At 36.8% G+C, this 57,671-nt stretch carries 49 protein-coding genes (1 of these 49 running past the window's edge); 45 read left to right on the top strand and 4 right to left on the bottom strand.

All coding sequences use genetic code 11. The features are described 5' to 3' along the window. From M0R21_07995 to M0R21_08125, 27 genes are all read left to right on the top strand, one after another. Positions 1 to 931 (top strand): UvrB/UvrC motif-containing protein (locus M0R21_07995; GenBank protein ID MCK9617764.1); only part of this gene is annotated, 931 nt, incomplete at its 5' end. Between the two features lie 81 nt (positions 932 to 1,012). Then, on the top strand, positions 1,013 to 1,384 hold the full coding sequence (locus tag M0R21_08000; GenBank protein MCK9617765.1) for a response regulator transcription factor: 372 nt from the start codon (positions 1,013 to 1,015) through the stop codon (positions 1,382 to 1,384). A 21-nt stretch (positions 1,385 to 1,405) separates the two neighbouring features. Next, positions 1,406 to 2,587 carry a sugar transferase gene (locus M0R21_08005; GenBank protein ID MCK9617766.1) on the top strand — a complete coding sequence of 394 codons (1,182 nt, stop codon included), beginning with the start codon at positions 1,406 to 1,408 and terminating at the stop codon, positions 2,585 to 2,587. Between the two features lie 205 nt (positions 2,588 to 2,792). Beyond that, complete coding sequence (locus M0R21_08010) at positions 2,793 to 3,557, top strand: TolC family protein (GenBank protein MCK9617767.1); 765 nt, start codon at positions 2,793 to 2,795, stop codon at positions 3,555 to 3,557. Beyond that, entirely contained in the window at positions 3,558 to 6,536 is a 2,979-nt protein-coding gene (locus M0R21_08015) for a LysM peptidoglycan-binding domain-containing protein (protein MCK9617768.1), read from the top strand. A gap of 12 nt (positions 6,537 to 6,548) precedes the next feature. Next, positions 6,549 to 7,916 (top strand): hypothetical protein, encoded by a 1,368-nt coding sequence (locus M0R21_08020; protein ID MCK9617769.1) that lies wholly within the window; start codon positions 6,549 to 6,551, stop codon positions 7,914 to 7,916. A 31-nt stretch (positions 7,917 to 7,947) separates the two neighbouring features. Further along, positions 7,948 to 9,432: an O-antigen ligase family protein gene (locus M0R21_08025; GenBank protein MCK9617770.1), complete on the top strand. Its 1,485-nt coding sequence runs from the start codon at positions 7,948 to 7,950 to the stop codon at positions 9,430 to 9,432. A gap of 10 nt (positions 9,433 to 9,442) precedes the next feature. Further along, positions 9,443 to 11,305: a carbamoyltransferase gene (locus M0R21_08030; GenBank protein ID MCK9617771.1), complete on the top strand. Its 1,863-nt coding sequence runs from the start codon at positions 9,443 to 9,445 to the stop codon at positions 11,303 to 11,305. A 4-nt stretch (positions 11,306 to 11,309) separates the two neighbouring features. Next, positions 11,310 to 11,462, top strand: a complete 153-nt coding sequence (locus tag M0R21_08035) for a DUF5989 family protein (GenBank protein MCK9617772.1) — start codon at positions 11,310 to 11,312, stop codon at positions 11,460 to 11,462. Between the two features lie 11 nt (positions 11,463 to 11,473). Continuing rightward, positions 11,474 to 11,842 (top strand): SxtJ family membrane protein, encoded by a 369-nt coding sequence (locus tag M0R21_08040; protein MCK9617773.1) that lies wholly within the window; start codon positions 11,474 to 11,476, stop codon positions 11,840 to 11,842. A gap of 1 nt (position 11,843) precedes the next feature. Continuing rightward, positions 11,844 to 12,881, top strand: a complete 1,038-nt coding sequence (locus M0R21_08045; protein MCK9617774.1) for an SGNH/GDSL hydrolase family protein — start codon at positions 11,844 to 11,846, stop codon at positions 12,879 to 12,881. Positions 12,882 to 12,988: 107 nt separating this feature from the next. Continuing rightward, positions 12,989 to 13,813 (top strand): 3'(2'),5'-bisphosphate nucleotidase CysQ, encoded by an 825-nt coding sequence (locus M0R21_08050; protein MCK9617775.1) that lies wholly within the window; start codon positions 12,989 to 12,991, stop codon positions 13,811 to 13,813. A 6-nt stretch (positions 13,814 to 13,819) separates the two neighbouring features. After that, on the top strand, positions 13,820 to 14,752 hold the full coding sequence (locus M0R21_08055; GenBank protein ID MCK9617776.1) for a glycosyltransferase family 2 protein: 933 nt from the start codon (positions 13,820 to 13,822) through the stop codon (positions 14,750 to 14,752). Between the two features lie 24 nt (positions 14,753 to 14,776). Continuing rightward, positions 14,777 to 15,724, top strand: coding sequence for a glycosyltransferase family 2 protein (locus M0R21_08060; GenBank protein MCK9617777.1), 948 nt, complete (start codon positions 14,777 to 14,779; stop codon positions 15,722 to 15,724). A gap of 158 nt (positions 15,725 to 15,882) precedes the next feature. Continuing rightward, a complete protein-coding gene (locus M0R21_08065) occupies positions 15,883 to 16,920 on the top strand; it encodes a glycosyltransferase family 2 protein (protein ID MCK9617778.1) in 1,038 nt (345 codons plus the stop codon). A 123-nt stretch (positions 16,921 to 17,043) separates the two neighbouring features. Next, the gene (locus tag M0R21_08070; protein MCK9617779.1) at positions 17,044 to 18,570 is read left to right on the top strand and encodes a hypothetical protein; all 1,527 of its coding nucleotides are present in this window, start codon (positions 17,044 to 17,046) and stop codon (positions 18,568 to 18,570) included. Between the two features lie 12 nt (positions 18,571 to 18,582). Continuing rightward, the gene (locus tag M0R21_08075; protein ID MCK9617780.1) at positions 18,583 to 19,728 is read left to right on the top strand and encodes a glycosyltransferase family 4 protein; all 1,146 of its coding nucleotides are present in this window, start codon (positions 18,583 to 18,585) and stop codon (positions 19,726 to 19,728) included. 11 nt (positions 19,729 to 19,739) lie between these two features. Then, the gene (locus M0R21_08080) at positions 19,740 to 20,954 is read left to right on the top strand and encodes a glycosyltransferase (protein MCK9617781.1); all 1,215 of its coding nucleotides are present in this window, start codon (positions 19,740 to 19,742) and stop codon (positions 20,952 to 20,954) included. 13 nt (positions 20,955 to 20,967) lie between these two features. After that, positions 20,968 to 22,155, top strand: a complete 1,188-nt coding sequence (locus M0R21_08085; protein MCK9617782.1) for a glycosyltransferase — start codon at positions 20,968 to 20,970, stop codon at positions 22,153 to 22,155. An 8-nt stretch (positions 22,156 to 22,163) separates the two neighbouring features. Continuing rightward, a complete protein-coding gene (locus tag M0R21_08090) occupies positions 22,164 to 22,784 on the top strand; it encodes an acyltransferase (protein ID MCK9617783.1) in 621 nt (206 codons plus the stop codon). Between the two features lie 122 nt (positions 22,785 to 22,906). Further along, entirely contained in the window at positions 22,907 to 23,677 is a 771-nt protein-coding gene (locus M0R21_08095; protein ID MCK9617784.1) for an FkbM family methyltransferase, read from the top strand. 11 nt (positions 23,678 to 23,688) lie between these two features. Then, a complete protein-coding gene (locus M0R21_08100) occupies positions 23,689 to 24,879 on the top strand; it encodes a glycosyltransferase family 2 protein (GenBank protein ID MCK9617785.1) in 1,191 nt (396 codons plus the stop codon). A gap of 11 nt (positions 24,880 to 24,890) precedes the next feature. Next, positions 24,891 to 26,561 carry a right-handed parallel beta-helix repeat-containing protein gene (locus M0R21_08105; protein MCK9617786.1) on the top strand — a complete coding sequence of 557 codons (1,671 nt, stop codon included), beginning with the start codon at positions 24,891 to 24,893 and terminating at the stop codon, positions 26,559 to 26,561. Between the two features lie 12 nt (positions 26,562 to 26,573). Beyond that, positions 26,574 to 27,386 (top strand): methyltransferase domain-containing protein, encoded by an 813-nt coding sequence (locus M0R21_08110; protein ID MCK9617787.1) that lies wholly within the window; start codon positions 26,574 to 26,576, stop codon positions 27,384 to 27,386. Between the two features lie 13 nt (positions 27,387 to 27,399). Beyond that, positions 27,400 to 28,620, top strand: a complete 1,221-nt coding sequence (locus tag M0R21_08115; GenBank protein ID MCK9617788.1) for an ATP-binding protein — start codon at positions 27,400 to 27,402, stop codon at positions 28,618 to 28,620. Continuing rightward, entirely contained in the window at positions 28,506 to 28,826 is a 321-nt protein-coding gene (locus M0R21_08120; GenBank protein MCK9617789.1) for a response regulator, read from the top strand. The genes M0R21_08115 and M0R21_08120 overlap by 115 nt, the downstream gene beginning before the upstream one ends. 10 nt (positions 28,827 to 28,836) lie before the next feature. Then, a complete protein-coding gene (locus M0R21_08125) occupies positions 28,837 to 30,114 on the top strand; it encodes a response regulator (GenBank protein ID MCK9617790.1) in 1,278 nt (425 codons plus the stop codon). Positions 30,115 to 30,184: 70 nt separating this feature from the next. Here M0R21_08125 and M0R21_08130 read toward each other — a convergent pair whose 3' ends face one another. Next, positions 30,185 to 31,597 (bottom strand): DUF5723 family protein, encoded by a 1,413-nt coding sequence (locus tag M0R21_08130; GenBank protein ID MCK9617791.1) that lies wholly within the window; start codon positions 31,595 to 31,597, stop codon positions 30,185 to 30,187. Between the two features lie 311 nt (positions 31,598 to 31,908). Between M0R21_08130 and M0R21_08135 the strand changes: the two genes are divergently transcribed. The 3 genes from M0R21_08135 to hydE all read left to right on the top strand — a co-directional run bounded on the left by M0R21_08135 (position 31,909) and on the right by hydE (position 34,547). Further along, positions 31,909 to 32,730, top strand: a complete 822-nt coding sequence (locus tag M0R21_08135) for a hypothetical protein (GenBank protein MCK9617792.1) — start codon at positions 31,909 to 31,911, stop codon at positions 32,728 to 32,730. A gap of 57 nt (positions 32,731 to 32,787) precedes the next feature. Further along, positions 32,788 to 33,318: a hypothetical protein gene (locus M0R21_08140; GenBank protein ID MCK9617793.1), complete on the top strand. Its 531-nt coding sequence runs from the start codon at positions 32,788 to 32,790 to the stop codon at positions 33,316 to 33,318. Positions 33,319 to 33,461: 143 nt separating this feature from the next. Continuing rightward, positions 33,462 to 34,547, top strand: coding sequence for a [FeFe] hydrogenase H-cluster radical SAM maturase HydE (gene hydE / locus M0R21_08145; GenBank protein MCK9617794.1), 1,086 nt, complete (start codon positions 33,462 to 33,464; stop codon positions 34,545 to 34,547). Positions 34,548 to 35,037: 490 nt separating this feature from the next. Here hydE and M0R21_08150 read toward each other — a convergent pair whose 3' ends face one another. After that, a complete protein-coding gene (locus tag M0R21_08150; GenBank protein ID MCK9617795.1) occupies positions 35,038 to 35,601 on the bottom strand; it encodes a hypothetical protein in 564 nt (187 codons plus the stop codon). A gap of 189 nt (positions 35,602 to 35,790) precedes the next feature. On the opposite strand from M0R21_08150, the gene M0R21_08155 reads away from it, so the two are divergent. Continuing rightward, positions 35,791 to 36,825 (top strand): 3-hydroxyacyl-CoA dehydrogenase family protein, encoded by a 1,035-nt coding sequence (locus M0R21_08155; protein MCK9617796.1) that lies wholly within the window; start codon positions 35,791 to 35,793, stop codon positions 36,823 to 36,825. A 72-nt stretch (positions 36,826 to 36,897) separates the two neighbouring features. After that, positions 36,898 to 37,977, top strand: a complete 1,080-nt coding sequence (aroC, locus tag M0R21_08160) for a chorismate synthase (protein ID MCK9617797.1) — start codon at positions 36,898 to 36,900, stop codon at positions 37,975 to 37,977. A 102-nt stretch (positions 37,978 to 38,079) separates the two neighbouring features. Here aroC and M0R21_08165 read toward each other — a convergent pair whose 3' ends face one another. Beyond that, positions 38,080 to 38,460, bottom strand: a complete 381-nt coding sequence (locus tag M0R21_08165; protein ID MCK9617798.1) for a toll/interleukin-1 receptor domain-containing protein — start codon at positions 38,458 to 38,460, stop codon at positions 38,080 to 38,082. Between the two features lie 150 nt (positions 38,461 to 38,610). Here M0R21_08165 and M0R21_08170 point away from each other — a divergent pair, with 150 nt between their 5' ends. From M0R21_08170 to M0R21_08230, 13 genes are all read left to right on the top strand, one after another. Beyond that, on the top strand, positions 38,611 to 39,387 hold the full coding sequence (locus M0R21_08170) for a LuxR C-terminal-related transcriptional regulator (GenBank protein MCK9617799.1): 777 nt from the start codon (positions 38,611 to 38,613) through the stop codon (positions 39,385 to 39,387). A 341-nt stretch (positions 39,388 to 39,728) separates the two neighbouring features. Further along, positions 39,729 to 40,553, top strand: coding sequence for a thermonuclease family protein (locus M0R21_08175; protein MCK9617800.1), 825 nt, complete (start codon positions 39,729 to 39,731; stop codon positions 40,551 to 40,553). Between the two features lie 297 nt (positions 40,554 to 40,850). Further along, positions 40,851 to 42,968: a YCF48-related protein gene (locus M0R21_08180; GenBank protein MCK9617801.1), complete on the top strand. Its 2,118-nt coding sequence runs from the start codon at positions 40,851 to 40,853 to the stop codon at positions 42,966 to 42,968. A 135-nt stretch (positions 42,969 to 43,103) separates the two neighbouring features. Next, positions 43,104 to 43,805, top strand: a complete 702-nt coding sequence (locus M0R21_08185) for a methyltransferase domain-containing protein (GenBank protein MCK9617802.1) — start codon at positions 43,104 to 43,106, stop codon at positions 43,803 to 43,805. Between the two features lie 606 nt (positions 43,806 to 44,411). After that, on the top strand, positions 44,412 to 45,035 hold the full coding sequence (locus M0R21_08190; GenBank protein MCK9617803.1) for a TetR/AcrR family transcriptional regulator: 624 nt from the start codon (positions 44,412 to 44,414) through the stop codon (positions 45,033 to 45,035). A 133-nt stretch (positions 45,036 to 45,168) separates the two neighbouring features. Beyond that, positions 45,169 to 46,527 (top strand): TolC family protein, encoded by a 1,359-nt coding sequence (locus M0R21_08195; GenBank protein MCK9617804.1) that lies wholly within the window; start codon positions 45,169 to 45,171, stop codon positions 46,525 to 46,527. Positions 46,528 to 46,546: 19 nt separating this feature from the next. After that, positions 46,547 to 47,623, top strand: coding sequence for an efflux RND transporter periplasmic adaptor subunit (locus M0R21_08200; protein ID MCK9617805.1), 1,077 nt, complete (start codon positions 46,547 to 46,549; stop codon positions 47,621 to 47,623). Positions 47,624 to 47,634: 11 nt separating this feature from the next. Next, the gene (locus M0R21_08205; GenBank protein MCK9617806.1) at positions 47,635 to 50,742 is read left to right on the top strand and encodes an efflux RND transporter permease subunit; all 3,108 of its coding nucleotides are present in this window, start codon (positions 47,635 to 47,637) and stop codon (positions 50,740 to 50,742) included. A gap of 133 nt (positions 50,743 to 50,875) precedes the next feature. After that, entirely contained in the window at positions 50,876 to 51,040 is a 165-nt protein-coding gene (locus tag M0R21_08210; protein ID MCK9617807.1) for a hypothetical protein, read from the top strand. 986 nt (positions 51,041 to 52,026) lie between these two features. Further along, complete coding sequence (locus M0R21_08215; protein ID MCK9617808.1) at positions 52,027 to 52,293, top strand: TfoX/Sxy family protein; 267 nt, start codon at positions 52,027 to 52,029, stop codon at positions 52,291 to 52,293. Continuing rightward, positions 52,290 to 52,787 (top strand): HXXEE domain-containing protein, encoded by a 498-nt coding sequence (locus M0R21_08220; GenBank protein MCK9617809.1) that lies wholly within the window; start codon positions 52,290 to 52,292, stop codon positions 52,785 to 52,787. The genes M0R21_08215 and M0R21_08220 overlap by 4 nt, the downstream gene beginning before the upstream one ends. 231 nt (positions 52,788 to 53,018) lie before the next feature. Then, positions 53,019 to 55,634, top strand: a complete 2,616-nt coding sequence (locus M0R21_08225) for a transglutaminase domain-containing protein (GenBank protein ID MCK9617810.1) — start codon at positions 53,019 to 53,021, stop codon at positions 55,632 to 55,634. A 57-nt stretch (positions 55,635 to 55,691) separates the two neighbouring features. Then, the gene (locus tag M0R21_08230; GenBank protein MCK9617811.1) at positions 55,692 to 56,339 is read left to right on the top strand and encodes a CatB-related O-acetyltransferase; all 648 of its coding nucleotides are present in this window, start codon (positions 55,692 to 55,694) and stop codon (positions 56,337 to 56,339) included. Between the two features lie 53 nt (positions 56,340 to 56,392). On the opposite strand, the gene nifJ is transcribed toward M0R21_08230, so the two are convergent. Further along, positions 56,393 to 57,671, bottom strand: partial view of a pyruvate:ferredoxin (flavodoxin) oxidoreductase gene (nifJ, locus tag M0R21_08235; GenBank protein ID MCK9617812.1) — the 3' end only. Its footprint extends 2,258 nt past the window's final position; 1,279 of the gene's 3,537 nt are visible here — the last part of the coding sequence; its start codon lies off the right edge, out of view — the gene reads right to left on this strand; it ends in the stop codon at positions 56,393 to 56,395.

Genomic DNA, 57,671 nt, shown 5'->3' on the forward strand with positions numbered 1-57,671 from the left:
CCTTCCTTCCGCTCTCGACAATCGTCCTTTAAAATTCGATGAATTCTGGAATCAAATCAATCAAACCATATTCGTAAGCGCTACACCTGCCGATTATGAGCTTCAGCAAAGCGAAGGTGTTATAGTTGAACAACTAATACGTCCTACCGGGCTGCCCGATCCGCAGATTGAAGTAAAATCCAGTATAAACCAAATTGATGACCTCCTTTATGAAATAGAAAAAGTTATCAGCCGAAACGAACGCATTTTGGTAACGACCTTAACAAAACGGATGGCAGAAGAACTTACGAAATATTTATCGGGGCTTAATATCCGTTGCCGGTACATACATTCCGATGTTGAAACACTCGAAAGGGTAGAAATTATCCACAACCTCCGGCTCGGTATTTTCGATGTACTTGTAGGCGTTAACCTTCTCCGCGAAGGACTTGACTTGCCCGAAGTTTCGCTGGTTGCTATTTTAGATGCGGATAAAGAAGGCTTCCTCAGGTCAGAAAGGTCGCTAACCCAAACTGCTGGTCGTGCAGCACGTAACATTAACAGTAAAGTAATCATGTATGCAAATACTATCACCAATTCCATGCAACGTACAATTGATGAAACACGCAGAAGAAGAGAAAAACAACTACAGTTTAATGCGGAAAATAATATTACCCCTACGCAAATTGTCAAATCCACACAATCTGTGCTGGCTCAAACCAACGAAATGGCAAAAACAAAAATTCCAAAAGCCTATGTGGAAAATGAAAATCTTAGTGTTGCTGCCGATCCCGTAATACACTACTTATCAACAGACCAATTAAAAAAAGCCATAATAAAATCCCGGATACAAATGGAAAAAGCAGTAAAAGATCTAGACTTTATTGAAGCCGCCCACTACAGGGATGAAATGTTCGAGTTGCAAAAAATGCTGGAAAGTAAAAAATTTTGAATTAGTAATGTATTATTATACATTTGCAAACATTAAGACTGATATTGTGTGTCTTTATAGCTAATCATTAAGCATGGAAAAATGAAAAAGAAAATTTTAGTAATTGACGACGAAAAGAGCATCCGTTTGTTGTTAGAAAATTTTTTGAATAAGGATTATGAAGTAATTAGTAAATCAGACGGTTTAGAAGCCCTAAGTTGGATGCAGGAAGGAAACCTTCCCGATTTAATTGTTGCCGATATCCAGATGCCAAACCTTGATGGATATGAATTCATAGAAAATGTGAGATCAAGTGGATATTTTAAGAATATACCCCTCATTATGCTTTCGGGTATCGAAAGCAGTGTGGAAAAAGTAAAATGCTTGAAATTAGGTGCTAACGATTATATGATAAAGCCTTTCAACCCGGAAGAACTTGCTATTCGCATTGAATTATTGCTATCACGCAAATAAATTATTATTTAACCATTCTTTATGGAACAGCCACTAAAAGAAGAACTTAAAATATTATATATTGGAGGTGATGTAAGTATAATCAATCAATTTGAAAATACAACAGAGGTAAAATTGTTTAATCGTGAAAATAGTTTATCCGCTTTGCGCTGGCTCGACGAAAACAAAGTTCTGGATGCAATACTCTGCGATATGTACATCCCCGGTATGAGTGGCATTGACATCTTTAAATTCCTTAAATCTAAAAATATTCATACTAAAACCCCTTTTATATTAATTTCTCACACATACGACCCCAAAATTCAGGATGAAGCATATTCGCTCCACATTGATGATTGTTATTTCACCCCACTCAACGAAAAAGATATTCTGTCCAGAATAAAATTTCTTAAAAAATACATTTCCATCCGTGCGACCCTACAACATACACCAACTACTTCCCATGAATACAGAATTCCCTTTTTAAAAAGGAGTTTCGATATTTTTATTGCCGGCACAGCCCTTTTGATACTTTCCCCCATATTGTTAATCATAGCCCTCGCCATAAGGATAGAATCAAAAGGCAGAGTGTATTATATTTCGAAAAGAGTAGGTACCGGATATAAAGTCTTCGATTTTTATAAATTTCGTTCGATGTATGTAGGTGCCGATTCCCGTTTAAGCGAACTTAAACATTTAAACCAATACGAAGCAGAAATTGAAGAAAAAAACAATGCGATTGATGAGCTTTGTCCTGAATGTGAACGACTGGGGCATTATTGTTCCCCCACTCTTTTCATTGAAGGAAAAGAAATCTGCGAAAACTATTATTTGAAAATTAAAAAAGAAAAATCAAAATCTGCTTTCATTAAAATAAAAGACGACCCCCGTATTACTAAAATCGGGAAATTTATCAGGAACTCCAGTATTGATGAACTCCCTCAATTAATCAATGTGTTAAAAGGAGACATGTCAATAGTAGGGAACCGCCCTCTTCCTTTGTACGAAGCAGAATTACTTACATCCGACCAGTGGGGCGAACGTTTCCTGGGGCCTGCCGGGATTACAGGACTTTGGCAAGTGAATAAAAGAGGTAAAGGTACCATGTTAGAAGAAGAAAGAAAACAGCTTGATAATCAATATGCAAGTAATAACTCTTTTTGGGGCGACTTGAAAATCATTTTAATGACTATACCGGCACTTTTTCAAAAAGAAAATGTGTGATTGTACACTTTTAAAGATATTAAATTATAAAATATTGAAATTCTGAATTTAAGATAATCTTGTTAAAAAAAAGTTAATAATTTTAGTAAAATGCTAACCCTCACAAATATAATGCTAAGTAAATTTAGTGTTAATTTTAAAATAGTTTTGGAAACTAAAAATGCAGGAAATTTAAAATAAATAATGTATTTTCAAATCACTTTGTATGGTGAATATTAGGCTTTTATATATATATTTTCTGTTGGGTTGGTGTTGTCTTTCCGTTTCGGCACAAGAACAAAAAATTGATAGTACGCAAATTTTTAATCCCCTAACAGACGATATTACCGAAAAGCTCCCTCCTCTGGAAGCTCTTATTGATTCTGCAATTAAACATTCTCCTAAAATTCAAAATGAAGAATTTAACATTGCTTATCGCCAAAGTGAAGTTACTACTGCAAAACGGGATTGGACCCACTATATTAATCTAGGGTTAGATGTAAATAACGGAACATGGTGGTTCGACGACAAAGATGAACTTACACGACTTAACAGGTATTACCTTACAACCTCCAACCGTGCGCAATACGAAGTGGCAGTGTCCATGCGCTTACCCATTTTCTATATTATCGACCGACGCAATGAAATTAACAAACGAAAATCTCAGGTTGAACAAGCAGTTAGTTCAAGAAACGAACAGGAAAGGTCAATACGAACTATAGTAATTGAACATTACATGAATATGGTAGGGCAACAAAACGCTCTTCGTGTAAGCAACGATTACCAACAATATACGGCGTTACAAATGAAAATGGCTGAAAATGAATTTCTTAATGGCGAAATTGCAATTGTGGAATTATCTCGTCAAAAAGAAATTCAAACGCGAGGCGCTTTAGAATATGAACAAATTAAAGCACAATTTAAAAAATCTTATCTTTTGCTTCAAGAAACTGTGGGTATCGAATTTAATTTAATTTTTAATTTGAAGTAAATGGACATTCTACAATTTTTACGATTGTTTAAACGACACTTGCCTTTGCTAATAATAATCCCTATCTTATTAGCTGTTGTAGTATTTTATTTTACTCGTAACCAAGCAAAAGCATATCAATCTGAAACTGTGGTTTATACAGGTATAGGATCAGGCTACTCTATTGAAACAACTGCCCGTACCAATCTTGACTATTTCGCCACCAATATGCAATTCGACAATCTTATTAATCTTATTTATTCACGCCAAACTATAGAACAGACTTCACTCCGATTGCTTGCCCAACACCTTTTACTTGAAAAACCCGATGCCCGATATATTTCCCAAGACCATTTTAAAGAGTTACAACGTATTGTTCCCAAAAATGTAAAAAATTTAGTAGTTAAATTTGATAAAACTGGGGCAGAACGAGAAAAAATTCAACAAATTAAAGAACTTGAGAAGCAACTGAATGATCTTCAGGGGCAAATACAATCCCGGCAACAGAATTTAAACAATATGCAGGGAAATGCTACTGCTACCACTCCAACAACATCACCCTTACAATCCCATTCTACTACTTCTCAAAATATCAATTTATCTACCCAAACTACCACCACCCCTGACCCCAATGAATACCACGTAGTGGAACCCGGCGAATCTTTGCAATCAATTGCCAGCAGATACAATATCTCCATAGGGGAACTCCGCGATATTAACAACCTTACCTCTGCTAATGTCAAAACCGGACAAACCCTTATTATAAAGAAAAAATCACCTAACAGATTTATTTACCATGTTGTACAACCTGGTGAGAATTTACTTACCATTGCTCAAAAATACGACATTACCGTTTCGGAACTTACAAGTTTTAACAACTTGCAAAATAGTTCAGTTGTAGTAGGGCAAACCCTTGTAATCAATAGACCTAACAATAAGGACACACAAAATAATTTAGTGTCCAACGATACATCCAATTTTTATCAAGCGAATAATTCGCTTATGGATACAACACAACTCAATTCATGGGAATCCGCTGATTTGGCAGAAGAAACTCCTTCTTCCACCACTACTTACAAATTGTATGTTTCGGAATATTCGCCATATGTAACAGGAAAAGACCCGATTATCCCTCCAGGAATCAGTCTTTCTGACTACGAAAAAACTGTAAACAATCTCACTGCTTATTATGCAAGCAGTGACTCCAATTTTGTTTACGAATTACTTAACTATACACATCAGCATTACAGCATAAAAGCAATAACTTCGCGCATCCAAGTACAGCGAATTCAAAACAGTGACCTTGTAAAAGTGATTTACATTACCGATGATCCTGGAATTTGTCAGCAAACGCTACGTATTCTTTCTGAAGTATTTATGAAAAACTACCGTTTGCTGAAAGCAAAACAAACCGATGCTGTAGTTAATTACTTCGAAGAACAGGTTCGAATGGCAAATCAACGCTTAAAAAATGCTGAAGACCGCTTGCTGAAATTCAACCAAACCAACAATATCATAAACTATTACGAGCAATCAAAATACATAGCCGTTCAAAAAGAAGATCTTGATAAATATTACCAGGATGAACAAATCAGATTGTCGGGAGCTTCGGCAGCATTAAAAGAAATTGAAGCAAAACTCACCAATAAAGACAGTATTTATCTCAAAAGCAGCCAGATTTCAAAAAAACGGGATCAACTATCAGAAATAATGGAAAAAATTGCCATCAATAAAATTTCCGATGATTATGATCCGTCAGTAAACGCCCGCCTGAAGAGCCTGAACGACCAGTCGAAAAAATTAAAAGATGACTTGAAATTTTATGTAGATCAACTGTATCTGTATAGCCGGTCCACACAGGGAATTCCTTTGAAAGATTTGCTTACCGAGTGGCTAAAAAATGCCATTACTTTTGAAGAAGCCAAAGCAAGTTTAAAAGTACTCAATAATCGTAAAATGGATTTTATGCGTACTTATCAAATTTTTGCGCCCTTGGGAGCTATGCTTAAGCGCATTGAACGCGAGATTAGTGTTGCTGAACAATCTTATCTTGAATTGCTCCGTAGCCTTAACCTTGCAAAAATGAACCAGCAAAACCTTGAAATGTCAACCAATATCAAGGTAGTTGACCCACCCTATTTCCCCATTTCCGCAAATCCGTCAAAATCAAAATATTTAGTTTTACTTGCTGCCATAACTGGGTTCATAACAATTGCATTTATCATAATAATACTCGAATATCTCGATTCGTCAATAAAAACACCAGAAAGAGCCGAAAAGCTCACGGGGTTGAAACTTGCAGGAGTATATCCTAAAATCCTTTCCAATAAATTAGGGCAGGTTGACTACACACTATTAGCTAACAGATTGACAGAATTTATGATTCAAAACCTCAAATTCAAACTCCATCATAATTCTGTAACAGTTCCAAGAAAGCCCTATTTAATTTTGTTTTTTAGTACCAAATCAGAGACAGGGAAAACGCTTATAGCCTCACAAATCATTGACAAACTCAGAGTAAATGGCGAAAATGTTTTATACTTAAACTATACTTTTGATAATACCCTTAAGCCTGCAGAAGATTATAATGTGAATTATACATATTTAGTTGACAATAAATTTGCAGACATTAATAGCATTGGCGATTTGTTCGATTCCAAAATGTTGCGGGAAGAAAACTATGATTACGACTATATTTTTCTTGAAATACCGCCCATAGTATTGCATTCATTTCCCTTAGAACTCATGAATTCAGTAGATGCATCCTTTTTATTAGTAAAGGCAATTCATCACTGGCGCAAAGCAGACATCAATGCACTACGTACATTCAGAGATGTATCAAGGGAAATCCCGATGGTAATCCTTAATTATACCGAATTGTATGCACTTGAAGATATTATTAATATTAACGCAAGCGAAGAAAAAGTAAATACAGTTAAAAAAATTCTTAAAACATTAATCCTGCCTTTCAGAATTCGCTTCAGGCTAAGAGAAGTATAATTAATTAACACCGTGCTGGGTAAAATTAAGTTGCTGCTGAAAAATGACAACATTCTATCTCTTTTAGGAAATGTTGTTGTAGCAGTTTTCGGACTGCTCAGTTTCTTTGTCCTTGCAAGGATACTACCTATCAAAGATTTGGGTGAATGGGTACTATTCATCACTGCGGGCAATTTCATTGAAATGATGCGATTTGGAATCACCCGAACTGCAATAATTCGTTTTCTTTCCGGTTCTAAAGAGGAAGAAAGGCAAAAATTTATCGGATCTAACTGGGTAATCAGCATAAAGTCCACCCTAATTATTATAGGTATTTTATGGTTAACGCTAATTTTATTGAAAAGTCGTATTGAATTCTCAGGATATTATCTATTTTTTATGTGGTATCCTGTACTTTCCATAATTAATCTTCCTTTTAATAATGCAATCTCAATATTAAGTGCCGACTTGAAATTCAGAGAAATTCTCTTCCTTCGTTTATTTAATAATGCAACTTTTGTTGGTTTTTTAGCCTTCTATTATTTTTATCAGACGGCTGATATCAACATTATATTATATGCATATCTGATAATAAATGTTGCTACGTCAGCAATTAGTATGTATTATAAATGGGATGGGTGGAATTATATTAAAAAAGCAACAAAAAACACAAATAAAATAATTCTGAATTTTGGGAAATACACTACAGGAACTTTAATTGGCAGTAACCTGTTAAAAAGTGCAGACATTTTCATCATCGGATTAAGTCCATTCCTAAAAGCCGAAGGCGTTGCCTTGTTCAGCATCCCCATTAAACTTACTGAAATTCTTGAAATCCCTGTAAGAAGTTTCCTATCCACAGTTTTTCCCCATATGTCTAAAGCCAGTATTGAAAATAACCTTGAAGAAGTTAAACGATTATTTTATTCCTATGCGGGGGCACTCAGCTTTATTTTTCTGCCTGTAATAGCATTGTGTTTTATTTTTGCAGAAGAACTATGTATTATATTGGGTGGTAGAGAATATGTCAGCGCTGCTAATATTTTCCGGGTTTTTTGTATTTATGGAATGTTAATACCTATTGATCGGCTCACAGGTGTTGCCCTGGACAGTATCAATAAACCCCGGCAGAATTTTTTTAAAGTCATTTATATGGTAATTGCTAATGTTATAGGAGACATAATTGCCGTTTTTGTAATTACAGCAATCTTTCCTTCTGTCCCTGTAACAGAAGTACTTATGATGGTAGCAATGGCAACAATTATTATGACAATCATAGGCGTAATTGTTGGTTTTCATTTTCTTAATAAAGAAATTAGCATACAATTTGATAAAATATTTATTATCGGTTGGAAATTTTTCAAACAGAATATTCGTAAATTTAGCTTTTTAAAAATTTGACTATTTTTATATTAGTTTTTGAAAGAATAAAATGAATAAGATTTTTGAAGAAAAAACAGGGGCAGAATGGCTTGCCAATGGAGTAGTAATCGTCTTAATATTACTATTTACTGTTGGTTTGGGCTATATTATTGCTATTGGAGGTTTAAAATCTGCTTTGGCATTACTGGTATTACCCCCAATTCTTTTTTTCTTAAACAGATTTTTCATTTTTCCACTAATAGGTTTATTTACTGCACTTTTTTTTGCATTTATTGCAATCGGCGTAACCCGATATATTCCGGGAATTCCTTTGGGTTTATCAGTAGATGGGTTTTTGGTAATGAGCTATATTGCATTATTTTTTAAAAATTTTTATACCGGGGTTGATTGGAAACCTGCAAAAAATGATTTATCACTTTTGTCGCTTATTTGGTTTTTGTACGCCGTATTTGAATTTTTTAACCCGGAAGCACTTAGCCGTACTGCATGGTTTTATGCTATGCGTGGTATGAACTTGTATATGTTGCTGACTATACCTCTCGCTTTTCTATTGCTCAACAAGATGAAATTTGTTTGGTTTTTTTTATATGTATGGGGGGTATTTTCTATTTTAGGCACATTAAAAGGAATTCAGCAATTGTATATTGGCCCAGATTATGCCGAACAACGTTGGCTTGATACTACTGGAGGAATAACACACATTATTTTTGGTGAGTTACGCGTTTTCTCTTTTTTTAGTGATGCAGGGCAGTTTGGTGCAGCCCAAGGTCATGCCGGTATAGTAGGAATGATTTTATTTTTCATTGTAAAAGGTTGGAAGAAAAAGGTATTTTTCCTTATGATGGGTTTAGGTGGACTATATGGGATGATGATTTCCGGTACACGTGGTGCTATATCAGTTCCCATGGCAGGAATGCTTTTGTATCTTATTCACAGAAAAAATTTTAGAGCATTATTAGTTGGCTCGCTCATCATTATCGGGGTTTACTCCTTTTTTCGCTATACATATATTGGACAGAGCAATGCACAAATCAGGCGTATGCGAACTGCTTTTACACCCACAGATGACGCTTCATACCTTGTGAGAATGCAAAACAGGGCGATCCTTAAAACGTATCTGGCATCACGTCCGTTTGGTGGAGGTATAGGAAGTGCAGGTGACTGGGGAAAACGATTTTCGCCGCAGGGATTCCTTGCTAATGTGGCAACCGATAGCTGGTATGTTCAAATATGGGCAGAACAGGGTATTGTGGGTTTAATCCTGCACCTGTTAATTTTAGGATACATTATAATTAAGTCGTCCTATTATATAATGTTTACGATTAAAGACACTGAACTAAAACTCATTTTAAGTGCCCTTGCCTCGGGCATAGTAGGCATGATGGCAGCCAGTTATGGCAATGGAGTTTTTGGTCAAATGCCATCGGGTATTATTATTTATATTTGTATGGCAATATTGTTTATGGCACCTCAGTTCGACAATAAATTAGTAAGTTCAACACAAACAGATTTGATGAAGATGGAAAAAACATAAATTGTACCCTATGCTAGTCCTAGGAATTTCAGCATTTTATCACGATTCAGCAGCATGTATAGTTCACGACGGTGAAATCATTGCTGCAGCCCAGGAAGAACGGTTTACAAGAATCAAACATGATGAATCTTTTCCTGTTAATGCTGTTAAATTTTGCCTGGATTTTGCAGATATATCCCCTGGCGAACTTGATTACGTCGTTTTTTATGAAAAACCATTTCTAAAATTCGAAAGATTACTTGAAACGTATTACGCATTTGCCCCCAAAGGGTTTCGTTCTTTTGCTATTTCTATACCTATCTGGATAAAAAACAAGCTTCTTATTAAAAAAATTATCAAGGATGAATTAAATAAAATAAGCCAATTCGATTCCAAAAAAACACCCGTCCTTTTTTCTGAACATCATCTTTCGCATGCAGCAAGTGCTTTTTATCCATCTCCTTATGAAGAAGCCGCAATAATTACCATTGACGGAGTAGGTGAATGGGCAACAGCATCTATCGGATATGGACAACAGAATACAATAAAAATCTTTAAAGAATTACATTTTCCCCATTCAGTAGGATTGCTTTATTCCGCATTTACCCTTTTTACAGGCTTTAGGGTAAATTCCGGTGAATATAAATTAATGGGATTAGCCCCATACGGAAATCCGGTTTCCCCCAATGTAAAAAGGTTTATTTCTCTAATTAAAGAGCAGTTCGTTGATATTAAACCTGATGGCTCCATAAAACTCAACATGGACTATTTTGCATTTGCTACCGGGCTAAAAATGCTTCACCAAAAAAAATGGGAAAAACTTTTGGGGATACCTTTAAGGCAACCGGAATCTCCTATAAACCAAGAACATTGTGATCTTGCTTTTGCTATTCAACAAATTACCGAAGAAATAGTATTTAATATGGCAGCAGAAGCAAAAAGATTAACCGGCTCCGCCAATTTGTGCCTATCAGGAGGAGTAGCACTTAATTGTGTTGCCAATGGTAAACTTTTAAGTTCCGGAATATTTCAAAATATTTTCATACAACCTGCCGCCGGAGATGCAGGCGGTTCGCTGGGTGCCGCATTAGCTGTATATCATTTGTTTGCGCAAAAAGAACGTAAATCAGATAACAAACAGGATGGTATGAAAGGAGCATTATTAGGTCCAGATTACACAGATAAAGAAATAGAAATCATTTCAAAAAAGCTCAAAGCCAGATACACTTTTTATCAATCAGAAGACGAATTGCTTAACACTACTGCAACATTGATTAGCAATGGAGCAGTAGTAGGGTGGTTTCAGGGTAGAATGGAATTTGGTCCCAGAGCCTTGGGCAACAGAAGTATTCTTGCAGATGCACGAAATGTAGAAATGCAAAAAAAACTAAATTTAAAAATAAAATATAGAGAAAGTTTTCGCCCTTTTGCTCCTTCGGTTCTTATTGAACATAGCAAAGAATACTTCGAATCCGGGTTTGCATCACCCTATATGTTACTTATTGACTATATAAACCAAAATCATAGAAACCATCTTCCCGATAATTATAACGACCTTTTTTTGAATGAAAAGTTGTATTTTGTAAAATCTGATATTTCGGCAATAACACATCTTGATTTTTCTGCAAGAGTGCAAACCGTTCACCAGGAAATAAATCCTAAATATTGGAAACTTATCCAGTCGTTTCGAAAGATTACCGGTTATGGAATTATTGTTAACACCAGTTTCAATGTCCGTGGAGAACCCATAGTATGTTCTCCTTTAGATGCATACCGATGTTTTATGCACACTGAAATGGATTACCTTGTACTGAACAATTTTATTTTTGATAAAAACGATCAACCTGAATTTAAAGACGACTGCTATTATAAAGAAAAAATAAAACCAGATTAATTATATGTTTGATATATTTAAGGAATTATTATTTTTTATAAAACAAAGAAAGAAATGGTGGCTTGCCCCCATAATATTTATATTATTATTACTTGCATTATTGCTTTTTATAAGCACAAGTTCTGTATTAGGTCCATTTATATATACATTGTTTTAAAACGCAGTAATATGAAAGAAAAACGAATTAAGTCTCTTGAATTTATTTTATTAATTACTGCAATATTAGTAATTATATTTTTTATTTTCAGATATATTCTTTTTTTATATATTGCTATTACTATTGCCGCTATTGGTTTATTTTTTCCACAAATAACCCTACATTTGTACAAGGGTTGGGACTGGATAGGACAAGGTATAAGATATTGTGTAACTCATTTAATTCTTTTTATTATTTTTTATTTTATTCTATTTCCTATTTCTATATTATATAAGCTCAAAAATAAAGATCCCCTGAAGTTAACTAATAAAAATTTATTTTCTTACTACGATCTTCGTGATAAAAACTTTTCAGATAATGATTTTGAAAAAATGTGGTAAAATGAAATCTAATATATATAAAAAAATAATATTTTATATTATTCTTATAGCACTTTTTAGCGTCATTTTATTTATTATTGGCGAATTTGGTCTCAGACTATTAGGGTTTACGCCAGATAATCCCGACCGTAAAGACTTGATTAAAGTTACACCCGGAGGTAAATATTTCATGGCTGACGATTATCTTGGTTATACCCATATCGCAGGGAAATTCCGGATATTTCTGCCCCATAACTACTCTTTTATCACCACACACGATTCTGCAACTTTGCGAATTACGCATCCGGAAGAAATGAACAATTCGTATGCAAGCAAAGAAAAAATTTGGATTTTTGGATGTTCCTGTACACATGGCTGGTCAATAAATGACTGGGAAACATATCCCTGGCGTTTACAAGAAAAATGCCGTGAATATGAGATAATAAACTATGGCGTAAGCGGGTATGGAACAATACATTCCTTGCTACTTTTACAGCGCGACCTCAAGAAAAAAATCAAACCCAGGATCGTTATATTAGCTTACGCCTCCATGCACGATGCCCGCAATACACTTTCTGCAAGCCGAAGAAAAGCAGCAACAGCATATAACTTTCTCGGTACCATAGTACAACCTTATGCTGAGCTCACTAAAAATGCCAGGCTTATCATTCATAAACCTTGTAATGTTACTTACCATAGACCTCCTTTTAATACAAAATCTGCACTAATCCATTTTATTGAAAGAGCATTTAATGCATTGCAAGCCCGTTTTTCCGATAGCCATACAGTTACTAAGGCAATTATCGAAGAAATGAACAGGCTTTGTATACAAAATCATATCACCTTTATTGTAGCTGGAATAAATAATGATAAAAGAACAACGGAAATGCTGAGCTATTGTAACAACATGAAAATATTAACCGTTGATATTTCGATAGATAATAAAAGTGGCAAATATACTAACGAACCCTACGATCCCCATCCCAATGCCCTTGCCAACCACATTTATGCTGATAAAATCTTTAAGTTTCTAACAACACATCGCCTCTTATTTCAATAATTTTCGGTATTTTACGGAAAAATCGCAAACACTTTCTGTTAACTTGCATTATTAGGAATAAAATCCTATTTTTGATTAAAAAATGAACTTAACAAATCTTCATCAGGATGCAAGTACCTATCGATATTAATTCCTTTCTGATTCAAGCAATTCAGGCTGCTTTTTATGCCGGTCAGAAAGTTCTTAATATATATAATAGTAAACATATCCCCTTTCAATTAAAACAGGATTTAAGCCCTTTAACATTTGCTGATATTGCTTCCAATCAAATCATCATAGAATATTTAGAACCGCTTGGACTACCTTTTATCAGTGAAGAAAGTGAAAAAACTTCCTACTATTTACGCAAAGAATGGTCATATTTTTGGTTAATTGACCCATTAGACGGCACTAAGGAATTTTTACATCATAATGGAGAATTTACAATTAATATAGCATTAATCCATAAAAATAAAGCAATAATTGGTGTTATATTTATTCCCGTATATAATGAATTGTATTTTGCTTCTTCCCTTTTGGGATCATATAAGGCGAGTAACATAACCCGATTTTCACAAATAGAGAGTTTGCCTACCGTGCTTGCCAATTCTATAAAATTACCAATTTACACAATCAGCGACAGATATATTATTGTTTTGAGTCGCTCACATTCTGATAAAAAAACTGATTTATATATTCAATCATTTCCTTTTTCCGGACTTAGTATTGAAAAATTATACAAAGGGAGTTCTTTAAAATTTTGCATGGTTGCTGAAGGAAGTGCCCATTTATACCCCCGTATCGGAAAAACAATGGAATGGGATACAGCTGCCGGTACTGCCATTGCTGAATTTGCGAATGCTTCAACATATCAGCTTAATACTAAAAATCCATTATTATATAACAAAAAAAAATTTGAGAACCCTAATTTTGTTACCAAAAGAAATAATTAATAAATAATGGCAAATAACAATAAAGAATTTCCACTTGTTTCAATTATAACTGTTAATTTTGATCATTCAGATGTTACATGCGAAATGCTTGATTCTCTTACAAGAATCAGTTATCCCCATATCGAAGTTATTGTTATTGATAATGCTTCTCTTAACGATGATCCCACGATGATTACCCAGAAGCATCCCTGGGTGCGGCTTATTGTAAACAAAAAAAATCTAGGTTTTGCCGGAGCAAATAATATAGGAATTAAAGAAGCTCAAGGCAAATATATTTTATTATTAAATAACGATACAATTGTAGATACACATTTTCTAGAACCCCTGGTTGCCTGCATGGAGTCCGATGCTATGATTGGAGCTGTAAGCCCTAAAATCCGTTTTTTTTATCAACCTGAAATTATTCAATATGCTGGTCTTACCCCTATCAATAATTATACAGTAAGAAGTAAAGGCATAGGTTTCAGAGAAATAGATATGGGACAATACGATAAAAACCGTCTTACGGCATATGCCCACGGAGCTGCTATGATGGTTAGAGTAGATACTATTAAAAAAATCGGTTTGATGTCGAATGCATTTTTCCTTTATTATGAAGAACTCGACTGGAGTTTCCGTATCCGACAGGCTGGCTATAAAATATTTTACGTATTCAATTCCCTTATACTGCACAAAGAGTCAATTACTACCGGAAAAATGAGCCCATTAAAAACTTACTACCTGAACAGAAGTCGTTTATTGTATATGCGCCGCAATATTCGAGGTTTAAGTCTGGTTATCTGTGTCTTATTTCAAATATTTTTTTCTATCCCCAAAAACGCGCTTGTATATATTTTTACTGGTAAGTTTAGTCTGTTGAAAGCATATCTTAAGGCATTAGGTTGGCATTTGAAAAACCTGTTTTTTCACAAAGAAATACATAGCCATCCCTCATATTAATTATTGCACGTAAAAAAATCTAATATGGAACAGGTAACATTCCAGGTGAAACCACGAAAATTTCTTCCCTTAGTTTCTATCATAATTGTTAACTACAATCATTCGGATGTTACCTGCGAACTTATTGAATCACTAAATAAAATAACCTATCCCAATTTCGAAATTATTGTTGTTGACAATCAATCGCCCGATGATGAGCCCATAATTATCAAGCGGACGTACCCTGGAGTACGGCTTGTGAAAAGTCCCATCAACTACGGGTTTGCAGCAGGAAATAATTTTGGTATGATGACCGCACAAGGAAAATATATCCTACTATTAAATTTTGATACTATAGTTACAAAAGATTTTCTCGAACCCTTGGTCAATATTATGGAAGCCCACTCTGAAATTGGTGCGGTTAGTCCCAAAATCCGATATTTTCACACACCCGATACCATTCAATATGCAGGCTATACAACAATGAATACCTTGACCTTACGAAATTTTGCCATCGGTTCCCACCAAATTGACCGGGGGCAATTCAACCAAAGTGGCGAAACTGCCTATGCCCATGGTGCAGCCATGTTGGTTTCAATGGAAGTAATTAAAAAAGTGGGTATGATGTCGTACGCTTTTTTCTTATATTATGAAGAAGCTGACTGGTGCGAACGAATTAAAAGAAATGGATATAAAATTTATTATGTACACGAATCCTTGGTATATCATAAAGAATCAATTGCAACCGGCAAAATGAGTTTTGATAAAATATATTACCTCACTCGCAATCGTTTAATTTTCATGCGAAGAAATATTTTGGGATTTAAATTTTTTATTGCCGTACTATACCAAATTTTTATTGCAATTCCCCGTAACTCGTTACGATGGCTGATTAAAGGCAAATTTGATTTATTCTTTGCTTATTATAAGGCTATTGGATGGAATATTACCCATTTGTTTGACAAAGAAATATTTGAAAACCCCATGTTATAATTGTTATGGAAACCCTGATATTTTTCCTAAATTTAATGCAATGGATTCTTTTTGTTATTCTTACATTTTCCACCTTGTATTTATTGTACTTTTCAATTGCAGGAATTTTTAGTTATCACCCCCGTCAAAGGTTTGATGAAAACTTTCGAAAAATTGCCGTGTTAATACCTGGATATAAAGAAGATATGGTAGTTGTTGAGTCGGCTTCCGATGCTTTACAACAAAATTATCCAAAGGATATGTTTGACGTTGTGGTTATTGCCGATAGTTTGCAACCTAACACCCTAAAAGCACTTAATAATTTGCCCATCAAACTTATAGAAGTAAGTTTTGAAAAAAGCACCAAATCAAAAGCCCTTAATAAAGCAATGGAACAATTACCCGAAGATTATGCTATAGCAATAATTCTTGATGCTGATAATCTGATGGAAAGAGATTTCCTAAAAAAAATAAATATGTCGTTCGCAGCAGGCTATTTGGCAGTACAGGGACACAGAGTGGCAAAAAACATGAATACCCCTTTTGCAATTCTTGATGCTATCAGCGAAGAAATTAATAATCATATTTTCAGAAAAGGGCATAGGGTTTCTGGATTATCCTCAGCAATTATAGGTTCCGGAATGGCTTTTGAATATTCTTATTTTAAAAACTTAATGAACGGAATAAAGGCGGTAGGAGGTTTCGATAAAGAAATTGAACTAAAAATGCTTAAAGAAGGAAAAACTATTGAATATCTTCCTGATGCTTATGTTTATGATGAAAAAGTACAGAAATCTGAAGTATTTTCCAACCAGCGACGCAGGTGGCTTTCTGCACAGGTACATTATTTCAGAATTTATATACTTGATGCAATAAAAGAAGTATTTGTACATAGAAATATTGATTATTTTGATAAAGCATTTCAATTTATTCAGCCACCAAGAATTTTGTTATTAGGCATAATAACTATTATTTTTATATTTTCTCTAATTTTTAATCCATTGTATATAATGTTATTCTGGTTATATTTATTCGGAATTTGCGTTTTTACTTTTTTACTTTCAATACCTATAAAATTTTATAATATCCAAACATTAAAAGCTATAGTGTATTTACCTAAAGGGTTTTTTCTTATGCTTATATCATTGTTAAAAATCAAAGGAGCTAATCAACGTTTTATTCATACACAGCATACAAGTATAAAAAACAATAAATAATGCAACCAAAATAATATCAACATGTTAAATATTTTTAAATTTCAAATATTAAAATAAAAATTGTTATCTAAAGAAAAAAATTATATCTTTATAAACTATTTTCTCTAATTAAATTAATCTAAAATGGCAAATTCTTACAATGCTGAAAAATTGTTATTTAGAAGACAATTTATACTTGGACCCCGTTTTATTGAAAAATTTCCAACATGGAATAAATTTAATTTAAATAAAACGCTTTTTGTTACCCTGCATCCAGATTTGCCCTATAAACAAGTAAGCAAAAATGGATTTACCCTCACACTTTTGGGTTACATCATTAATTCTGAACAAATTTCATCTTCCGATGAAGATATTTTATACGATATCCTCAGCAAAATTCAGAAAATTGATGACATTTTTGAGAACCTTACCGATGACTTAGGTGGCAGATGGATTTTGATTATTGACGATGGCAATGAGTGTAAGCTATTTCACGATGCCGCCGGTCTTCGCCAGGTTTGCTATACAAATGAAATGAATGGGGAAATCTGGTGCGCTTCCACTCCAGGTATTATAGCAGAAGAATTGGGCTTTACAATTGGCAGCGACGCGCTGGAATTTATTAACTCTCCACAATGGAAAAATGCCCACGAATATTGGTGGCCCGGTATGACCACCCCATTCAGGGAAATCTCTCAATTACTGCCTAACTTCTACCTCGATCTGAAACATTGTACATATCACAGATATTGGCCTAATAAATATTATCCTTATCCTGCCCCTTACAAGGAAGGTATTAAAAAAAGTGCCGAATTGCTAAAAAAACTCTGCAATGCTGCATTCCAACGTTTCCCGGTAGAAGGCACCATTTCTGCAGGTTACGACACCCGTACCATTTTAGCTGCCAGTAAAGATTTTGCCAAAGAAATAGAATATTTAACCCTTATTTATTGGTCGTATACGCAGGAAAGTACCGATTCGCAAATTTCTACAAGTCTTCTAAAAGATTTAAATCTAAAACACAAACTCGTACAGTGCAGAAAGGAATGCAGCCCCGAATTCTGGGAAATTTATAAAAGAAACGTTACGACTGCTCATCTTGCTTATGCAAGTATTAATGAAACCCTTATGGAATATTTTCCCCAGGAAAAAGTAGCCATTAAAGGTACGGTAAGCAGTGAAATTATAAGGGAACAATATATTGATAAAACACGGAAAAAAGATGGCAAAAACTTTGCTCAAATTTCTGGTTTTAATGGAAATAAGTTTATGGAAAAACACTTGCAAATCTGGCTCGACGAAGCTTTACCGTATGCAAAAAAATTCAACGTCAATATTAACGAATTGTATGGTTGGGAACAACAAACCGGTAGATGGCAGGCAATGACCCAGGCTGAGGGAGACATTGCGCAGGAAGTATTTGTACCTTTTAACTGCAGAAATCTTATAATGTATATGTTGCAAGTACACGACAAATACCGTCGTCCGTTTTATTATAAATTATATGAAGAAATGGTAAAATATAACTGGCTTGAATGTAATGCCTATCCGATGAATCCCCACAAACGCGGCTGGAAACCCCAGTTAAAAAATATTTTACGCCAATCCGGATTTTATCCTTTTTTCATTACTTTATTTTATAAATTTCACAAACAAAAAAGCCACATTTAAGTATCTGTAATTATGATAATTGGTATAGAAGGACAACGACTCTTCCGGAAAAAGAAACATGGGATGGACATGGTGGCACTTGAGTTAATTAACCACCTCCAGCAAATTGACACAATTAATCAATATTTTATTTTCGTGAAGCCCGGTGAGGATGATTCCTGCATAAAAGAAACTTCCAACTTTTCAATCATCCGCTTACAGGGAGGTCCATACCCTATTTGGGAGCAATATGCCCTTCCTAAAGCTGCCCGAAAATATGGGTGCCAAATATTACACTGTACCAGCAATACAGCACCGGTTTTTACCTCCATCCCTTTAGTTACCACACTGCATGACATCATCTACCTCGAAAGTATTAGTATTTTTAAAAAATCTGGCACCTGGTACCAAAAGTTCGGGAATTTGTATCGTAAGTTCGTGGTTCCACAGGTTGTAAAAAAGAGCAACCGTATCATAACCGTTTCATTATTCGAGCAAAAGAGAATAGTTGATTTTTTTGGATTTAAAGATGACAAAAAACTTATCGCCGTTTACAACGGGGTGGGAAGCCATTTTAAAAGAGTAGAAAATCCGGAAATTCTTTCTGCTATAAAAATTAAATACCAATTACCGGATCAATTTTTTTTCCACCTTGGTAATACCGACCCCAAAAAAAACACAAAAGGAGTTCTTAAAGCATACTCTGATTTTCTTAAAATAACAGGAGCGAAAATTTCTCTTGTAATGTTAGATTTTGACACAGCAGAATTGCAAAAAATATTAAAAGAAATTAGAAACGAGACTCTTATAGAATCTATTCACCTTACAGGATATGTTGTAAACACCGATTTACCTGCAATCTATTCACTTTGCAGCTTGTTTTTATACCCATCACTACGCGAAAGTTTTGGAATTCCCATACTTGAAGCAATGGCTTGCGGAACACCAGTTATTACTTCTAATACATCCTCAATGCCGGAAATTGCCGGTAATGCAGCCCTTTTGGTTAACCCTTTTGATACGGAAGAAATAGTACAAGCAATGCTTAGTATTTACCAAAACCCCTCTTTACAATTGGACTTAACTACAAAAGGATACCTACAAGCATCCCTTTTTTCATGGAAAGCCATGGCAGAACATGTGCTGCAAATTTATGAAGACCTTTCACATTCAATTTAATCAGTGTAACAATGTTAAAAGACAGAGATTTTGTAATTTTTGGACTTCAATCATGGGATGTTGAAATCGGCAGCACCTGTAAATATACAGCCCTCGAGATTTCAAAAAACAATCGGGTACTTTTTGTAAGCATTCCGTTACAACGTGGCGCGTGGCTAAAAGAAAGGCATAAACCCGAAGTAAAAAAACGCCTCTCGGTTTTAAAAGGGTTAGTCCCTAATCTTGAGAAAGTAGGTGATAATATTTGGAATCTGTATCCCAAAACGGTTTTTGAATCCATCAATTGGATTAACAATCCTCGCATTTTTGATTTCTTTAATAAGCTAAACGAGAGGCGATTAGCAAAAGAAATCAAAAAAGCCATTGAACAGCTTGGATTTAAGGATATAATAATTTTAAATGATAACTCAATGTTAGTGGGCTATTATTTGAAAGAGCTTTTAAAACCACAATTTTATATCTATTTATTAAGAGATGCTGTTACACTGGTGCCGTACCATGCCAAACACGGGACACGGCTTGAACCCTTGCTTATTTCTAAAATTGATCTTGTTGTTACCAATTCTGATTATTTCAGAAACTTTGCAGCCAGATACAATTCCCAATCCTATATGATCGGGCAGGGTTGCGACCTGACAATGTACTCTGATCCCGATGGAACAATGCCAGTGCCGGAAGAAACCATCCCCATAAAGCGCCCTGTTATTGGTTACACGGGAGTATTAACAACCATCCGACTCGATATTAATATATTAGTTTACATCGCAGAACAAAAACCTGAATGGACTTTACTATTAGTTGGACCGGAAGATGAAGATTTTCGAAAAAGCAAACTGCATCAGCTTCCTAATGTTATTTTTACCGGAAGGAAAGAGCCACGACAACTTCCCGCTTATATTAAATCATTTGATGTAGCCATTAACCCTCAACTGGTTAATCCTATTACGGATATTAACTACCCTTTAAAAATTGACGAATATCTTGCCATGGGAAAGCCTGCCGTAGCTACAAAAACTACCTTTATGGCTTATTTTAGTGAATACTCTTACCTCCCATCATCTCCCGAAGAATATATTATTGCGATTGAAAAAGCTATATCTGAAAACACCCCTGAACTCGAAAAAAGAAGAAAACAGTTTGCCGCCGGACACAGTTGGGAAAATTTTGTAAATAAAATATATACACACGCTTATAATTGTATGATTCAAAAAGGGATATTTAAATAATACCATTACTAATATGAACATTGTGGTAACAGGGTTGCAAAGTTGGGACAGCGATATCGGTAGTAACTGTATTGATATCAGCCGGGAATTGGCAAAAAACCATAATGTATTGTACGTAAACTACCCATTGGACAGAATGACGGTATATAGAAATTCACGCCATCCCAAAATAAAGCAACGGATGGCTGTTTTAAAAAGTAAAGCTCCTGACCTTGTTAAGGTAGAAGAAAATTTATGGGTTTTTACCCCTCCTATTCTGTTAGAATCCATAAGCAGAATTGCCATTCCCTTTCTTTTCGATTTTATCAATACACACAACAATGTTAAATACGCCAATGCTATAAAAACTGCGATAGATAAACTTAATTTTAATGATTTTATTCTTTTAAATGATAATGATATTTACAGAACTTTGCATTTTAAAAAATTACTTAATCCTCGTTTATATATTTATTATTTAAGAGATTATATGATTGAAACCGCTTATTATAAATACCATGGACAACGTATTGAACACATATTGATTAAAAATGCCGACGCAATATTTACAAATTCATTATTCCTTGAAAAATATGCACAAACAATAAATAATGTATGTTTTTTTACAGGACAGGGTTGTGATACCCATTTATACGACCCAGAATCTATTACATCTGTTCCCGAAGATATTATACAAATTCCATACCCTATCATTGGATACACAGGAGCTTTGCGGACATTGCGTCTCGACATTCCTCTGCTCGAAACAATTGCCTCTAAAAGACCCAATTGGAGTTTTGTATTTATTGGTACTGAAGATGAATCATTCAGCAAAAGTGCACTCCATTTTATGCCCAATGTGCATTTTTTAGGAAGCCGGGATGCACATTTACTCCCCACTTATGTTTCTTCTTTTGATGTAGCTATTAATCCTCAGATAGTTAACAAAACAACCCTTGGAAATTATCCGCGAAAAATTGACGAATACCTCTCCATGGGAAAACCAGTCGTAGCTACCCGTACCGAAGCAATGGAAATGTTTTCGGATTATGTTTTTCTTGCCGATAATTGCGAAACATTCATACAAGGGATTGATTACGCATTACAACACAATACTCCTGCGCAAATACAAGCAAGAAAAGAATATGCCCAAACGCATACCTGGGAGAAAGTGGTAAAAACAATGATACAGATTATACAAAACAATTTCAAAATTTATTAAACTATATTATGACTATAAGTAGCTTTATCAAATCAAACCCATTATTAAAAAAAGTGATCTACCGCATGCTGACACCCAGGTACCAATCCAGACCCAGGCTCTGGGTAAAATGGTTTGTCAACCCGTTTTTTCATAAAAAAGGTCGTGGAGCAGTCATTCGCAATCATACAAGAATTGATGTAATGCCTTGGAGCCAATTTATCATAGGAAAACATACAACAATAGAAGATTTTTGCACTGTTAATAATTTGGTGGGAGATGTAATTATCGGCGAATACACACGTATTGGAATGGCTAATGTAATAATTGGGCCTATACGCATTGGAAACAATGTAATTTTCGCTCAAAATATTGTTCTTTCAGGTTTAAATCACGGATATGAGGACATAACCATTCCTCCAACTTATCAGGAAATAATTAAAAAAGAAATAATTATAGAAGATGATGTTTGGATAGGTGCAAACAGCGTAGTAGTTGCAGGAGTAACCATTGGGAGGCATGCTGTGATTGCCGCAGGAAGCATAGTTACCCATAATGTACCTCCCTTTACAGTAGTTGCCGGGAATCCAGCAAAGACGATAAAACAATATAATGCCAATACCAAAAAATGGGAAAAATTAAAAAAATAATATATATACAATAAAATATCCATAAGGATAATGCTCATACAAACCGAAGATGATATTTTGTGGATATCTTCCGAGTTATCGAGGCAGGCTATGTGACCAATAAATTAAAAAATTAATAACGCATGAATAAAATAATTATACTTTTTAGATATTTAAAGGATTTTATTAAATATTATGAATTTATTTTCGTTTTCACTTCTATAAAATATCAACTATTCAAAAAAACGTCAAAGCACAACAGATTATATAAGAGCAGTTTAGGATTATTTATTTCCAGAAAAAATTCCATTGATTTTCAATTTGCCAATTATGCATATGAATGGAATGTTAAAAAATTTATATTAGATAATTATAAAGAGTACACTACTTTTATAGATATTGGTTCGCACATTGGAACTTATTGTTTTTTATTAGCCCCAAAGGGATTACGGTGTTATGCTTTTGAACCGACAAAAGAAAATTTCAGAGCTTTACATATCAATATATTACTCAATAAGCTTGAAAACCAAATTACAGCATTTAACATTGGTTTGGGTTCAGAAAATACTGATGAAGATTTTATTTTTGAAGAAATAAATACCGGTGCATCTCATAGGGCAAACCATGAAAACGGTAAAAATCATGAAACTGTTATAATTCGCACATTCGATTCAATTTATGCCAATTTTAATATTGATGTTAACGAAAAAATATTGATAAAAATTGATGTAGAGGGAATGGAAGCAGAAGTTATAAAAGGTGCGACCCAATTTTTGTCAAAATATCCCAACCTGCTCATCGTGATGGAAAGTATCCATTCCGGTGAAAACAATCTTAAAAATAAATTATTAGAAATTGGTGATTATGAATTTTTTAAAGTAGATAGTTTTAATATGGCAGCTAAAAAACATTAATAATTTATATTATGCTGGTTTTAAAAATAACCTTCTGGATTCTTGCATTTATTGTATTTTATTCATATCTTGGATATGGAATGCTATTATTTGTATTAGTAAAACTCAAAAAAATCATCAGTACAAATACAAATAACAAATATGATGATTCTTACGAGCCGGAAGTTACCTTGTTTGTTGCTGCCTATAACGAAAAGGATTATGTGGCACGTAAAGTTCAGAATATTTACGAACTGAATTATCCTAAGGAAAAGGTAAAACAAATTTGGGTTACCGACGGTAGTAATGACGGCACACCTGAGTTACTTGCTCAATATCCAAATATTAAAGTATATCACCAACCTGAGCGCGCAGGAAAAATTGCAGCAATGAACAGAGGTATTTCATTTGTAGATACACCCATTGTGATTTTTTCCGATGGAAATACCCTGCTTGGTAAAGATTCTGTCAGAGAAATTGTACGCCTTTTTAGCAATCCTAAAACAGGTTGTGTTTCCGGCGAAAAAAGAATTTTCAGCAATACAAAGGACACCGCAGCTACCGCTGGTGAAGGCATTTACTGGAAATATGAATCAAAATTAAAAAAATGGGATGCCGAATTGTATTCAGCAGTGGGAGCTGCCGGGGAACTATTTGCCATTCGCACGAATCTTTACACTAAAGTAGAACACGATACGCTTCTCGACGATTTTATCATTTCCATGCGAATCGCCAAACAAGGATATGTTATACAGTACAACCCAAATGCTTATGCCATTGAGTCATCTTCCGCCAATGTTAAAGAAGAAATGAAAAGAAAAATTAGAATTTCTGCCGGAGGCATACAATCTACATTGCGGCTCAAAGAGCTGATGAACCCGTTTCGATATGGGTTGCTTGCATTTCAGTTTGTCTCCCACAGGGTTTTACGCTGGACCATTGCAGCATTTTCTTTACCTATTCTGTTTTTGCTTAATTTCATCTTTGCAGTTTGGGAAGGCTTCTTTTCATTACACCTTTACTCTGTTTTATTGTATTTACAACTCTTATTTTATGCGCTTGCTCTTTGTGGCTGGTATTTAGAAAATCATAAAATTAAAATTAAAATACTATTCATTCCATACTATTTTTTTATAATGAATTTATGTGTTTTTCTTGGACTTGATAGATATATAAAAGGTAAACAAAGCGTTAATTGGGAAAAAGCTAAGCGTGCAGACTAATACTTACAGATATGAAGCATAAAATATACTTAATTGTAATATTATTTTTTATACCAACTATCATATCTTTTGCACAATGTAAAGGTTGTAAATATTTTGTTCATCCCGATTCAGTAGCCATTGTAAGCATAGAAGGCGATTTGATGCCCAACCTTTTACCCGGCGATACAATTTGCCTGAACCCAGGAAAATATTTTCAACTGTATATTCATAAAATCAAAGGTTCCGCAGAAAAGCCCATAATTATAAAAAACTATAATGGGGAAGTGATAATTGAAAACAACAGTAATTTTGGAATTACTTTCAGCGATTGTGCTTACATTAAATTTACAGGTTCGGGAAAATCTGATTTATATTATGGATTTAAAATTACCAATGTTCAGCAAGGAAGCGGGTTATCCATTAACTACCTTAGTTCTGATATTGAAGTGGAACGAGTTGAAATCAGCAACATAGCCTTTTCCGGTATTGTTGTAAAAACCGACCCTGATTGTTCCTTCACCTCACTAAGAGATAAATTTACATTGTACAATACTTTTATCCACGATAATTACATTCACGATACGGGAAATGAAGGCATGTATATCGGAAGTTCTTTTTACAGAGGATATACTTTGCATTGTAATGGAATAGATACTACCGTATTGCCTCATATTCTTTCGGGTGTAAAAATTTACAATAACCGGATTGAACGCACTGGCTGGGACGCCATCCAGGTGGGATCAGCCTCCGCAAACTGCAAAATCTACAATAATTACGTATCAAACGACAGCTATGCCGGGTACCCGGATCAAATGAGCGGAATTTTAATTGGTGGAGGAAGTAAATGCGATTGTTATAATAATATAATAGTAAATGGTAAAGGCGATGGAATTGAAGTTTTGGGGTTGGGAGACTTTAAAATATTCAATAATCTCATAATAAACGCAGGGCGTTCGTATTACCCCAACAATCCACCAACAGAACATCCTAAACACGGAATTTTTTGCAAGGATATAGTTACCACACAGGGAAAAGGCTACGGATTTTTCAATAATACCATTGTAAACCCCAAGACACACGGAATTTTATTCAAAAATGCAGTGAGTAGTGGAAATAAAATGTACAATAACATAGTTGTCAATCCTGGAGCTTTAGCGTTCAAAGTCAATTCTGCATACATTAAATTAGATGTTCCTAACGGAATGGTTGATACATCTCACAATTTTTTTTCGCCTTCATCCTATTCATTTTGCTTTGATGACACACTTACAAACAATTACGACCTGCAAATTGCATCACCACTTATTAATAAAGGACTTAACATAACCAACGAAGGTGTAACTTTTGATTTATTAAACCGGCAGCGGCCATTTGGAACGGCTTTCGATGCCGGAGCATATGAATGTTGGAAAAACGGAGCTGGCACCTTAGAACAGATAGGGAACGGCATTGTAAAAATGTTTCCCAACCCAGCAAGCGATTATTTATTTGTCAGCTACACTATTACTACAACTATCCCAATACGAATATATATTGTGGACACATTTGGAAAGGTTGTACGGGAAATAACACATAAAAAACCGCTCAATGGAAGCTATCAGGATGTATTTTCTTTACGAAATTTACCTTGCGGAACCTATTTTTTAGTACTTTCGACTTCGAAAGAAATCATTTCCAGAAAAACTATAGTTAAAAACTAAACTTAACTGATTATGAAAAATTTATTAAAAAAAATTATTCCTTATATATTGGGTGTAAAAATAAGAGGTCTTTACCAAAAAATATTAAAGTTTTATTATTCAGGAGACACGCTTTATTGCCCCTTTTGCCAAAATTCTTTTCGCAAACTGTTACCCGGAGGTTTCAATCTTCCGGTGATAAATGAAAAAAAAATAATCGGTGCAGGATACAGGGAAAATAATATTTGTCCGCGTTGCTATTCTACCGATCGCGACAGGTTGATTTATCTTTATTTAAAAGAAAAAACCAATATTTTCACTCAAAATATCAAACTATTACACATTGCTCCCGAAGGTAGTATAAAATCACTCATCCAGCAATATCCCAATATTACTTACAGTCAGGGTGATAAATTTGAAAACGGGTATCGTGGTTATTACTATGACAGAAAGGTAAACCAGATGGACATTACCCAAATTCCTTTTCCTGACGACACTTTTGATGTAATTATTTGCAACCATGTTTTGGAGCACATTGAAAACGATAAAAAAGCGATGGAGGAGCTATACAGAGTATTGAAACCCAACGGATGGGCAATCATACAGGTACCTATTTCCCAAACCCTCGCAAATACGTTTGAAGCCGAAGCCAATTCACCGGAAGAAAGAGAACGGTTATTCGGACAATTTGACCATGTAAGAATTTACGGACAGGATTATCCAAGTTTACTTGAAAATGTAGGGTTTGCTGTTAGTATACATAATCCCGTTCGCGACGGATGGAACATTAACCACGACTACTATGCCATAAATACATTGGAAAATATTTATGTAGCATATAAATAAAAAAACATTTTTTATGCCACAATATATTTATATAGTACTTTTTATTGTTTTTTTAACTCTTTCTGTGGTCATGATTTTTCTATATTACAAAACAAAAAAATACCAACGTGTATTGCTTAATAAACAAGAATCAGAAATTAATAAATTTAAACAACAATTTCAGCGATTTAACCAGGAACTCGAAAACAGGGTTACCGAACGTACCCGACAATTAGAGGAAGTTGTTAATAAAAGTAAAAAATTAGAGGTAGAATTAAAAAAAGCTTTAAAACGCACGGAAGATGCCAATTATCTAAAAAATGCTTTTCTATCCAATATGAGCCACGAGATTCGTACCCCCCTCAACGGTATTATAGGGTTCGCCAGTTTACTCGAATCCGAGCTATCAATCAATGAAAATGTTGAGTTATTCGATTATGCAAATGGCATTTCGCAAAGCGGCGAAAGGCTGCTGCACCTGCTTAATAATATTATTGATATCAGCAGAATAGAGGCCAACGATATGGACGTATCTCTAAAACCATACAACATAAACGATATTCTGAAAGATGTTGCTGAACTTTTTATTTTTAAGTCCAATGAAAAAGGATTAAAATTTAATTTACAAACACAGGAAATACCTCTTGCAATAACCGACAATAATAGTATTTCCAAGATATTTACAGATATCATTGACAACTCTCTTAAATATACAGAAAAAGGATACATTAACGTTTCTACTAATTATAATGAACAAACGAATGAAATTTGTATAAAAATAAAAGATACAGGAATCGGTATTGATTCTGCATACTTACCTAATATTTTTGATGCATTCCGACAGGAAAGCCTTGGGTATTCAAGAGCCTATCAGGGTGCAGGTTTGGGTTTGCCTTTAGCCAAACGTTTGCTCGAACTCATGAAAGGAAGAATTGAAATTGAATCGGTAAAAGGATTAGGCACCACTGTTTATGTTTATCTTAACTCTTCTATTGAAAAAACTGTTTCTGAAGGACCCCCTAATGTTGTCCATACATATCTGCCGGCAAAACAGGACAAAAAAGTATTTATTGTAGAGGACGACCGCATGAATCGCCTCGTTCTTAAAAAAAGAAAGAAAACACGTATACCGAAATTGTTATGGCTGTGGATGGAGAGGAAACCCTGGCTATCATTCAGGAAAATTACAATAAAGGTATTATTTTTGATGTTATGCTATTTGATATCAACCTACCTGCGCCCTGGGACGGAATAAAACTGATGAATGCCGTAAAAAACCAATGGAACGAATACAACGAAATCCCATTTATAGCACAAACCGCCTATGCTATGAGTGGCGATAGGGAACGACTGCTTGATGCTGGTTTCGATGATTATGTATCCAAACCCATTCAACAAAACAGATTATTGAAAATAATGAATTACCAAGTTAATTTGAAAAAAAAATTTACTAATTCATAAACTGAATAGTATGAATGAAAATATATTAAAATCAAGGGAAGAACTCGAAGCCGAAGTACATTCGCTAAGAGAAAGAATCGGGCAGATGGAAGATGCTTACATGCAATTTCGTAACGACATAGAAAAGGAATTAATACAAACAAAAGAGCAAGCAGAAACTGCTTATCATTCTAATGCCGTATTTTTGTCAAACATGAGCCATGGTATCAGGGTTCCCATGAATGGAATCATCGGGATGATTGATGTAATTTTACAAACTGATCTCTCCGAAGAACAAAAAGAATTTATGAATATCATAGCCAATTCGTCTGAAAACCTTTTAAATGTAATAGACGATATTCTTGATTATTCAAAAATGCAAACCGGGCAAATCAAACTTGAAGAAAAAACCATCCATCTGAAAAAAGAATGTAATGAGGTAATTGAATTGTTAAGCCCGAAAGCCAAAGGCAAAGGACTACAAATACAATGGCAATGGAATTCCGATCTGCCTATTTATGTTCAGGCAGATGTTCATAAATTAAAACAAATACTTACTAATTTGATAAATAACGCAATAAAATATACAAAAGAAGGAACAATCACAATAGCTACCGAACTTATCACTTCCGATAATAATACCATATCCGTTAAGTTTTTAGTAGCTGATACTGGTGTGGGCATAGCAGAAAAAACTAATCTGTTAATTAATAAAGCTTTTAATCTCCCTGGCATCAAAGCCGAATTTAGTGAAGACGGCATGGGACTGGGGCTTGCAATTTGTAAAACTCTGACTAATTTTTTAAAAGGGATAATCGGCTTTGAAAGCACTTACGGAAAAGGTTCGTGTTTTTGGTTTGTATTACCTTTAAAAAAATCGGAGCCATTATTGTACGACGAAGTGTCCAGTGCTACGAAAACTACCGAGTTTAATGCTAACTTAACCATTCTATTGGTTGAAGACAACAATCTAAACCAAAAATTTGCATGTGCAGCCCTTCGCAAGGCAGGACACACTGTGGATATAGCCGAAAATGGCAAAATAGCACTTAACAATTATTTTAATAAAAAATACGATCTGATTTTAATGGATATACAAATGCCCATTATGGATGGGATTGAAGCCACTACAAAAATCAGGGAATATGAAAAAAATAACCGGATTACCCCCGTTAAAATTGTCGCAGTTACAGCCTATGCCATGGAACGCGACAGAGAAAGGTGTATTAATGCAGGAATGGATGAATTTTTAAGCAAACCTTTTAAACCCAGAGACCTGTTAAAAATAATTGAAGATTTAAATTATTAATAGCCTGAGTTCGGCGTAAGGTTGTATCAAAAGTATAAACTTTAGTGGCTACCAATGCCTAATAGGCTTATTACCACCGCGATTTCTTTCGGAATCTTAAAAATTCGTTATTTTCACAGCCATTGAACCCTCCATCACGGCAATGTCCTTTGCTGAAATTAAACTTTATTGCAAAATAAATATCCATTCCGTAAAAATCATTCATATTAAAAAAACTCCCGAGCTTATCACTTCCCAAGGTAAGAAAACCAAGTCGTAAAGCAAGCCCTATACGGGGTTTGGAAAATTCGTAAAGCGAAATAGGCAAAGAAGCCTCCAAATAACGTGATTCATAGCGAGGTGTTACCGAAATCTGGGAAGAACGATGCAAAGACGCTGCATTTAGCTGAAATCCATAATAAAGAGAGCTGTTCAGGTAATAATTTGCAGCCAAATGATAATCGAATTGTACACTTAACGCAGTAGGAAGAAATATTTTAAAGGAATTTCCGCTTACTAATTGCGTCGGATTTCCGTAAAACCGATTACTGAACTCAATTAAGGTAGAGTCAATGTCTGTATAGTTTAAATCAGAAACTTCGTACCAATTATGGCTTACGTTATCAAATGAAAGTGCTCTGGCGTTCTGTGTAAATTTAATACTGCCAATATCCACCAGCGACACCCCTAATCTATATTGGTAATCAACATATTTTTGCGCACATAGGTTGCTGTAATGCCTATTGCTTATTTCTTTGAGTTTTTTTTCATAGGTAAATCCCAGGTCGAAACCCCACCCGCTTCCCCTAAAGAGGCCTCCGGGTCCCGGATATTCATTATTACCATAGTCCACTGGCAGAGAAAGCCCACCTTTAGCATTAAGGTTATAAATAAATATCGTATCTGCATTGGGAACCATATAATCTATATTGTTTCCGGCAATATATCCCCCCGAATATCCAAATAATTTTTTAATTGTAATTCCGGCAGCCACATGATCCAGACGCTTTTCGTATACTGAATATGCGTACGAAACGCCTACTTCTCCCCACGCCATGGCAGCAAAGCCAAATTTTTTTGTATCGTTATACCGTACATTAAATTGTTCCGGGGCATCTAACTCTTCAAAAACAAATTTTGCCAGTTCATATGGAGCATTATGTGCCGAAACCCCTACCCTTACCCCGCTATAGATCGCAAAGGCATGCTTTCCGGAAACAACCATTGCCGATGGTCCCATCACACGTATATTTCCATAGGCACTTTTTAAATCCTTATTGTAATTATCGTAAACTATATCTCCGGTTTCTCCATGTTCCGGAAAGCTAGGGTTCGCTTGCAAAAACCGTGAAAATTTATATTCATTTTTGCTAAAATATACATAGTTGTTATCAGCAAAAGCACCTCCCGAAAGCAAATTAATATCAAAATATAATTTAGATGTTAACATGGACGAAGGATTTTGTATTACTCCGACCGAACCAGCGTAATTACTGTTTGTCATACCAAACATTTCTTGAGAACTACCCGAAGTTGTCAAGATAAACATAAGAAACACCGAAAGTAAAAACCTTAACAATTTATTCAAATTTTATAGGTTAAAAACAATAGAGCAATCGTTTTTGCCTTTAGCCTTATTGATTTAGGCAAATATAGGTTTTTTATTAAAAACGCTACTTTTTTGATTTTTTTTTTTATTTTTTTTAACTCACTGTTAATGAGAAAAAGTATTTCCTGTTGTTGGTAAATTAAGAAAACGAAAAACCTTTACAAGATAAATTTGTTACTTTAGCAGCTCTTAAATTTGTAAAAAATATGAACCAATCCTTCGTATTATGGATTTTGGCTTTTATAGTTACACTTGCTTCAGCAATTTTTCAACGAAAAACCGGACCAACACATCCTGTTTACGGAAAACAAATTATTGATGATAAAGAGATAAAATATAAATTAATCCGTGCATCGGACGATACAAAAGGTGCTTTCATTTTTCTGAAAGTTGCCGATACATCTATTAGTGGAGATATTTCATTCAAACGGTATAAAAGTAATGATGTTTGGTCGCAGGCAACCTTGCAGCGCACAAACGATAGCCTGGGATTCCGCCTACCGCCCCTGCCTGCTGCAGGTAAAATAACGTACATAATAAACCTGCACAAAAATGGAAACGATTACCAGCTCACCGATGCCCCTGTGGTGCTGCGATATAAAGGGAGTGTGCCTGCCTTAATCCTTGTCCCGCACATTGTGTTGATGTTTCTTGCCATGTTATTTTCTTCCCGTGCAGGGCTGGAAGCCATCTTCAAAAGAAAAAAAACATTTATTTTCACCTTTTACACTACGCTTTTCCTGCTACTTGGAGGGTTTGCACTGGGTATGCTGGTGCAAAAATTTGCTTTTGGTGCATACTGGACGGGATTTCCATTTGGGTTCGATCTTACCGATAATAAGACTGCTATCGCTTTGGTTATTTGGATTATCACCCTTTTTATCGTGAAGAAAAAACCCAGAAACAGAAGATGGCCAATAATTGCCATGATAGTTCTGTTTTTGGTATATATGATTCCGCATAGCATGATGGGATCGGAAATTGATTATACCAAAAGTAAGGTAACCACAGAAAAACCTACTAACTAAATAATACAAATGCTCATTTTTAATAAAAAGATACATTAACTTAATCAAAAAAAAATTATGGCACTGATCAAATTAGTAGAAAAAGAAGAAGCTACTGGCAAAGTAGCCGAAATTTATGAAACCATGATGAACACCATGGGTTTTATTCCAAATGGTTTTAAAGTTTTTAGTGTAAGCGAAATGGTTTTAAACCAGCAGTTCAATAATCTTGGCTTTTTTTTCAAGCATCCTACCCTTGGAGGAAAACTATTGGCATTTATCCGCCTGCTGGTATCCGAAGAAGAAGAATGTGCTTATTGCGTTGGCATTAATGCAGGTATTTTGTTTCAATATGGCGTTTTACCCGAAATGATTGCAGAAATAAAAGCCGACCCGACAAAAGTTCCCCTGGAAGAAAAAGATAAGGAAATGCTTCTTTTCGTTTTGAAAGTGGTTCGCAACTCTAATTCCATTGAACAAACTGACATAGATAAGCTAAAAAACCTTGGCTGGAGCGATAAGGAAATTCTCGAAGCAACTTATCATGGCACCACGCAGATTGCAGCAGATAAAATCTTCAACGCGTTTAAGCTGGACCAGGATTTTTAATTGATTAATGGTTATTGACTATTTTTTATTGAGCAAAGCTATGCCAGCTAATGGCGTTTTGCTTTTATTTTCAATGATTAATAACCATTAACCATTAAATATTAAACCTTAATAATTATTCATTAATAATTACCCGTTGGCTAATGACTGTTGAAGAGATTCTTGAAAAAGATATATTTGAGAAAAACGACATTATAACTTTGCTTTCGCTCGACGAATCAGGAAGAAAATTGCTGTATAAAAAAGCTGCTGATGTAAAAGAAAAATATGTAGGGAAAAAAGTGTACTTCCGCGGGCTAATAGAGTACTCCAACATTTGCCGGAAAAACTGCTACTATTGCGGGGTAAGAGCTGGCAATCAAAGCGTGGAACGCTATCGGCTTACGGATGAAGAAGTGCTGGAAGCCGCAAAGTTTGCTTACGGCAATCGTTATGCTTCAATGGTAATACAAAGTGGCGAACGCAGCGACAGTGAATTTACTGCTACGATTACCCGTTTGCTGAAAAAAATAAAGTCCACCTATGAAGGAAAGATAGGCATTACGCTTTCGATGGGCGAACAGACTGAAGAAATATATAAAGAATGGTTTGAAGCAGGTGCACATCGCTATCTGCTCCGCATAGAGACTTCCTCGACCAGTTTGTATAACAAATTACATCCGCAGGACTCTCATCATGATTATTACCAGCGACTGGAAGCTCTGCGAATGTTAAAAAAATGCGGTTATCAGGTGGGCACAGGAGTAATGATAGGGCTGCCGTTTCAAACGGTGGAAGATCTTGCCGATGATTTGCTCTTTTTTAAAGACCTGGATGTAGATATGGTAGGAATGGGACCATATATTGAACACGAAAAAACACCGCTTTATCAGTATAAGGAAAAGCTTTTACCACAAGTGGAACGTTTTAATCTATCGTTGAAGATGGTGGCGTTGCTACGTATAATGATGAAAGATATTAATATTGCCAGCACCACTGCCATGCAGACGATAGACCCTCAGGGGCGTGAAAAAACCATCATGGTGGGGGCAAATGTTATTATGCCTAACCTCACCCCTGTAAAATACCGCGAAAATTATCTTTTGTATGAAAATAAACCCTGTATTGATGAAGAAGCCGACGAATGCCGTTCGTGCCTCGAAGCCCGCATTCGTATAGCCGGAGGCGAAATAGGTTACGACGAATGGGGCGACTCCCGCCACTTTGCTCAAAGAAATGTAAAGAAATAATTGTATCGTTCGGAAGATGACAAGCAGTTAAAGTAATAACGAAAAAACTGTAAACCATCCTCAGAAATAGCACAAACTGTCTCGCCCTGAAATAGGTTTATAAAAAGATTATGGTAAGTTTACTGAAAGATATATATTTTCATCCGAAAATAATTTGTTATTAAGATGCCGGATGGAGCTCGCATGTTATTATTTTCATGCAGGTTTGTGTTTTTATATAAACATGCTCGGCTCATAACTTTTTATTTTTTTATTGCTCTAAGCTCCCAACTCACAGCTGTTTTACCACCTTACACGTCCCTATCGTTTCACCGTTCCTTACCAAGCGTACCAGGTACATCCCAGGCAAAATGTAACATGCTGAAATATATCATATATGGTTCTATGCTCTTAACCCGCAAACTCAGGTTAATAGTTGTAGCTCTTTATAAATATCCGGCAAATTAATTATTCGGAAAGTTTAATTCTGGCATATGCCAAAATACAATTCTTATTTCATGGCATCAGCAGGAATGGACATGTCTTGCGAAATATGAGTGTATGTTCTGGAATTTTTCCAGTCATTTTCGTAAATACTCAGAATGTTTGGTATAAACTCTACTTTAAGTTCCTGGTTACGGGCTTCAATTTTAGCATCGGGTGTAACAACGGGTTTTTTAGATTTTATCAGGGCGGCAGCTTTTGCAAACAATTCATGTTTGGCGGAAATAGCAGTTAGTTTTGGATTGTTTCTCCAAAAACCTATTACCATATCAACGGTTACTATGTATGTATCACCGGCTTTAAGGTCGGCAGTAACAAAATCTTTAGTTTCAGACGATGCCCAGAAAAGTTGCTTGCCGGGGTCGCATTCATAGCGCATGTAATTATTTTTTCCAAAAAAACCAATGTACTTGTCCTGATGGAAATAATCGAAAGTGCAGGATTTTTTCTTCAAGCTTACGAAGTAAATAACGGCTTTGCCATTAGCGGGTGGTTGAAAACCTTGTCCGAATACAGGGAAAAACCCCGGAAGAATTACCATTGTAATAATACAGAAGAGCTTCGTTTTCATATTTTGATATGATTTTTTTAATGACTTGTAAAAATAACAATTATTGTGTTTGATACAACTATATTTTTTAATAGAATTTTCTAAATTTGTCGTACTGGAAAACTTTCCTTCACAATGTTGTCGGGAGGTTTTTAAAGTACAGAACACCGGGTATTTAATTTGATGTATTGTTAATCAATAAATTATAAAATGACTATTGGAATATGCGGATGCGGGAAAATGGGAACCAATATTTTCCAATATCTTTCTGGATTTAATTTTACCCTTATCTGGCTTTGCAAAACGGAAACTGCAGCTCAAAACCAGCAAAATCTGTTTCTGAAACGCTTGCAGCGTCAGCTTCGTAACGGACTTTTGTCAGAAATTGATTTTACCCGTCAGATAAAAGATAGTTTTTTTACACATTTACCTGCAAATCTATCTAATTGTGATTTAGTTATTGAAACTATCACCGAAAATGTAGAAACCAAACAGGAACTCTTCCATCGTTTGGATACCATCTGCCCTGCAAAATGTATCCTTACCTCAAATTCGTCTTCCATACTTCCTTCCCGGCTTTTCCCTTCTGCTGAAAGAACCGCAAATTTTGCCGGACTGCATTTCTTTTACCCGGTAGCGCTGAAAAATATAACAGAACTAATTATTACCCCGCACACTTCGGAATCTGCCATTGGATTCCTGAAACAATTTCTTGTTGAAATTAATCGTTTTCATCTTTTACAAAATGAACAGAATGCATTTTTGCTCAACCGTATCCTTCTTGATGTTCAGAATGAAGCCTGTAAAATCCTAATAGAAGAGAAAATTTCTCCGGCAGTTATTGATTCAATAACGAAAGAAACTCTTTTCCCAATGGGATTATTCGCTTTTTTTGATAATGTGGGGATAGATGTCATGCTTTTTTCGGTAAAAAACTATAGCAAAGAGTTTTACGGTGGTGAAAGTACATACCTTCCGCTAATCAGTTGTTTACATGAAAAATTTGTGCAGGGATATTTGGGAATCAAAACCCAGCATGGTTTTTTCGACTATAGCAATGCACAACCCGGCGAATCAACAGGCAGCTTATACGTCAGCCCCCGGAAAAGAAAAGCATTTGCAGCAAGACTCATCAATACATGGAGAACATCGGTACGTAATGCACTTGATAAGGAAAATATTACAAAAAAAGATTTGCAATTTGCCCTTGCCGAATATTTTGGAGAGGATATTTCTCTTTTTTGAGATAGATTGCCAGGTAACAAATAACAAACGCAAAAGGATAATAAAACTAATCGGAAATACTACATTTGCACTATGGCTGGAAATACTTTTGGAACTCAATTCAGGCTTACAACTTTTGGAGAATCGCATGGAAACGTGATAGGTGGTGTTATTGATGGCTGCCCTGCCGGATTAGCGATTGATTATGAGTTTATTTTGCATGAGATGCAACGCCGTCGTCCCGGACAGAACGACAAAGTTTCAGCCCGCAATGAGCCCGATGTACCCGAATTTATTTCCGGAATTTTTGAAGGAAAAACCACCGGCACACCTATAGCCTTTCTTATTCCGAATTGTGATGTGCAATCGGATGATTATGAAAACATGAAGGAACTTTTTCGTCCTTCGCATGCTGATTACACCTGGTATGCAAAATACGGTTCCCGCGATTACAGAGGATCCGGAAGGGCTTCTGCGCGAGAAACTGTTGCCCGTGTTACGGGTGGAGCCATAGCCAAACTTTTACTCAACAAATCGTCAGTTCTCATCAAGGCTTTTGTATCGCAGATTGGAGATATTCAGCTTGATATGCCATATCATACCGATTGGCTGTTCAGTGATGCAGCTAATCCTGTTTGCTGTCCCGATGCTGAGAAAGCAAGGGAGATGATGGCACTGCTCGACCGTATAAAAGCTGAAGGCGATACTGTTGGCGGCAAAATAACCTGCGTGGTAATGGGAGTTCCGGTGGGCTGGGGCGAACCAGTTTTCGACCGTTTGCAAGCCGACCTTGCAAAAGCAATGCTATGCATACCTGCCGTAAAAGGATTTGAATACGGTTCAGGGTTTGCGGCAGCAGCCATGAAAGGAAGTGAGCACAACGATGCCTGGACATATTATCGCGATGGTATCCATACGCTTACCAATAATTCCGGAGGCATTCAGGGAGGCATTTCCAATGGCGAAGACATTTACTTTAATGTGGCTTTTAAGCCTGTGGCTACCCTTGGACAGGCAGTGGAAGCCATTGACCGTACGGGGAAAATTTACCAATTGCAGGCAGGAGGCAGGCACGATGTGTGTCCTGTACCCCGTGCTGTTCCTGTTGTGGAAGCCATGGCAGCTCTCGTTTTAGCCGATCACTACCTTCGGGCGGGGAATTCTGCGATATAGTTTTATCAGAAAATTGTTTATTCTAAAGTTGGTAACATGGTCTTTACAACTTTGAATGGTAAGCTTCAAGCTGTAAGTTATAATCTAAAATCAATGATTCATCTAAATTTTGCTTACAAAATACGCTAACCTGTCCCACGACAAAACCATCGCCGTAACGCCATCCAGATCGCGGGGTTTGTCAATGATTCCGGCATCGCCCACAAACATACTGATTCTCGGTTTTCCTTCTTCGCGGCTGCATTTCATCTCCCAAAAAGCACCTTCCGATATTTTCAGATTTTTGGAAATCAAAGCCACCACTCCATCGCAAGCTTTGATTTTCGAACGGCATTCTTCCCGCCATGTTGCCGACATAGGCTCTTTCTCTTTTAGATAAACCAATTGATAAGGAACATTTTCTTTTTTTGCCTCTTTCAGAAACTTTTCAAGCAATTCTTTATCTTCTATAGCATAGCAGATAAAAATCTTTTTCTTGTCCATACTTTTACTTTTTTAAAAACGTATTACCATCAGCAGCCTCAAAATAACCCGGACCGTTTTACCGGCAGGTAACATAAAAGGCTTTTATATTTTGAGTGCAAAAGTATTTTAGCGTAATTTGCCATGAAATAGTGATTACTCATCATTTTTATGAAAGCTACGCTACAAGAACTCATTGAAAAACATAAAGAACTTACCGATTACTATTTCTGCAATGTAAGTGAAGAAGATTATGCTGCCTTTGAGGGACAGAAACAGCTTTTGCTGAAAATTTCGGAGGTGGAAAACAGCGCCATGTCGGTATATGATATGCACCGGAAGGAATACCTGCTTTACCGTTCAAAGTTCAGCAAGGAAGCAGGCTATCATTTGAACCCGGAATATCGTACCACCCCGGAATTCTTTTTAAAGATGCTGCATCCGGACGATCTGCCATTTATTTTCGATACACAGATTAAAACATTTGAATTTCTGAACAGCCTCCCCGCTTCCGAAAGGAAAGATTATAAAATGGTAGTTGACTTTTGCCTGCGATGCAACAACGGGCTTTATCTTCGTTTTGTTCAGCAATCGGTAATCATTGAGCTGGATAAAGATGGGAAGTTATGGCTGGCGCTTATGCTTACCGACCTGGTGTCGGGGAACGTGCCGCACGAACCTCCGCAAAGGCAACTGATCCATGTAAAAACCGGCAAGCCATGCCTGTTTGATGATAATAACGGGCAGGAACCCAATAAATCGTTAACCAAAAGAGAAATTGAAATCTTAGGATTGATTTCGCAGGGATACGGCAGCCGGGATATTTCCGAAAGGTTGTTTATCAGCGTAAATACCGTGAATAATCACCGGCAGAATATCCTCAGCAAAACCAAAACGGAAAATACTACGCAGGCTTTGCTGTATGCCAAAAGGATTGGGGTCATCTGACAAGTGTTCTATATTTGGCAGGGGTTTTTTGGTGGTAAAGTTTTATTTCCCATGTTATTTTTTGTATATTTGTAATGTTTTATATCAAACATAACGAGGCCGTTACAAAAGTTGTGTTTTATTCACTTTTCGACTACGCTCAAAATGACAATCTACTATTAATGCCAGGCTGAGCATCGGCGAAACCTGAAAAGGTTTTTGCAACAGACTCATAACTATTAATCCGGTTTGTTTAAAATTTGGTTTTGGTATCTAAAGAATGGTAATTATAAAATAAAGTATTACAGATATTTGTGTAAAATTTTAAAAACCTGAAATAATTAGACTAAAACTTTTACAAAATGAAAACTTACAAAGTAATCAAAGGCACCTTTCACGTAAAGGGTTATTCACCTGATGGGGACTCAATCCGTTTCCTGGCTGATAAGCCCGAAAACTGGGATTGGAGTGGTTTCGACTGGGAAAAGAAACCTCCTAAAGAAAAACAATTGAGAATTGAGGCTATTGATGCCCTTGAAACCCACTATGAGGGCGTACGCCAGCCCCATTCTTTTGCCATCGCCGCACTTGAGCATCTGCTTGCCCAGATTGGAATCAGTAATGTGCAGTATAACCTTATGGTATCGAAGATTATTAGTGCCGACGATGAAAAACCGGGCTACATTGTAACCGCCGGGGTGGATAAATTTAATCGCCCTATCAGCTATGTATTTAACGACAAAGTAAAACTAAACGACGGGCAACTGATTGATTCAGATAAAATCCCGGTCGAGAAATCGGTAAACTACATACTTGCAAAAGAAGGACTGGTGTATCCTACTTTTTATCAGGGAATGGACGAAAAGCTGATGGAAAAATTCAGGAAAGTGATAGCCGTAGCCCGTAAGGAATCAAAAGGACTTTGGGCTATCGAAAAAACCTCTGCTTTTAAAGTCTGGAATATTTACACCCTGCAGGACGATGTTATTATCATGCCTAAGTTGTTTCGCAGGTTTGTCAGCTTTTTCGAAGCCGCCTCCGAAATGAGTGAATTCATGTCGTATATTGCAAAAAACCCGGATAAAGTGATTGTTAATGGAACGAAAGCCCATTTGCACGACTTTATCACTGCCGATGGAACTACTTTTGGATTGACAGTTTTACCCGAAGACATTATTTTTACATAATGATGTTAATCTGTGCTTTATACTAAGGATTGTGCAGATTGTGCGGATTGAATGGATAGCGTGAGAGTTTGAATAGGTTATGGAACATCTGAATAGATAAATACAATTAGCTAATTTGTGAATGTGCCAGTTAAATAATTGGGGAAAAGATTCCGGATGATTTAGATATTTAAAATTTATATATATTTGTGAGAGAAAAAACAATAACTAATTACGAAATAACCGCCATAATGGTGGTTATACACTCGTTGGGGGCAAGGCAAAGTGACACTTAACTATAAATAAAAGGAGGTTAAAATGAAACAGTTTTTAATCATATTAATAGGGCTTTTTGCATTAAATGTTGCAAATGCACAATGGACTTGGCAAAACCCTTTACCGCAAGGTAATAGTCTGAGTTGTATCAAGTTTTCCGATAACCTGACGGGGTATGCTGTCGGGGCCTCGGGAACAATCCTGAAAACCACGGACGGAGGAGGACATTGGATCAGCCTGGTTTCTGGAACTTCAGAATACCTGAATAGCATTTGTATGACGGATGCCATTACGGCTCATGCTGTTGGCGGTGACGTCATCCTGAAAACTACCGATGGCGGAGCCACCTGGCAGCAGTATGACTCGGGGACCGCAAATTACCTGAGTTCCGTCTTTTTCCCGACTCCCGATACCGGATATGTGGTTGGTCCTGATTTCATGCTTAAAACCACAGACGGAGGCAGTACATGGAATTCTTTGCCGGTGTCGGGCGGATGGTACCAATCCGTCTATTTTACCAGTTCTGATACCGGATTTATTTCCGGAATAGGAACAGTTTATAAAACGGTCGACGGAGGTGCAACATGGACTTCTACTTGGCTCGAATCGGCAATATTTTCATCCATAACCTTCACGGATGCAAATACAGGATTCATTGTCGGGGGGGATTTGTCGTCAAGTGGCCAGCAGCAATGCGTCATCTATAAGACCACCAACTGCGGCGACACCTGGACCATGAAAGTTTCGGAATGGTCGGATAGTGCCCGTCAGATGAGTGAGGTAAGTTTTTCCGGCCTGTTGAACGGAATGGCGGTCGGCGGTGATTGTATCATGAAAACCACGAATGGCGGGGAAACGTGGTCCAGACACTATCAGCCGGACAATTTCTATTCGGTTGATATCCCGGCATCGGATATCGCCTATATTGCCGGATCATCCGGTACCATCATCAAGACCCTGAACGGAGGAAGCACATGGAATTACCAATCATCGAATGTGACGTTGAACAATGTCAACTCCCTCTCGTTTCCGGATGCGATGACAGGTTTTGCCGCCTGCGACGGAGGGATACTCCTGAAAACGACGAACGGAGGAGCGCAATGGATGCCTGTTCCGACAGAAGTAACCGCAAATTTTACGGATGTCTTTTTCCCTGATCCTCTTCTTGGTTACGTTATAGGCAATTACGGTGAAGGGTTTGTTGATAGTTGCATCATCCTGAAAACGACCAACGGGGGGCTTTCCTGGGCAGTTCAATACTCAGACACATCGTATTTTCTGTCCTCCGTTTTCTTTACGGATGCCGCTACGGGATATGTTGCAGGAGAAGGATTTTCCAATGGATTCTGGGAAGGAAGGATATTGAAGACAACCAATGGGGGATCATCATGGACCGTCCAAGTTCCCGAAAATGCCGGCTCCCTGAGCGTCGTATTTTTTACCGATGCGGATACCGGGTATGCAGCCGGCGGCACGGAAAACGGATTCATTCTCAAAACGACGAACGGCGGGAACAGCTGGTCGATTGTACAAACCGTATCGGGATGGTTATACGATATCTATTTTACGGATGCAAACAACGGTTATGCCGTTGGCGGTGAACCGTCAGGAACGAGCGGAAAAATCTTCAGAACACAAAACGGCGGAAACACATGGAACTCATATACTACTCCGGAATGTTTGAAATCGGTCTTTTTTTCAGACAGGAACAATGGATACACCGTAGGGTACAGCGGAACGATGCTCAAAACTAAAAACGGCGGGGCCACCTGGCATGAGTTGCCTGCCGTAACCAATTATAAACTGAATGCCGTTTTCTTTACAGACTCAGTTACTGGATATATTGCGGGTTTCGGAGGCTCTATCCTCAAAACTGAAAACGGCGGAGGATTTCCAGCAGAAGTCAATGAAAAACCGGCTTCCGCTGCTTCTTTAAAGATTTATCCCAATCCCTCATCTGACCAATTAACAATCGAAACATCAGCAATTCCAACAAAAAGCCAATTATCTATCTTTAATGTAACTGGTCAAGAATTACTGAAGCAAACTGTCACCGAATCTTCAACAAAGGTTGATATCAGCAAATTACCATATGGGGTTTATTTCGTAAATCTATTGAGGGATAAGACCGTGCTGGTAGGAAAATTTATTAAACAATAATGCCCTGCCCCCAACGAGCCGTCAGCCGGTAATGCGGGTGGTTTCCAGAGGGTGGCACTCGCCTAACCTGCAAAGGATAAAGGAAAAGAAAAGAACCAACAAGTAAATCCCGCACTGGGAATAGCTGCAAACGTTATGGGCAAGGCAACAAAAATTTTGCAAATGAGAGATTATTATTCAGAAAAACTGAACTCTAATAAATTACAACGCTGTTATGAAGTTGCACCAGAGCGTGTCAAACAATTTCTTGAAGAAGAAATAGGTTTTGTTCTTGAAAGAATAGACGAAAATGATATAGTACTGGATTTAGGTTGTGGATATGGCAGGGTCTCAGTAAGATTAAGTGAAAAAGCTAAACAGGTTGTTGGAGTAGATGTTTCTGAAGAGAACATAAAATTGGCAAATAAACAATATAAACTCAATGAATCTATTGACTATTTAGTAATGGATGCATCTGATTTAAAATTTGTGGATAATTTTTTTGATGTTACAATCTGTATTCAGAATGGAGTCTCAGCGTTTAAAATTGACCCGAAACGCCTGATATCTGAAGCGCTACGTGTTACAAAAAAGAAAGGTGTTGTTTTAATCTCAAGTTACTCTGAGCAATTCTGGAATGAACGGATTGAATGGTTTCAAATACAGGCTGCAGAGGGTTTGATTGGTGAAATAGACTATAATCTGACTCGAAAAGGAACAATTGTTTGTAAAGACGGTTTCAGAGCAATTACATTTACGAAAAATGACTTCACAGAATTGGCAACCCATTTCGATGCTGACACTGAAATTTATGAAGTTGATAACTCTTCAGTATTTTGTGAAATGAAAAAAAGATAAACAGTAAAATGCCCGGCCCATAACACGTGGTTTAAGGTATTGGGGCATTGATGGTTAAACGAATTATTTTGTATATTTGGGAAAAGTATAGCGTGGGATGACGGAGTTGGCGGCTAACTCCCCAACGCCCCAAACCACGGGAACGTTAGCAACAAGCATAGAAAACCGCTCTGAGGACAAATAACTGCTAACTTGAAAAGTGATTTGTAAATAATATATAAGATTAGTACAACTGGAACCCCCAACGCATGGGTTTTTATTTTTTTGCCCACACGCTTTGCACCCTTCGGGATGCATTAGGGTTCAACAATCCCCCACATTGCAGCACATTTGCAAGCCCGTACGAGTCAACGCCCAAACCAATTTTTGCGTTAAGTGAGTGCAGAGCCAAACTTGTTTGAGTTATGCCGAACGAAGCAAAAATCAGCGTAGCTAAAGGTTTGCAAAAGAGCTGCAATCTTCCACCGCACTCTTACTGATATTGCTGAGTTTTCTTTACTCGGTATGTATCTGGTAAAAAAACACATATTTTTTTGTTTTTTTCTTGTATAATAAGATTATTATTACATTTGCAGACCGGGAAGTCGGTTTGTAAATGTAAATTCAATGAACGATACCAAAGAAAGAATACTGTCTATTGCGTTATATTATTTCATCAAGAAACCTTATACCGAGGTAACCATGAGCGAAATACTAAAGGTTTCAGGTTTGTCGAAAGGCGGATTCTATCATCATTTCGAAAGCAAAGATGTCCTTTATCACGAAGTGATTGACAAGTTTATCTTAGGAAGTTTTATGATGGAATATGGCCATTTCAATAGTAATCCGTATGATTTATCATTTAGTGAATTTGTGCCGGCTTACATAAAATCAACCTTGGGACATTTATTAGAATTAACAAATACTAAGTTGGATGGCTTGAAACTGAATATTGAAGATGTCAATCTTTACATGGTAATGTTCGATATGATGAAGCATTACAAAGGTTTTGGTACCATGCTTGACAAGTTGCATCAAAGTGAAATAGTCATGTTTAAAACATTAATTGATAAGGCAAAGGAGAAAGGCGAAATAAGAAAAGAGATTGATAGTCTGTCATTGGCAAATCATGTTCATATAATGATGCATGGTATAGGTGTCCTGGCAATGTTCGATGAAGGTTTAGAGAAAAATATGGAAAAAGAAATTCGGGATCAGTTTAATAATTTATACCAATTAATCAAGACCTGATTTTTTTTGCACTCTCACAAACCGGGATGTCGGTTTGTAATCTGATGACACAGAAAAACTCTGTGTTTTTTTTAGGAGTAATAAAGACCGACATCCCGGTTTGTTTTGAATAGTACTATATAAAATGTTTGTTATGAGAACTATAAATGTAAAGGCAAACCTTGCAATTATCCTTTTTACAGGATTAATAACAATTACGCAGACAGCAACCGGGCAAACAAATGATTCTGTATTCACTTTAAATGCCTGTATCAAGTTAAGTTTTACAAACAACTCTCAATTGAAACAGGCGCAGCTTGAGACCGAGAAAGGTCGCTATCAATACAAGGAAGCACTCAGTAACGGCTTTCCTCAAATTAATGGCATTGCATCCATAGACGACTATTTCAACATTCCTGTAACCATGGTTTCGGGCGATATATTCGGCCAGCCTAGCGCTATGCTTCCTGTTCAGTTAGGTACTAAATACAACGCTAATGGGGGCATTCAGGCTGGTCAGATGATTTACAGCGCAGCTTACTTTACCTCCTTACAGTTGTTCAGAAAATCTTGTCAGATTAATGATTTGAATCTTGAGAAAGGCAAAGAAGAACTGGCATATAATGTTGCCCGATTATATATAATTATTCAACTCTCCAATCTTCGTCTTGCACTTATTGATTCAAATCTTATTGCTTTTCAAAAAGTATATGAATACTCAAAGCAGCATTATACAAACGGCTTTATTACCAAAATTGACCTCGACAGAGTGTTGGTGTCAATAAGCAATCTCGAGGCCGAAAAAGAAAACCTGATATCCGAGCGAAACCAGCAGTTAAATATGCTGAAATATCTTATTGGCATCGAACAACGTCAACCGGTAACACTTACTGAGGATTCGATAATACAGAGTATACAAACGGCGCAGTTAGATTCATCGTTTAGCAACAATACAGATATGTTGATATTCGAGCAGAAAAAAGAGCTTGCAAAACTTAATCTGAAATTATCCCGCTCCGAATATCTTCCATCGCTGGCAGGATATGCCGTTTATAGTTACAATGCCCAGCGTGAGCAATTTGATTTGTTTGACAACGATGACTACTGGTATAAAACATCCTATGTGGGCATTAAACTCAATGTCCCTATTTTCGAAGGTGGCCGTAAAAAAAGCAAAATCAATCAAAACAAAATTGAGTTAGAACAGACAATAACTGCGCAAAAAGATTTGAAAAATGAATTATACACAAACTATCTGAATGCCTTACAAAAGCTGAATTCCAGTGAAACGATAGCATTAAAGCTGAACAAAAATACAATACTTGCAGAAAACATCTTTAGGGCCACAAATGACCAATACCGGCAAGGATTAAAATCACTTACTGATGTATTGAATGCCCAATCGGAATATAATGTTTCTCGCCTGAACTGGTTGCAGATTTTATTGCAAATCAGGCTTTCCGAACTTGAAATAATTAAAATTAACGGTGGGATTCGTTCCCTTTATTTTTAATCATCAAAAAACAGAAAAAATGAAAAGATCGAAAAAAATAGGAATATCTGTCGTTGCGATAGTTGCTATTTTATCTGTAGCTTATAAACTTAACGATGTGAAACAACAGAAAAAAGCTGACATTAATTTGGTTAACAAAGCAAAATCTGAAATCACAGTTACTACAACAACAGTGAAATACGATGTTGTTAAATTCGACATTACGTATAACGGAACCTTTGAGTCTTCCTCTGAAGTAACTATCGTTTCCGAATCTCAGGGAAAGGTAAAGAAATACGCAATAAATGAAGGGGATTTTATTTCGGAAGGGGAAATCATTGCCTGGCTGGATAATGATTTAATAGGTTACCAGTTAGAAACTGCTGAGGCAGCCTGGTTGAAAACGCAAGATGAATTAAAACGGTTTGAAAACCTTACGCCCGGTGAATCAGTTTCTACCCAGCAATTGGAAGAAATAAAGCTTGCCTATCAAAATGCAAAAAGCACATATCTCACTATTAAAAAGCAATATGAAAACGCATTTATAAAAGCGCCTGTTTCGGGAACTGTTAGTAAGCGATATTTTGAAAAGGGTAGCTTTATAGTCTCCAGCAGTCCTGTGGCTGACATAGTAAATACCAGAAAAATGAAATTCAATGCGTGGTTCACAGCAAAAGATCTCACACGGATAAAAACAGGACAAAAAGTTTTGTTAACTACTGACTTATATCCGGGAATATCCTATGAGGGTATAATTAAAGTAATTGGGGTAAAACCCGATAATTCAAAACGTTACCTTGTACAGGCTGAAGTAACCAACTCAATTGAAAATCCTTTGTTTTCAGGTATAGAAGGGACTATCCATATTAAATACACGTCATACGGAAAAAACCTTGTAATACCCCGCAATTGCCTTGCAAGTAGTGTTATCGAACCAATGGTTTACGTTATTTCTGACAATACAGCAAAATTAAGGAGGATAGTGATATCTGAAATAACCGATAGTCTTATCATTATTGAAAGCGGTCTTACCAACGGCGAACGTGTGGTACTTTCCGGACAAATTAACCTGGAAGACAATGCCACTGTTAAAGTTTTAAATAATCAGAACCTCTAAAAACTTATAACATGAACATAACAGAATTATCAATAAAACGCCCAACATTAATTGTTGTAATTTTTGCAACATTAACATTTCTTGGGATATACAGTTACAAGCAATTAAATTATGAATTGCTGCCAAATTTTTCGATGCCGACTATTTCTATTATAACAATTTATCCGGGAGCATCACCATCGGAGGTTGAAAACTCTGTATCGAAAAAAATCGAAGATGCCGTTTCTACAACCGAAAACATTGATAATGTAAAATCTTTTTCACAGGAGAATATATCGTATGTTATCATGGAATTCAAATCTTCAACAAATGTTGACGATGTAATTCAAGTTGTTCAAAGAAAAATCAATTCTATTCAGTCAGAATTGCCCAAAGATGTTATAGCTCCAACTATTTCAAAACTTGGGATGAGCGATATTCCCATAATGAACATCATGATATCATCCAGTCTGAGTCCGACTCAATTAAACGACCTTATTAAACACAGGATAAGTCCTGAAATAAGTGGGATAAAAGGAGTCGGGGAAATCTTACTGTCAGGTGGTGAAGAAAGAGAGATATCTGTTAATGTAAATGCAGCAAAACTTGAAAAGTATAATCTTTCATTATTACAGGTTACTCAAGCAGTTATTGCAGCCAATGCCGATTATCCCACAGGAAAAATTAAAAATGCCTCGCAACAAATGCAGATACGCTTGTCTGGCAAGTACAAGAGCATAGCAGATTTGGAAAACCTTGTCATAACCTATAATAACGGGATGTCACCTGTGCAGCTAAAGGATGTTGCCGAAGTTCGCGATTCAAGGAAGGAATTACAGAATCTAAATCGTCATAACGGACTTAGCACGATTAGTTTACAGATAAAAAAACAGGGAGATGCAAATACCGTTGAAGTATGTGAGAATGTAAAAAAAGAACTACAACGATTGGAACAGATTTATAATGAGCAGAATTTGAAGTTTGAAGTATTTAGCGACCAGTCTGTTTTTACTCTCGAAGCGGCCAATAATGTATTAAAAGACCTCTTCCTTGCAATATTGCTGGTTGCTTTAGTAATGCTTGTTTTCTTGCATAGCCTTCGTAACTCTTTTATAGTAATGGTTGCTATTCCTGCTTCTATCATCACAACTTTTGTTGCCATGTACTTAATGGGTTTCTCACTTAATATTATGACATTACTTGGATTGTCCTTATCTATAGGTATTTTGGTCGACGATTCAATTGTAGTTATTGAGAATATACATCGTCATCTGTTAAAGGGTAAAGACAAAGTTACAGCTTCTATAACCGGAAGGAGCGAAATTGGTTATACAGCTTTATCAATTACGCTGGTTGACATAGCAGTTTTCTTGCCAATGGCTCTTGCTGAAAATATTTTATCAGCTGTTATCCGTCCGTTTGCACTGGTCATTGTGGTGGCAACTCTTACCAGTTTATTAGTGTCGTTTACAATAACTCCTTTAATGGCTTCACGCATTGCAAAACTGGAAAACCTGAAAAACAATTCTTTTTTTAAACGGTTTATCAATTCATTTGAATCATTTATTAACTGGTTTACATCAGTATTACAGGACATTTTGCGATGGTCATTCAGCCATAAGATACTTGTACTTTCTGCAACTACAATATTGTTCATAGGTTCTGTGTCACTTATCCCTTCTGGTTTCATCGGAACAGAATTTTTAGATATGGGTGATCGTGGTGAAATTATTATTCAAATGGAGTTACCCAAGTACTCTACCCTTGAACAAACTAATTCAGTTGCCCGTCGGGTGGAGAAAATCGTAATTGCCAAACCTGAAGTAACCGATGTAACAACCCAGGTTGGAGCGACATCTGATATGGTTGATATTTCTTCTGGGTCAAACAAGGCTGAAATTTCTATTAAGTTAGTGCCCAAAGAAAAAAGAGAATACAATGCATCTGTATATGCCCAGTTGATTAAAAATGAACTGGCGTCGAAAGTGCCAGGTGTTAAATTCGTTACAAGTATAGTCAGCCCGGTTGGTGGTTCTGATCAGATACCTATACAAGTTGCCATAAAATGTGCCAACCCTGATACCCTTTCTAAATATGCGAATATTGTTCTTAACGAAGTTAAAAAAATAGAGGGTACATCTGACGTAAAACTCTCTGTAGGTAATCCTAACCCTGAATTACTGGTAAACATTGACAAACAAAAGATGGCGGATAATGGATTGACCATGGACATTGTTGGAGCAACTATGCAAATAGCTTATAGTGGTAATAAAGAAGCTAAATATCGTGATGGAGAGTATGAATATGACATCAATATTAAGTATGATGAATTCAACCGGCAGGATGAAAAGGATGTTGCCAGCCTTTCGTTTATAAACAGTGTTGGGCAGATGATCCGTCTGGATCAGTTTGCTGATATCAGTCATAGTAGCACTCCCCCACGTATTGAAAGAAACGACCGTATTGAATGCCAGACATTATATTCTCAGGTCTTTGGGCATGCATTGGGCGATGTTGGAGATGATATTAAAGAACGTCTCGGGAAAATCAATTTTCCGAAGGAGGTTACCCTATCTTATGAGGGCGATTTGAAAGCACAAACCGATTCGTTTGGCAGCCTTGGTTTCGCACTGATAGCATCCATCATTTTTGTTTACCTTCTTATGGTAGCCCTTTATCAGTCATATTTATATCCTTTCGTGGTATTGTTTACAATTCCGTTAGCAATAGTTGGCGCATTGTTGGCACTGGCACTCACAGGACAAACACTCAGCATACTAACTCTATTGGGATTGATAATGTTAATTGGACTTGTTTCAAAAAACGCCATACTGGTAGTTGACTTTACTAATCAAATTAAAAACGAAGGATTTTCTACAACCGATGCATTGCTCCAGGCAACCAGTGTAAGGTTACGTCCAATTTTAATGACTACTTTCTCAATGATAATCGCCATGCTCCCTATAGCATTGGCAACCGGACCAGGTTCCGTTTGGATAAATGGCCTTGCATGGGTATTAATCGGAGGATTGTCAAGCTCTTTGTTTCTCTCCTTGATTCTAATCCCTGTAGTGTATTACATAACAGATAAAGGGAAAGAGAAGGCTAGTAACTGGTTTTTACGATATAGAACTAATTAACATTTCTTTTAATTTAAAACTTTCTTGAAAAAAAAGTAACGCAGTTGCTGCCCGTGAAGCAGCGTTTGAACCATTAAACAGACTCATTACCCGAGTAAACAACGCCCTCAAAGCGACAGACACTACAGAGCAAGTGGACGAGAGTGCAAAAACATTAGTTCGTAAAATTCAGGGAACAAGAGCAACCCCAAATAAAACCGAAGAAGAAATTGCAACAGCGAAAGCCGAAGGTAAAGAAACCAAAGAAATTTCATCTTCTCAAATGAGTTACGACAGTCGTTTAGACAATTTCGATTAACTCATTAAATTATTGACATGTCTTGTCCCGAAATAGTTTGACAGGATTTCGAGCAAAATTCAAGATGAAAGAATTAAAATCAGAAGAAGAGAAAGAAAAATTTTCCCGGCTGAACGGGCAAATATACAGCTCGGAATAGCGGGGATGAATTAACCGGATTCGGGCTTGATAATGCCGTAGTCGAACTTGATTTTGACAATATTGAGCTTGACAATGCCAATATTGAACTTGATTTCGCCAAAATCGAACTTAATTTCGCCAAAATCATACTTAACAATGCCGGTGATGAACTCGAAACCGGCATCGTCGGGCTTAGCAATGCCAATGTTGGACTTGATATTGCCGGTATTGGACTTAATTTCTCAATTAACAGGCTTATAAATGGTAGAACCAACATTGATAATGATATGCTAAGGTAAAATTCATAGGCAGATCATTTTAGGTTTTAAACAGGTTTTCTGTTGACTTCGATAATCCGACCTAAACGGTCGAGTTTTAGTTTCCGGCAAACTTCTTTAATCATTATGCCCTCTGCTAAGCGAAATTTGCAATTCCGCCCGGAACATGGCGAAGTTTGTAACTTCGCACAAAGATAAAAGCAAGATTGCATTTAACAAAACCTGCCGGACAATTTCTATCAAATTTTGATGTTTTTCTTTAAAATAAATTGCCTGTTCATTCTGGTACTGAATTTAGAATTTGTTATACTATTTTAGAAAGGTTATGCACGCTTTCAGTATCATTATTAAGTATATTTGCCAATTAAAACTATCCCGCTTGCAGGATTTAGTTTAATTAACGACTATCAGCCAAAAGTGGCACAGCAAGCCGACAACAGTTCGTAACAAATCATTTTTTAATCGGGGGATACAACCGGAGTTTGTAATTCCGTTTAAATATCGGACTGAAAAAATAAGAAAACAAACCGTGGTTAGTCCAAAATAAGTAATTTTGAGTTTTATAAACATCTTTATCAAAATAATAACATGACAAGCGATTTATCAAAACAAATCAACATAGGGAAAGATACCGAAAAAAAACTACAACAAGTTGGCATAAATTCCTTTGATGAATTAAAATCATTAGGCAGCGAACAAACCTTCATCCGCCTGCAAACCCTCGACAAGGGAGCCTGCCTTAGCCTGCTTTATGGTCTTGAAGGCGCCATCCAGGGTATTAAATATAACAAACTTCCACTGGAAAGAAAGCTTGAATTACAGCAATTCATCAAAATGGCAAAGAAAAACCTGTGATAGTACGCAAACTTAATTACAATAAGTACCTTTTGCTTACGGGTTTTTTTTTCACTCTGCACAACATCGAAGAATCCGTTGGTTTTGCTTATTTTACATATCCACAAAATATTTCATTGCCTTTTTGCCCTCCTTCGAAAATGCAAATGATATTGTCAATAGTTATTCTGACAGTTATTGTATGGGGAATCTTTTTATTTGCCTTTTATCAAAAAAATGAAATTATCAAAAGAAACATCCTTGCCATTTTTTCTGTTGGTTTGCTGTTTAATGCCATAGTTCCCCACATTGCAGCCACAATTTTTCTGCAACGCTATACCCCGGCAGTGGTAACATCCGCCGTTTTATACATTCCTTTTACACTTTATGTTATTCATAGGCTTTACCGCTCATTTCTTAAGGCGAAGGAGTTTTTTATTACAGTAGTTTCGGGGATGATTATCTTAATCCTGCTGGTTCAGCTTACACAATATTTAATGAGTTGTATTTTTTAAAAAAATCATTACAAAAGGAAGACAAAATTTAACATTAAAATCAAAACTCATAGCTCTTAGCTTAATTTATTTGCAAACCGGAAAAGTAATTTAATACTTTTACGCCCTTTAAAACCTATCACTTCAGAATAAAAAAATAATGAAATGTCCATAAGGGCTACGCCTATACCAACCGAGAATGATATTTTATGGATATTCCATTTGACCAATAAATTATAAAATTAATAACAAATGAAAAAGAACCTGTTATTTGTTTTGTTTTTATTTCCGGCTATTCTTTTTGCCCAGCAAAGCGGCAAATTTCACCAGCAATTTGAAAAACGCATCCATTCTATGCCACGAATTTCGGAGCAGGTGGACGCGTACATTCAAGACCTAAATTTCACACAGAAAAATTATATGGAATTTTTGTATGCTTATATGCCGCTGGCAGATATTGCCGACCAGAGTCCGGAATATTTTCTGAAGAATGTAAATGCTTCTATTGAAGCAAAAAATACTTTTAGCTGGGGAAAGACCACCCCCGAGGACATTTTCCTGCATTTTGTTTTACCTGTAAGGATCAACAACGAAAACCTCGATACAGCTCGCCTGGTCTTTTTCAGGGAATTAAAAAATCGTATTAAAGGCATGACAATGGAACAGGCTGCACTGGAAGTTAACCACTGGTGTCACGAAAAGGTGAACTATCAGCCTACGGATACTCGTACTTCGGCTCCTTTGTCAACGGTAAGAACCGCTTACGGCCGTTGTGGTGAGGAATCCACTTTTACTGTTGCCGCACTACGCTCCTGCGGAATCCCTGCCCGTCAATGTTATACACCACGCTGGGCACATACTGATGATAATCATGCCTGGGTAGAAGTGTGGACCGACGGCAAATGGCATTTCCTGGGTGCCTGCGAACCGGAACCTCTGCTGGATATGGCATGGTTTGCGGCTCCTGCCAAAAGAGCGATGATGGTACATACCAACGTCTTTGGCAAATACAACGGTTTGGAGGAAATCATCTCAAGAGAGCCTTATTCCACCAAGATAAATCTCCTTACCAACTATGCACCCACCCGCCGTTTGTATGTAAAAGTTACCGACCTCAGCGGAAAAGTAGTTTCCGGTGCTACCGTAAAGTTTAAGCTGTACAACTATTCCGAATTTTATCCTTTGGTAACCAAACAAACGAATGACAAAGGGCTTACCTCCACGGTTACCGGTTTTGGCGACCTCATCATCTGGGCAAACAATGGCAATGATTTCGGATATAAAAAGGTTACAGTGGAAAAGACGGACACCCTGCATCTTTGCCTCGATAAACGTCCCGGAAAGGAATATATCGAACTGTTCGACCTTGTTCCTCCAATAGAACGAAGTCTGGAACCGGTTTCCGATGCCGGACGTAAGCTGAACGACCAGAGAGTTGCACAGGAAGACAGCATCCGCAATGCCTACCGTGCCACATTCATTGACTCGACTGCTGCTATTGCTTTCGCAAAAAAATACGGTTACGATGCCGACAGCACCTGGACATTACTCAGGGAAAGTCAGGGCAACTGGCGTGAGATTACCCGGCTGATGAGTGAAACTACCGGGCAGCAGAAAGCATTTGTATTTCCTTTGCTTGCATCCGTTGCCGAAAAGGATTTGCGTGACACACCGTCTGATTTTCTTGCCGACCACCTGCAAAATTCAATGGATTACCGTAAATCAATGGATAAAAAGATTTTTACAGATTATGTTCTTTGCCCGAGGATAGGATACGAGTTGATCACACCCTACAAAAGCTTCCTCCGTGATGCTTTTGAAAAAACCTTTGCCGACGAATGTCGCAAAGACCCATCTAAAATTGCAAGCTGGATTCTTCAAAATATTACCATTGATGATAAAGCCAATTATTGCCGTACGCCCATAACACCGGCAGGAACGCTTAAAGTTGGCATCACCGACAAGGCTTCGCGCAACATACTCTTTGTTGCCATCTGCCGCAGTTTTGGCATCCCTTCGCGTTTGGAGCCAGCCACCAAAGTGCCGCAATATTATGCTGAAAATAGCTGGAAAGATATCCGTTTTGAAGCAGAGAAACAGGTTGCCCAAAGCCTGAAAGGAACGCTGGTGCTGAATAATACTGCCACCACTGCCAACACTTCACCGGTTTACTACCAGCATTACACCATTGCTCGTTTTGCCGACGGTGATTATGAATCCCTCGATTACGAATTTGACGAAAGTTTAAAAACTTTTCCTTGCACGCTGAGTGTTGATACCGGCTATTATATGACAGTTACCGGCAACCGGATGAACGACGGCACAATACTTTCTAAAGTTAGCTTTTTTAACCTGGCACCCGGCCAGCAACGTAATGTGGATATTGATGTTCGTCCGCTTGATGTAAAGCCAAATATTCTAAGCAAGGTAGATGCTGCAAAAACTTTCCTTGTTTCTTTTGAAAACAAAAAACAAAGTCTGGCGGAAACTGCCAACGGAAAAGGACTTATCCTCTGTTTTATAGAACCTGGCAAAGAGCCTACCAACCACGCGATGAATGATATTAAACTGCTTCGCGATAATTTTGAAAAATGGGGCGGCGGTATGGCTTTTATTTTGGACGACAAGAAAAATACGCCCGCATCGGTAAAGGCAGAGTATAAAAACATGCCTGCTCAATCTTCTTATTTTCTGGATAAAAACAATGTATTGATTGATAAAATCGGAAAAGCATTGGGGAAACGTGGTTTCAGTAATCTGCCGGTAATCCTGCTGATCGGTCCCGATGGAAATATTTATTATTTCTCTGAAGGTTATAGTATAGGCACCGGTGAACAGTTGTATAAAAACACGAAATTGATAAATTAGTTAATGACAATAAGATATTGAGTTATTAAGTTATTGGAAACTTGAAACTTTATTTCAATGGAAAAAGAAAGAAAAACAAATCCGGATAAATTGTTTCCGCGTGAAAACGATCGTACCACTTGCTATCTGAAAAATTTCATTACACGTCCGGGAATTGAAGTTGGGGATTACACTATTTATCATGATTTTGAGAACCCTCAAGATTTTGAAGTTAAGAATGTACTGTATCATTACCCGATAAACCACGACCGCCTGGTGATTGGTAAATTCTGTTCTATTGCCCACGGAGCCAAGTTCCTGCTTAATGGTTCGAACCATACTTTAAGATCAGTTTCCACCTATCCTTTTCCCGTGTTGAAAAACGAATGGCAACTGGATATACCTGTAACCAATGCCTGGGACAATAAAGGAGATATTATCATCGGGAATGATGTATGGATAGGTTTTGAAGCTGTTATCCTGGCAGGAGTTACCATTGGCGATGGCTCAATAATAGCTTCAAGGGCTGTGGTTAAAAAAAATGTTGCGCCATATTCCATTGTGGGAGGCGTTCCTGCAAAAGAAATCAGGAAGCGTTTTACCGAAGAAGAAATTTTTTCCCTGCTACAACTTAAATGGTGGGACTGGGAAGAAACTCAAATCCGGGAAAACCTGGATGCAATAATGAATGGCGATATTGACCGTCTGCGCAAAATTATTCTGTAAAAAAACCGGCACCTTTCGGATACCGGTTTTGCATTATATGAGGCTGATTGTTTCTATTTTTTGGAGAAATCCATAGCTACCAAACGCTGATAACCATTGTAACGCCATTTGGCATTTTCTTCAGCTGCTTTAAACAATTCGGCTGCTTCGGCAGGGAATTGTTTCTTGAGTGAAGTATAACGTACTTCGGAGTTAAGGAATTCCTGGAATTTATCCCATTGTGGTTCTTTCGAATCAAACTGGAACGGATTTTTGCCTTCAGCTTCCAGCGATGGGTTGAAACGGTAAAGATGCCAGTAGCCACATTCAACGGCACGTTTTCCTTCTTCCTGCGATTTGCCCATGCCAGCACGGAGTCCGTGGTTGATACAAGGAGCATATGCAATAATGATAGAAGGTCCGGGATAGGCTTCGGCTTCTTTTATAGCTTTAAGATACTGGCTCTGGTTAGCACCCATGTCAACCTGGGCAACATAAACATAGCCATAACTCATTGCCATCATTCCGAGGTCTTTCTTACGAACACGTTTTCCGGCAGCAGCAAACTTGGCAACAGCAGCTATAGGAGTTGATTTGGAAGCCTGTCCGCCGGTGTTGGAGTAAACTTCGGTATCGAGTACCAAAACATTTACATCTTCGCCACTGGCAAGAACATGGTCGAGTCCGCCATAGCCAATATCGTAAGCCCAACCGTCGCCACCAAAGATCCACTGTGATTTCTTAACCAGATATTGTTTCAGGTCGAGGATTTCTTTTGCAACAGGGTTGCTTTCTTTTGCAAGAGCAGCAACAACTTTTTCGGAAGCAGCTACGGAAGTTTCGGCAACATCGCGTCCTGCAATCCATTCGTTGAAAGCTTCGCGGGTAGCGTCGTTGAGTGTTCCTTCCAAGGCTGTTTTCATTCTTAATTCAATGCGATCGCGCAGTTTGCGAACGCCGGTAGCCATACCTAAGCCATATTCGGCATTGTCTTCAAACAGAGAATTGGCCCAAGCTGGTCCTTTACCACATTTGTTGGAAGTATAAGGCATTGAAGGAGCTGATCCACCATAGATAGAAGAACATCCGGTTGCATTGGCAACCATCATACGGTCGCCAAATAGCTGGGTGATGAGCTTGATATAAGGTGTTTCTCCACAACCGGCACAAGCACCGGAAAATTCGAACAGAGGCTGTGCAAACTGGCTGTTTTTAACGGAACCATTCTTAGGTAAGTAGGTATCTTTGTAACCTACTTTTTCGTTCATGTATTCCCAACGTTTTGCTTCTACCATCTGGCTTCCGAGAGGTTTCATTTCCAAAGCTTTTTTAGGAGCAGGGCATACATCGGCA

Source organism: Lentimicrobiaceae bacterium (assembly GCA_023227965.1).
In the GTDB taxonomy this organism is placed as follows: domain Bacteria; phylum Bacteroidota; class Bacteroidia; order Bacteroidales; family JALOCA01; genus JALOCA01.

Bases quoted from the DNA above. Each gene is read 5' to 3' on its own strand.
- M0R21_08000 (MCK9617765.1), top strand. From the start codon at position 1,013: ATGAAAAAGAAAATTTTAGTAATTGACGACGAAAAGAGCATCCGTTTG.
- M0R21_08005 (MCK9617766.1), top strand. From the start codon at position 1,406: ATGGAACAGCCACTAAAAGAAGAACTTAAAATATTATATATTGGAGGT.
- M0R21_08010 (MCK9617767.1), top strand. From the start codon at position 2,793: ATGGTGAATATTAGGCTTTTATATATATATTTTCTGTTGGGTTGGTGT.
- M0R21_08015 (MCK9617768.1), top strand. From the start codon at position 3,558: ATGGACATTCTACAATTTTTACGATTGTTTAAACGACACTTGCCTTTG.
- M0R21_08025 (MCK9617770.1), top strand. From the start codon at position 7,948: ATGAATAAGATTTTTGAAGAAAAAACAGGGGCAGAATGGCTTGCCAAT.
- M0R21_08030 (MCK9617771.1), top strand. From the start codon at position 9,443: ATGCTAGTCCTAGGAATTTCAGCATTTTATCACGATTCAGCAGCATGT.
- M0R21_08035 (MCK9617772.1), top strand. From the start codon at position 11,310: ATGTTTGATATATTTAAGGAATTATTATTTTTTATAAAACAAAGAAAG.
- M0R21_08040 (MCK9617773.1), top strand. From the start codon at position 11,474: ATGAAAGAAAAACGAATTAAGTCTCTTGAATTTATTTTATTAATTACT.
- M0R21_08045 (MCK9617774.1), top strand. From the start codon at position 11,844: ATGAAATCTAATATATATAAAAAAATAATATTTTATATTATTCTTATA.
- M0R21_08050 (MCK9617775.1), top strand. From the start codon at position 12,989: ATGCAAGTACCTATCGATATTAATTCCTTTCTGATTCAAGCAATTCAG.
- M0R21_08055 (MCK9617776.1), top strand. From the start codon at position 13,820: ATGGCAAATAACAATAAAGAATTTCCACTTGTTTCAATTATAACTGTT.
- M0R21_08060 (MCK9617777.1), top strand. From the start codon at position 14,777: ATGGAACAGGTAACATTCCAGGTGAAACCACGAAAATTTCTTCCCTTA.
- M0R21_08070 (MCK9617779.1), top strand. From the start codon at position 17,044: ATGGCAAATTCTTACAATGCTGAAAAATTGTTATTTAGAAGACAATTT.
- M0R21_08075 (MCK9617780.1), top strand. From the start codon at position 18,583: ATGATAATTGGTATAGAAGGACAACGACTCTTCCGGAAAAAGAAACAT.
- M0R21_08080 (MCK9617781.1), top strand. From the start codon at position 19,740: ATGTTAAAAGACAGAGATTTTGTAATTTTTGGACTTCAATCATGGGAT.
- M0R21_08085 (MCK9617782.1), top strand. From the start codon at position 20,968: ATGAACATTGTGGTAACAGGGTTGCAAAGTTGGGACAGCGATATCGGT.
- M0R21_08090 (MCK9617783.1), top strand. From the start codon at position 22,164: ATGACTATAAGTAGCTTTATCAAATCAAACCCATTATTAAAAAAAGTG.
- M0R21_08095 (MCK9617784.1), top strand. From the start codon at position 22,907: ATGAATAAAATAATTATACTTTTTAGATATTTAAAGGATTTTATTAAA.
- M0R21_08100 (MCK9617785.1), top strand. From the start codon at position 23,689: ATGCTGGTTTTAAAAATAACCTTCTGGATTCTTGCATTTATTGTATTT.
- M0R21_08105 (MCK9617786.1), top strand. From the start codon at position 24,891: ATGAAGCATAAAATATACTTAATTGTAATATTATTTTTTATACCAACT.
- M0R21_08110 (MCK9617787.1), top strand. From the start codon at position 26,574: ATGAAAAATTTATTAAAAAAAATTATTCCTTATATATTGGGTGTAAAA.
- M0R21_08115 (MCK9617788.1), top strand. From the start codon at position 27,400: ATGCCACAATATATTTATATAGTACTTTTTATTGTTTTTTTAACTCTT.
- M0R21_08120 (MCK9617789.1), top strand. From the start codon at position 28,506: ATGGCTGTGGATGGAGAGGAAACCCTGGCTATCATTCAGGAAAATTAC.
- M0R21_08125 (MCK9617790.1), top strand. From the start codon at position 28,837: ATGAATGAAAATATATTAAAATCAAGGGAAGAACTCGAAGCCGAAGTA.
- M0R21_08130 (MCK9617791.1), bottom strand. From the start codon at position 31,597: ATGACAAACAGTAATTACGCTGGTTCGGTCGGAGTAATACAAAATCCT.
- M0R21_08135 (MCK9617792.1), top strand. From the start codon at position 31,909: ATGAACCAATCCTTCGTATTATGGATTTTGGCTTTTATAGTTACACTT.
- M0R21_08140 (MCK9617793.1), top strand. From the start codon at position 32,788: ATGGCACTGATCAAATTAGTAGAAAAAGAAGAAGCTACTGGCAAAGTA.
- hydE (MCK9617794.1), top strand. From the start codon at position 33,462: ATGACTGTTGAAGAGATTCTTGAAAAAGATATATTTGAGAAAAACGAC.
- M0R21_08150 (MCK9617795.1), bottom strand. From the start codon at position 35,601: ATGAAAACGAAGCTCTTCTGTATTATTACAATGGTAATTCTTCCGGGG.
- M0R21_08155 (MCK9617796.1), top strand. From the start codon at position 35,791: ATGACTATTGGAATATGCGGATGCGGGAAAATGGGAACCAATATTTTC.
- aroC (MCK9617797.1), top strand. From the start codon at position 36,898: ATGGCTGGAAATACTTTTGGAACTCAATTCAGGCTTACAACTTTTGGA.
- M0R21_08165 (MCK9617798.1), bottom strand. From the start codon at position 38,460: ATGGACAAGAAAAAGATTTTTATCTGCTATGCTATAGAAGATAAAGAA.
- M0R21_08170 (MCK9617799.1), top strand. From the start codon at position 38,611: ATGAAAGCTACGCTACAAGAACTCATTGAAAAACATAAAGAACTTACC.
- M0R21_08175 (MCK9617800.1), top strand. From the start codon at position 39,729: ATGAAAACTTACAAAGTAATCAAAGGCACCTTTCACGTAAAGGGTTAT.
- M0R21_08180 (MCK9617801.1), top strand. From the start codon at position 40,851: ATGAAACAGTTTTTAATCATATTAATAGGGCTTTTTGCATTAAATGTT.
- M0R21_08185 (MCK9617802.1), top strand. From the start codon at position 43,104: ATGGGCAAGGCAACAAAAATTTTGCAAATGAGAGATTATTATTCAGAA.
- M0R21_08190 (MCK9617803.1), top strand. From the start codon at position 44,412: ATGAACGATACCAAAGAAAGAATACTGTCTATTGCGTTATATTATTTC.
- M0R21_08195 (MCK9617804.1), top strand. From the start codon at position 45,169: ATGAGAACTATAAATGTAAAGGCAAACCTTGCAATTATCCTTTTTACA.
- M0R21_08200 (MCK9617805.1), top strand. From the start codon at position 46,547: ATGAAAAGATCGAAAAAAATAGGAATATCTGTCGTTGCGATAGTTGCT.
- M0R21_08205 (MCK9617806.1), top strand. From the start codon at position 47,635: ATGAACATAACAGAATTATCAATAAAACGCCCAACATTAATTGTTGTA.
- M0R21_08215 (MCK9617808.1), top strand. From the start codon at position 52,027: ATGACAAGCGATTTATCAAAACAAATCAACATAGGGAAAGATACCGAA.
- M0R21_08225 (MCK9617810.1), top strand. From the start codon at position 53,019: ATGAAAAAGAACCTGTTATTTGTTTTGTTTTTATTTCCGGCTATTCTT.
- M0R21_08230 (MCK9617811.1), top strand. From the start codon at position 55,692: ATGGAAAAAGAAAGAAAAACAAATCCGGATAAATTGTTTCCGCGTGAA.